Annotated in this window: 50 protein-coding genes and 2 tRNA genes (1 of these 52 cut by a window edge); 31 read left to right on the top strand and 21 right to left on the bottom strand. The window is 55.3% G+C overall.

Going from position 1 to position 42,354, the window contains the following annotated elements; genetic code table 11:
• On the bottom strand, nucleotides 1–299 hold the 5' end (the start) of the coding sequence (gene xseA / locus AD930_RS05485; protein WP_061505410.1) for an exodeoxyribonuclease VII large subunit. 1,162 nt of this gene lie to the left of the window's left edge; only the first 299 of its 1,461 coding nucleotides appear in the window; it begins with the start codon at nucleotides 297–299; its stop codon lies beyond the left edge, outside the window.
• A gap of 66 nt (nucleotides 300–365) precedes the next feature.
• Between xseA and purD the strand changes: the two genes are divergently transcribed.
• Nucleotides 366–1,634 carry a phosphoribosylamine--glycine ligase gene (gene purD / locus AD930_RS05490; RefSeq protein ID WP_061505411.1) on the top strand — a complete coding sequence of 423 codons (1,269 nt, stop codon included), beginning with the start codon at nucleotides 366–368 and terminating at the stop codon, nucleotides 1,632–1,634.
• A gap of 197 nt (nucleotides 1,635–1,831) precedes the next feature.
• Here the strand turns inward: purD and rimI are convergent, their stop codons facing one another.
• From rimI to AD930_RS05525, 7 genes are all read right to left on the bottom strand, one after another.
• The gene (gene rimI, locus AD930_RS05495) at nucleotides 1,832–2,305 is read right to left on the bottom strand and encodes a ribosomal protein S18-alanine N-acetyltransferase (RefSeq protein ID WP_244150503.1); all 474 of its coding nucleotides are present in this window, start codon (nucleotides 2,303–2,305) and stop codon (nucleotides 1,832–1,834) included.
• Nucleotides 2,302–2,997, bottom strand: coding sequence for a tRNA (adenosine(37)-N6)-threonylcarbamoyltransferase complex dimerization subunit type 1 TsaB (tsaB, locus tag AD930_RS05500; RefSeq protein WP_061501826.1), 696 nt, complete (start codon nucleotides 2,995–2,997; stop codon nucleotides 2,302–2,304). The genes rimI and tsaB overlap by 4 nt, the downstream gene beginning before the upstream one ends.
• Complete coding sequence (locus AD930_RS05505; protein WP_043550384.1) at nucleotides 2,997–3,578, bottom strand: malonic semialdehyde reductase; 582 nt, start codon at nucleotides 3,576–3,578, stop codon at nucleotides 2,997–2,999. The genes tsaB and AD930_RS05505 overlap by 1 nt, the downstream gene beginning before the upstream one ends.
• A 102-nt stretch (nucleotides 3,579–3,680) precedes the next feature.
• Nucleotides 3,681–4,244, bottom strand: a complete 564-nt coding sequence (locus AD930_RS05510) for a NifU family protein (protein ID WP_061505454.1) — start codon at nucleotides 4,242–4,244, stop codon at nucleotides 3,681–3,683.
• A 241-nt stretch (nucleotides 4,245–4,485) separates the two neighbouring features.
• Nucleotides 4,486–5,709, bottom strand: a complete 1,224-nt coding sequence (locus AD930_RS05515; protein ID WP_061505413.1) for a DUF2075 domain-containing protein — start codon at nucleotides 5,707–5,709, stop codon at nucleotides 4,486–4,488.
• Between the two features lie 82 nt (nucleotides 5,710–5,791).
• A complete protein-coding gene (locus tag AD930_RS05520; RefSeq protein ID WP_373320436.1) occupies nucleotides 5,792–7,810 on the bottom strand; it encodes a M61 family metallopeptidase in 2,019 nt (672 codons plus the stop codon).
• 245 nt (nucleotides 7,811–8,055) lie between these two features.
• Nucleotides 8,056–8,925, bottom strand: coding sequence for a LysR family transcriptional regulator (locus AD930_RS05525; RefSeq protein ID WP_061505415.1), 870 nt, complete (start codon nucleotides 8,923–8,925; stop codon nucleotides 8,056–8,058).
• Between the two features lie 171 nt (nucleotides 8,926–9,096).
• Here AD930_RS05525 and aldA point away from each other — a divergent pair, with 171 nt between their 5' ends.
• Nucleotides 9,097–10,557 carry an aldehyde dehydrogenase gene (aldA, locus tag AD930_RS05530; RefSeq protein ID WP_061505416.1) on the top strand — a complete coding sequence of 487 codons (1,461 nt, stop codon included), beginning with the start codon at nucleotides 9,097–9,099 and terminating at the stop codon, nucleotides 10,555–10,557.
• Nucleotides 10,558–10,638: 81 nt separating this feature from the next.
• On the opposite strand, the gene AD930_RS05535 is transcribed toward aldA, so the two are convergent.
• The 3 genes from AD930_RS05535 to uvrA all read right to left on the bottom strand — a co-directional run bounded on the left by AD930_RS05535 (nucleotide 10,639) and on the right by uvrA (nucleotide 15,817).
• Nucleotides 10,639–11,925, bottom strand: a complete 1,287-nt coding sequence (locus tag AD930_RS05535) for a YVTN family beta-propeller repeat protein (protein ID WP_061490519.1) — start codon at nucleotides 11,923–11,925, stop codon at nucleotides 10,639–10,641.
• A gap of 135 nt (nucleotides 11,926–12,060) precedes the next feature.
• Nucleotides 12,061–12,897: a creatininase family protein gene (locus AD930_RS05540; RefSeq protein WP_061505455.1), complete on the bottom strand. Its 837-nt coding sequence runs from the start codon at nucleotides 12,895–12,897 to the stop codon at nucleotides 12,061–12,063.
• Between the two features lie 28 nt (nucleotides 12,898–12,925).
• The gene (gene uvrA / locus AD930_RS05545) at nucleotides 12,926–15,817 is read right to left on the bottom strand and encodes an excinuclease ABC subunit UvrA (protein WP_061505417.1); all 2,892 of its coding nucleotides are present in this window, start codon (nucleotides 15,815–15,817) and stop codon (nucleotides 12,926–12,928) included.
• 225 nt (nucleotides 15,818–16,042) lie between these two features.
• Here uvrA and AD930_RS05550 point away from each other — a divergent pair, with 225 nt between their 5' ends.
• The 4 genes from AD930_RS05550 to AD930_RS05565 all read left to right on the top strand — a co-directional run bounded on the left by AD930_RS05550 (nucleotide 16,043) and on the right by AD930_RS05565 (nucleotide 18,386).
• Nucleotides 16,043–17,029 carry a tetratricopeptide repeat protein gene (locus AD930_RS05550; protein ID WP_061505418.1) on the top strand — a complete coding sequence of 329 codons (987 nt, stop codon included), beginning with the start codon at nucleotides 16,043–16,045 and terminating at the stop codon, nucleotides 17,027–17,029.
• Nucleotides 17,030–17,103: 74 nt separating this feature from the next.
• The gene (locus AD930_RS05555; RefSeq protein ID WP_156476874.1) at nucleotides 17,104–17,736 is read left to right on the top strand and encodes an LON peptidase substrate-binding domain-containing protein; all 633 of its coding nucleotides are present in this window, start codon (nucleotides 17,104–17,106) and stop codon (nucleotides 17,734–17,736) included.
• Between the two features lie 22 nt (nucleotides 17,737–17,758).
• The gene (locus AD930_RS05560; protein ID WP_043550377.1) at nucleotides 17,759–17,953 is read left to right on the top strand and encodes a Trm112 family protein; all 195 of its coding nucleotides are present in this window, start codon (nucleotides 17,759–17,761) and stop codon (nucleotides 17,951–17,953) included.
• 37 nt (nucleotides 17,954–17,990) lie between these two features.
• Complete coding sequence (locus AD930_RS05565; RefSeq protein WP_231866226.1) at nucleotides 17,991–18,386, top strand: hypothetical protein; 396 nt, start codon at nucleotides 17,991–17,993, stop codon at nucleotides 18,384–18,386.
• Between the two features lie 7 nt (nucleotides 18,387–18,393).
• Here AD930_RS05565 and AD930_RS05570 read toward each other — a convergent pair whose 3' ends face one another.
• From AD930_RS05570 to AD930_RS05585, 4 genes are all read right to left on the bottom strand, one after another.
• A complete protein-coding gene (locus tag AD930_RS05570; RefSeq protein WP_061505420.1) occupies nucleotides 18,394–19,824 on the bottom strand; it encodes an amidohydrolase family protein in 1,431 nt (476 codons plus the stop codon).
• Between the two features lie 27 nt (nucleotides 19,825–19,851).
• A complete protein-coding gene (locus tag AD930_RS05575) occupies nucleotides 19,852–21,093 on the bottom strand; it encodes a multidrug effflux MFS transporter (RefSeq protein WP_061505421.1) in 1,242 nt (413 codons plus the stop codon).
• Nucleotides 21,094–21,114: 21 nt separating this feature from the next.
• Nucleotides 21,115–21,318, bottom strand: coding sequence for a hypothetical protein (locus AD930_RS05580; protein WP_043550376.1), 204 nt, complete (start codon nucleotides 21,316–21,318; stop codon nucleotides 21,115–21,117).
• 111 nt (nucleotides 21,319–21,429) lie between these two features.
• Complete coding sequence (locus AD930_RS05585) at nucleotides 21,430–21,915, bottom strand: DUF6998 domain-containing protein (protein ID WP_061505422.1); 486 nt, start codon at nucleotides 21,913–21,915, stop codon at nucleotides 21,430–21,432.
• A 312-nt stretch (nucleotides 21,916–22,227) separates the two neighbouring features.
• Here AD930_RS05585 and AD930_RS05590 point away from each other — a divergent pair, with 312 nt between their 5' ends.
• Nucleotides 22,228–23,430 carry a tyrosine-type recombinase/integrase gene (locus tag AD930_RS05590; protein WP_061505423.1) on the top strand — a complete coding sequence of 401 codons (1,203 nt, stop codon included), beginning with the start codon at nucleotides 22,228–22,230 and terminating at the stop codon, nucleotides 23,428–23,430.
• A 17-nt stretch (nucleotides 23,431–23,447) separates the two neighbouring features.
• On the opposite strand, the gene AD930_RS17365 is transcribed toward AD930_RS05590, so the two are convergent.
• Nucleotides 23,448–23,858, bottom strand: coding sequence for a PIN-like domain-containing protein (locus AD930_RS17365; RefSeq protein WP_082781720.1), 411 nt, complete (start codon nucleotides 23,856–23,858; stop codon nucleotides 23,448–23,450).
• Nucleotides 23,855–24,547 (bottom strand): hypothetical protein, encoded by a 693-nt coding sequence (locus AD930_RS05595; protein ID WP_061505424.1) that lies wholly within the window; start codon nucleotides 24,545–24,547, stop codon nucleotides 23,855–23,857. Before AD930_RS05595 ends, AD930_RS17365 begins: the two co-directional genes overlap by 4 nt.
• A 412-nt stretch (nucleotides 24,548–24,959) precedes the next feature.
• Between AD930_RS05595 and AD930_RS05600 the strand changes: the two genes are divergently transcribed.
• Nucleotides 24,960–25,385 (top strand): RusA family crossover junction endodeoxyribonuclease, encoded by a 426-nt coding sequence (locus AD930_RS05600; protein WP_061505425.1) that lies wholly within the window; start codon nucleotides 24,960–24,962, stop codon nucleotides 25,383–25,385.
• The gene (locus AD930_RS17710; protein ID WP_156476869.1) at nucleotides 25,382–25,570 is read left to right on the top strand and encodes a hypothetical protein; all 189 of its coding nucleotides are present in this window, start codon (nucleotides 25,382–25,384) and stop codon (nucleotides 25,568–25,570) included. The genes AD930_RS05600 and AD930_RS17710 overlap by 4 nt, the downstream gene beginning before the upstream one ends.
• A gap of 276 nt (nucleotides 25,571–25,846) precedes the next feature.
• On the opposite strand, the gene AD930_RS05605 is transcribed toward AD930_RS17710, so the two are convergent.
• Nucleotides 25,847–26,092, bottom strand: a complete 246-nt coding sequence (locus tag AD930_RS05605) for a helix-turn-helix domain-containing protein (protein WP_061505426.1) — start codon at nucleotides 26,090–26,092, stop codon at nucleotides 25,847–25,849.
• A 304-nt stretch (nucleotides 26,093–26,396) separates the two neighbouring features.
• On the opposite strand from AD930_RS05605, the gene AD930_RS05610 reads away from it, so the two are divergent.
• The 16 genes from AD930_RS05610 (at nucleotide 26,397) to AD930_RS05680 (ending at nucleotide 35,856) form a co-directional block, all read left to right on the top strand.
• The gene (locus AD930_RS05610) at nucleotides 26,397–26,636 is read left to right on the top strand and encodes a hypothetical protein (RefSeq protein ID WP_061505427.1); all 240 of its coding nucleotides are present in this window, start codon (nucleotides 26,397–26,399) and stop codon (nucleotides 26,634–26,636) included.
• Nucleotides 26,633–26,821 (top strand): hypothetical protein, encoded by a 189-nt coding sequence (locus tag AD930_RS05615; protein ID WP_061505428.1) that lies wholly within the window; start codon nucleotides 26,633–26,635, stop codon nucleotides 26,819–26,821. Before AD930_RS05610 ends, AD930_RS05615 begins: the two co-directional genes overlap by 4 nt.
• Nucleotides 26,818–27,084 (top strand): hypothetical protein, encoded by a 267-nt coding sequence (locus AD930_RS05620; protein ID WP_061505429.1) that lies wholly within the window; start codon nucleotides 26,818–26,820, stop codon nucleotides 27,082–27,084. The genes AD930_RS05615 and AD930_RS05620 overlap by 4 nt, the downstream gene beginning before the upstream one ends.
• Nucleotides 27,081–27,344, top strand: coding sequence for a hypothetical protein (locus tag AD930_RS05625; RefSeq protein ID WP_061505430.1), 264 nt, complete (start codon nucleotides 27,081–27,083; stop codon nucleotides 27,342–27,344). Before AD930_RS05620 ends, AD930_RS05625 begins: the two co-directional genes overlap by 4 nt.
• Nucleotides 27,337–27,594: a hypothetical protein gene (locus AD930_RS05630; protein WP_061505431.1), complete on the top strand. Its 258-nt coding sequence runs from the start codon at nucleotides 27,337–27,339 to the stop codon at nucleotides 27,592–27,594. The genes AD930_RS05625 and AD930_RS05630 overlap by 8 nt, the downstream gene beginning before the upstream one ends.
• A gap of 72 nt (nucleotides 27,595–27,666) precedes the next feature.
• Nucleotides 27,667–27,945: a hypothetical protein gene (locus AD930_RS05635; protein WP_061505432.1), complete on the top strand. Its 279-nt coding sequence runs from the start codon at nucleotides 27,667–27,669 to the stop codon at nucleotides 27,943–27,945.
• A gap of 91 nt (nucleotides 27,946–28,036) precedes the next feature.
• Nucleotides 28,037–28,183, top strand: a complete 147-nt coding sequence (locus tag AD930_RS18060) for a hypothetical protein (protein ID WP_167375143.1) — start codon at nucleotides 28,037–28,039, stop codon at nucleotides 28,181–28,183.
• Nucleotides 28,184–28,301: 118 nt separating this feature from the next.
• Nucleotides 28,302–29,171 carry a hypothetical protein gene (locus AD930_RS05645; protein ID WP_061505434.1) on the top strand — a complete coding sequence of 290 codons (870 nt, stop codon included), beginning with the start codon at nucleotides 28,302–28,304 and terminating at the stop codon, nucleotides 29,169–29,171.
• Nucleotides 29,168–29,980 (top strand): bifunctional DNA primase/polymerase, encoded by an 813-nt coding sequence (locus AD930_RS05650; RefSeq protein ID WP_061505435.1) that lies wholly within the window; start codon nucleotides 29,168–29,170, stop codon nucleotides 29,978–29,980. Before AD930_RS05645 ends, AD930_RS05650 begins: the two co-directional genes overlap by 4 nt.
• A complete protein-coding gene (locus tag AD930_RS05655) occupies nucleotides 29,977–31,368 on the top strand; it encodes a phage/plasmid primase, P4 family (protein ID WP_061505436.1) in 1,392 nt (463 codons plus the stop codon). The genes AD930_RS05650 and AD930_RS05655 overlap by 4 nt, the downstream gene beginning before the upstream one ends.
• 133 nt (nucleotides 31,369–31,501) lie before the next feature.
• The gene (locus AD930_RS17715) at nucleotides 31,502–31,720 is read left to right on the top strand and encodes a hypothetical protein (protein ID WP_156476871.1); all 219 of its coding nucleotides are present in this window, start codon (nucleotides 31,502–31,504) and stop codon (nucleotides 31,718–31,720) included.
• Nucleotides 31,721–31,932: 212 nt separating this feature from the next.
• Nucleotides 31,933–32,499: a recombinase family protein gene (locus AD930_RS05660; protein ID WP_061505437.1), complete on the top strand. Its 567-nt coding sequence runs from the start codon at nucleotides 31,933–31,935 to the stop codon at nucleotides 32,497–32,499.
• Between the two features lie 162 nt (nucleotides 32,500–32,661).
• Nucleotides 32,662–33,015 carry a hypothetical protein gene (locus tag AD930_RS05665; protein WP_061505438.1) on the top strand — a complete coding sequence of 118 codons (354 nt, stop codon included), beginning with the start codon at nucleotides 32,662–32,664 and terminating at the stop codon, nucleotides 33,013–33,015.
• A complete protein-coding gene (locus tag AD930_RS05670) occupies nucleotides 33,012–34,424 on the top strand; it encodes a terminase large subunit domain-containing protein (RefSeq protein ID WP_061505439.1) in 1,413 nt (470 codons plus the stop codon). Before AD930_RS05665 ends, AD930_RS05670 begins: the two co-directional genes overlap by 4 nt.
• On the top strand, nucleotides 34,424–35,176 hold the full coding sequence (locus AD930_RS05675; RefSeq protein ID WP_061505440.1) for a DUF2213 domain-containing protein: 753 nt from the start codon (nucleotides 34,424–34,426) through the stop codon (nucleotides 35,174–35,176). Before AD930_RS05670 ends, AD930_RS05675 begins: the two co-directional genes overlap by 1 nt.
• Nucleotides 35,177–35,181: 5 nt before the next feature.
• Nucleotides 35,182–35,856, top strand: coding sequence for a hypothetical protein (locus AD930_RS05680; protein WP_061505456.1), 675 nt, complete (start codon nucleotides 35,182–35,184; stop codon nucleotides 35,854–35,856).
• A gap of 196 nt (nucleotides 35,857–36,052) precedes the next feature.
• On the opposite strand, the gene AD930_RS05685 is transcribed toward AD930_RS05680, so the two are convergent.
• Both AD930_RS05685 and AD930_RS05690 read right to left on the bottom strand, forming a co-directional pair.
• Nucleotides 36,053–36,128 (bottom strand) — tRNA-Ala (locus AD930_RS05685).
• 84 nt (nucleotides 36,129–36,212) lie between these two features.
• A complete protein-coding gene (locus AD930_RS05690) occupies nucleotides 36,213–36,845 on the bottom strand; it encodes a Maf family protein (RefSeq protein WP_061505441.1) in 633 nt (210 codons plus the stop codon).
• Between the two features lie 368 nt (nucleotides 36,846–37,213).
• Here AD930_RS05690 and hemE point away from each other — a divergent pair, with 368 nt between their 5' ends.
• From hemE to hemJ, 3 genes are read left to right on the top strand one after another with little or no spacing between them, the layout of a single operon-like run.
• The gene (gene hemE, locus AD930_RS05695; protein WP_061505442.1) at nucleotides 37,214–38,296 is read left to right on the top strand and encodes a uroporphyrinogen decarboxylase; all 1,083 of its coding nucleotides are present in this window, start codon (nucleotides 37,214–37,216) and stop codon (nucleotides 38,294–38,296) included.
• Nucleotides 38,293–38,985 (top strand): HAD family hydrolase, encoded by a 693-nt coding sequence (locus AD930_RS05700; RefSeq protein WP_061505443.1) that lies wholly within the window; start codon nucleotides 38,293–38,295, stop codon nucleotides 38,983–38,985. Before hemE ends, AD930_RS05700 begins: the two co-directional genes overlap by 4 nt.
• Before the next feature lie 5 nt (nucleotides 38,986–38,990).
• Complete coding sequence (hemJ, locus tag AD930_RS05705; RefSeq protein WP_061505444.1) at nucleotides 38,991–39,443, top strand: protoporphyrinogen oxidase HemJ; 453 nt, start codon at nucleotides 38,991–38,993, stop codon at nucleotides 39,441–39,443.
• Between the two features lie 240 nt (nucleotides 39,444–39,683).
• Here hemJ and AD930_RS05710 read toward each other — a convergent pair whose 3' ends face one another.
• Complete coding sequence (locus tag AD930_RS05710; RefSeq protein ID WP_061505445.1) at nucleotides 39,684–40,259, bottom strand: NUDIX domain-containing protein; 576 nt, start codon at nucleotides 40,257–40,259, stop codon at nucleotides 39,684–39,686.
• Between the two features lie 70 nt (nucleotides 40,260–40,329).
• Between AD930_RS05710 and AD930_RS05715 the strand changes: the two genes are divergently transcribed.
• The 3 genes from AD930_RS05715 (at nucleotide 40,330) to AD930_RS05725 (ending at nucleotide 42,354) form a co-directional block, all read left to right on the top strand.
• Nucleotides 40,330–41,535, top strand: coding sequence for an MFS transporter (locus AD930_RS05715; protein ID WP_061505446.1), 1,206 nt, complete (start codon nucleotides 40,330–40,332; stop codon nucleotides 41,533–41,535).
• A gap of 88 nt (nucleotides 41,536–41,623) precedes the next feature.
• On the top strand, nucleotides 41,624–42,208 hold the full coding sequence (locus AD930_RS05720) for an LOG family protein (protein WP_061501797.1): 585 nt from the start codon (nucleotides 41,624–41,626) through the stop codon (nucleotides 42,206–42,208).
• Nucleotides 42,209–42,295: 87 nt separating this feature from the next.
• Nucleotides 42,296–42,354, top strand: a tRNA-Pro gene (locus AD930_RS05725).

Consider the following 42,354-nt stretch of genomic DNA (forward strand, 5'->3'; position numbering starts at 1 on the left):
CGTTCGCCGTAAGCGGAGATCTTGCCGGTTGCGATAATTTCCAGCCCGTTTTCCGGCACCAGCCCAAGGCGGGAGACTGAGCCGCGCCACACGACGCCGGAAATCTTGCCGCGTTCATCTTTGAGCGAAAAATAGAGGTGGCCTGAGGGGTAGCGCTTGAACTCGGTAATCTCACCACGCACCCGCACACGGCCAAACGTGCCCTCAAGCGTGCGCCTGATAGCCCCGGAAATTTCGGAGACACTATATTCCGGCACATTCCCACCGGGAGGTGCCCCTGCTGCAAGCCCTTCGATCATTTGCCCAACCTATGCTACAGACGCTCGCCCTGAAAGAGCAGAGCTGACAGAGTGAGAGAGAAAAATATGCGGGTACTTCTGGTTGGATCCGGCGGCCGTGAACATGCACTGGCCGCAACACTTGCACGTTCCCCCAAACTGACGGCTTTGTTCATTGCCCCCGGCAACCCCGGCACGGCAGAGCTGGGCACCAATGTTGCCATTGGCGCAAGCGATGTGCCCGCGCTAATTACCTTCGCCAAAGAACAGCAGGTTGACCTGATTGTTCCCGGCCCGGAAGCCCCGCTGGTGGCTGGTCTGGCCGATGCCTGCGCCGCTGCCGGTCTGGCCTGTGCCGGCCCCACGCAGGCCGCCGCCCGTCTGGAAGGCAGCAAGAGCTTCAGCAAGGAAGTCTGCTACGCCGCAGGCGTGCCGACCGCGCGGGGTGAACGCTTTACCAGTGCAGAAGACGCTATCACCTACATTGCAGAACGTGGCGCACCGATTGTGGTGAAAGCTGACGGTCTGGCAGCGGGCAAAGGCGTAGTGGTCGCTCAAACAGTCGCCGAAGCGCAGGATGCGGTGCGTGAGATGATGACGCAGGGCAGCATGGGCGATGCTGGCCGCAGCGTGGTGATTGAAGATTGCCTTGTGGGTGAGGAAGTTTCTCTCTTCGCCTTCTGCTCGGGTGAGACCGCCATGCTCATTGGCGCCGCACAGGACCACAAACGCATTGGCGATAACGACACCGGCCCCAACACAGGCGGCATGGGCGCTGTCTCCCCTCCGCGCGGGTTTGACCGCGCGGCGCAGGAAGACGCACTGGATCTGCTTGTCCGCCCCATGCTGAAAGAAATGGTCCGCCGGGGCACCCCCTTCCGGGGCGTGATTTTTGCCGGCCTGATGCTGACAGAAACCGGCCCGCAGCTGATTGAATACAATGTCCGTTTTGGGGACCCGGAAGCACAGGCCCTGCTGCTCCGCCTGACCTCCGACCTGCTGCCTGCACTCGCTGCCCTTGCGGAAGACAGGCTGGACACAACCCCTGTCACGTTCTCGGATCAGGCTGCCATCAGCGTTGTTATGGCCGCGCGGGGCTATCCTGCAAAACCTGAAACGGGAGCAGTTATTTCCGGCATTGCCGATGCCGAAGCGCTAGAAGGTGTGCGCGTCTTTCAGGCTGGCACCAAAGAAAATGCTTTAAGAGAACTGGTTGTGGCAGGCGGCCGCGTTCTGTCCGTCTGCGCGCTTGGAGACACCGTACAGGAAGCACGGGACCGTGCCTACGCCGGTGTAAAAGCCATCTCCTGGGATGGTGCTGCCTGGCGCACGGATATCGGCGCGCGTGCCCTTTAAGGCACTTTGTTCCCAAAAGCTTTGAATGCACCGTCATCAGTCTTTGTCATCTGGATTGATGACGGATTTTCAGAACAGTTTTTATGGCAATATGTGATGCGGGTCTCTTAGTCCGCATCACACGCTTTTTCTAAAACCCGTAAGCTGCGGGATCTGATCTATTCCACGCGAGAGAAGAGACCAGACGAGCCCACGATTTACACGCCCCAACTATGCATCAGCACCAGAGCATCCGAGCCATCAGGGTAATAAGCCCGCCGCTTTCCAGCCTGCACAAACCCTGCACCAGCATAAAGCGCTTGTGCCGCTGCATTGTGGACGGAGACCTCAAGGAACATATGGTCTGCGCCCCGGTCCTGCGCTTCCATCACACCCCACGCCAGAAGCTGTCTGGCAATACCTTGCTGGCGGAAGGCTCTGCCGACGCAGAGTGTCAGAACCTCAGCTTCATCCGCCACACACCGGATCATCAAGAACCCTGCAGGCTGGTCACCCAGCATGGCAAGCGCTGTCACGACGCCGGGCATGGGCAAAAGCTGTTTTAAAGCGGCTTCATCCCACAGATCGTCTACGGAAAAGCTTTGAGCATGGAGGGCCGCCAGCACTGCGCCATGCGCCTGACTGGCCTCAATAATGTCCACGGCCACGAGCTGAGAAAGTGTCTGGCTCAAACCGGTGCAGACCGTAAACCAGCAGCCGGAAGCTTGGCTTCTGGCGGATCAACATACAAAGGCAGAGCATCACGCGGCCGGAGCTGACCTTTGAGGCGCGCAACAGCAGCTTCCGCAATCTGGCTGGCTGTGGGTTGTGCTAGGTCAGAGAAGACTGGCTCTGCCACCGAGAGTGACGCCGCGGCATCTCCCGCCACCAGCCAGCGACCGGGGAGAGGAGACCAGCTTGCGAGAGCCACAGCCTGCACCCCAGCGGCCCGTTCCACAAAGACGCGCCCACGCCGCGCTGCCGTGACAAGCAGCCACCCGTCCAGATCTCCATAGCGGGCACACTCAGCATCAAGCTGCGGGCGCAGGGCTTCACCCCGTGTCACCCCGACCAGCGGGCAACCAGCCCCAAGCGCATACCCTGCCGCCATGGCGCAGGAGGCCCGCAGGCCGGTAAAGGAACCGGGGCCTGTGACCACAGCCACCAGATCAGGCTGCACAAGCTGGCCAGCCCCCCATCCCGCCTGCTGCAAAGCCTCAGCCGCCAGAAGGCCAATACCTTCCGCAGCCTGTTTTCCTGCAGCAGAGACGAGAGACAGAACCGTATAGCCGCCCTCGGGAAAAGGCGTGACACAAGCTACGGTGCCAGAGGCGTCCTCTCCGGCCGGGCTGCCATCCAGCACTAAAAGACGTTCAGGTTTCATCACAGGAAGCGGCACGCTTCATCAAAGCCCAGACGCGGTGCACGGGGCGGCAGCTGCTCAATATCCCCATACCCGAGACAGAGCAGGAAGTTCGCCCGCCAGCCATCTTCGGCCAGAAAGGTATCTTCCACCATGTTCTGATCAAACCCGGAGATGGGCAACGCATCCAACCCAAGCGCCCGGGCCGCCATAATCATATAGGCGCCTTCCAGCGTGCCATTGCGGAAAGCGGTTTCTTCCGCCAGCCCCACATCCGCGGCAAACCACGAGCGCAGTTCCTCATTGGGGGCCAGACGCGGCAGTTCATCAAAAAACAGGGGATCATACGCCACAATGGCGATGACGGGCGCACCCATCACGCGGTTCACATTGCCTGCGGAAAGGGCGGGGCGCAGACGCTCCCGGCCTTCAGATGCGGTAATGAACACAAACCGGGCCGGGCTACAGTTGCCGGAGGTCGGCCCGAGGCTCACCAGACTATACAGGCGGCGCAACAGGGCAGGCTCCACCGGGCGGGCCATCCAGCGCCGCGGCGTGCGCGCCTTTTGGAAAAGAAGATCCAGCCCGCTATCATCCAGCATTTCTGTCCTGCCTCCGCTGCCCCGCTTTTGCGGGGGCTTACCTAGTGTCTGCTCCCCCTTTTAGGTCACAGACCCGGAGACGGGAAGATGCTGAAAGCGGCCTTAGTCTTCAACCTGCTCCACGGACACAACTTCCGGCACATAATGCCGCAGCATGTTTTCCACACCGTGCTTCAGCGTAGCGCGGGAAGAGGGGCAGCCAGAGCATGCCCCCTGCATGGTCAGGCGGACAATGCCGTCCTTGTAGCCACGGAACACAATGTCCCCGCCATCACCCGCCACAGCCGGGCGCACACGCGTGTCCAGCAGTTCCTTGATCTGGGTGACGATCTCTTGATCTTCCGGCGCGATGGGCTCTTCCGTAATCCCAACGCCTTCAGCCACCACCGGCGCACCAGCCACGAAGTGGTCCATCAGGGCTGTCAGCACCAGCGGGCGCAGTTCTGCCCAGTCTTCCTGATCGGACTTGGTGACGGACACAAAGTCATTCCCCAGAAACACGCGGGACACACCGGGCAGCCCAAACAGCGCTTCCGCCAGTGGGGAGCGGCCGGAGACGGTATCGGCATCAATAAAATCAATCGTCCCCGCATCGCCCATCACGGCGCGGCCCGGGAGGAATTTCAGCGTGGCGGGGTTAGGGGTGTCTTCAGTTTCAATAAACATGGCAACCTGATCCTGATCGTCTGCTACGTGTCTTTCTGTGTCATCAGGTGGCATCACAATGCGGACAGGACAAGTCCTGTATTGTAAGAAACGCCCGGTTTGCAGAGAATTCACTCAGGTTTTTCTACCCCACAAGGCGAAACTGGCTGGCGTTACACTGAGAAAAACGTTTGGCGAGCAACTCCACGCCGGATGAGCCGATCTGCCATGCAGGAGGCGTGCATCCGCCTTGCGGGCTTTTTTACGCGGCATCCCGGCTGGCCTGCATCTGCACGAGCCGCTTTCTCAGGGCAGGATCGCTCGCATAAATAAACAGCCCATGCACGGCACGCGTCATCAGCACATTGATGGCATTCAGCATAATGCGCTCTTTTGTGCCTTCCGGGTCCTGAAGCCCATCACGCCCGGTAAAGGCCGCGCCATCTTCATACCGGCTGGTATCAATGCGGATGCCGTCTGTTACCGGGTCATACAGCACGGAGGGGCCTAAAATCAGCCCGACATAATTCAGGTCGAACCCCTGCACAGTGTAGACAGACCCGACTTCATCAATCGTATCGGGCCGTTCTGCCCAAGGCAGCTTTTCATCCGGTTTGGAGCGGTCCCAGCGGAGGGTAAAGCGGCCCTCGCGGATGAAGTGGTCCTCCCCATCCAGCCGATAGGGATAGTCATACGTCGCAATCATGCGGGAAAGCCTGTAGCGGGCATTTTCCTTTTTAATGGCGTCATAGAGATCCTGCGCATCCGCAAAAAACCGTAAATCAAACGTCTGTTTTTGCGGCATCGGGAGGATTTTTTTCTGACAAAACCCCTCAATCCAGTCGAGCACATCCTGATGGGCATGAACACGAAACTGCGTCTTGAGGTGGTATGTCTGGCAGGGAAGTCCCCGCACCAGAGATTTCAGAAGCCCCTGACTCCAGCAGCTCTTGAATTTCAGAACTTGTTTTTCATCAAACACCAGAACCGTAATTCGGGCGAGTTTAATCAGTTCCTCCAGATGATTGCCCTGCTTAAAGTGATTGTATTTGTCGCTTTTTGTCAGAAGAAGGTGGGCTTCATCCACAAAGATGATATCGGCCTTTTTTCCTGACTTATGCATTCTATTGATAAATGTTGTCGGACGCTCAAAATCTTTCTTTTTCAGAGCCGGATAAGATTCTGAAATATTTTTATAAAGCTTCATCATTTCCGGATGATTGACAACAAGGTAGTTGTCCGTCTTCCAGAATGGACTGCTTTTATCAGATGAGCGTGAAAGAGACTGTATTTCGTTAAAAATTGAATTGATAACGATGCTTTTTCCGGTCCCTGCGTCCCCTTCAATCAGAAACACAGCATGCTCATCATGCTGATGCGCGATACAGAACGCCTTGATGGCGTTTTTCAGATCCTGCTGTTCTGGAGAAAGCTGTTTTTCAGGAGATAATTTCTCCGCTGCATCGTTTTCATAACGATCAGGCAAACCAGACTCTTTCACACGTCCCCCTTGCAGCGGGCCGGAAGAGGCTTTTTCTAAAACCTCTTCCGGTCCTTAATGCATCAGATTATTTTCCCGCGGCAGACCCAGCGGCATCCTTCTGCGCACCCAGCGGTGCAAGCATCGTATCCAGAAGCTGCGTATTGCCGTCCAGATGCGGGTAACGCAGACCACCATGATAGGTGACAGATACCGTATGATAGCGCTCACCATCCCGCAGCAGCAACTCTATCGGGGCTGCATCCTTGTTTTTTGCAGTGGTGATTTCATCCTGCAGTGCGTCAGGATCATACGATACACCATTCACAGCCACCAGGTCCTGATCCCGCGTGACCCCGGCCTGCCAGGCAGGGCTGCCCCACAGCACGTCACTCACGCTGCCTTTCTTGTTCACAGTCAGACCGAGAGAGAACATAAAGTCTGAAACATGCCGCAGATCAGAATAGGATTTTACATACTCTGAGGGCTTTTCAGTATAGACAACATTTGCACCGCCACGCGTAAACCCATCCAGCGGGGCATGGGTGCTGGTGTTGTACAGCCGCTCATGCAGGAACTTCGCCCAGTCATAAGGCTGGACAGCATTCAGCGTTTTTACAATCTCATCAAAATTATAGGTGCTGGTAACAACGCTGCCGTTGTTGGTCCCAAAAAACGCCTTGGCAAAATCGTTCAGGCTTTTTGTATTTCCTGAGAGTTTGCGGATAAGCGTATCTGCATCCAGCCAGACCAGCTGACCTTCGGAATAGTAATCCTCGCTCCGCTGCCAGCTTCTCCAGGACTCAGGGGAACGCTGGGCGATAATCGGGTCATTGGTCGTATCAATCAGCGGACGCCACTGGCGACCCTGCCGGTTATCATACACAGCAGCGACTTCAGCCAGTGCTTCCTTCACCTGCGGCACCGTCATCAGCCCTGCGCGGGCAGCCAGAATATAGCCCCAGTATTGTGTCTGCCCTTCATACACCCACAGGCCCGTGCCACGCTGAGGCGTATTGAAATCGGGTGCCCACAACCCATCCGGGCGGCGATATTTCCCATTCCATGAATGGGTAAATTCATGTGCCAGCAGATCACGCATCCCGAAGGTCTTGTCCCAATGCGTAAAATAGCCTCTGGGACCACTATTTTCACTGGACTGATGATGTTCCAGCCCGATGCCACCCAGCTTGTTTGTCAAAGCCAGAAGGAAGTCATAATGCGCGTAATGGTGTGATCCAAACAGGATGTTTGCCTGTTTGACAAGATTTTTATGGGCCTGAATCTGCGCATCCGTCGCAGCCAGATCCTGCGGCTGATCCGCCATGACATTCAGCGTGACAGAAACCTTGTCATCCTGTGTCAGATCAAATTTTTTGAAATACTTCCCTGAAAAAATGGGCGAATCCACCAGCGTGTTGAATGAAACCGTCTGGAAGGAAACCTTGCTGCCAGCGCCTGTACCATCAGACCGCAGAGCCGTGCCGTAAGACCAGCCTGCCGGGAAAGTCACGCTCGGATGCACCATAATCTGCCGGGTGAAATATCCCGCCGGATAGAGAGAAACAGCAGACCACTGCACGTTCTCCATCGTATCCGTCATGACCACACGCCCCACTTTGGGGGAAACCGGCGTGAGCAGCTGGTAAGAGACTTCAAGCTGCTTTGTGCCCTGTGGCACATCAATATGGAACGCGCTGACCGTTACCGTATCCCGCAGCCAGGGGATGATTTTGCCATCCGCCTTTACGGTCAGCCCACCAAGCTGATCAATCGTGCCGCTGGGGGAGTGGTTACCCGGCAGCCACATAGGGTAGAGCAGAACAAAATCGCCACCCTTTTGCGCAATACGGGTCGGAAGGGGGATTGTCTCCTTCATGCTCAGGATATGCCGGGCTAGGTCCGTGCCATCCACAGACAGAGCAATCGTGCTGCCAAAGGGCACATCCTGCGGTGCGGGCACGGCGGGCGGAAGCGGGAGCGGCATGGGCTGCGGCTGAGCAGACGCCTCAGCCGCCACCCCCTGTGAAGCACACGCCAGCGCCATTAGAGTAAGGCAGGGGGCAGTCAGCCCAACGCTGGATAAAAAGCGGTTCCGTAACGACATAAGCCAGTTCTCCAAACGGATGCATCACACTCTGACGGCCTTTTGACGTCAGACCATGCGCATATTTCATTACGCTTATGAAGCACTCTGGCCGAACTCTGTCGAGGCCTGAAAAACCTCTCCACTCATGTCGTTCCGCCCCCGTCTCACACCCTGCGGAGGCAACAGGCCTCACCACGGTAGACAGACCGCACACGCATGAGCACAAAAGGTACCCCGCAGTGCAGATTTTCTCCTGATAGAAATTATTTTTTAAGTTTCTGCGCCATTTCAATAAACGTCTCTATAATCTGACTTTTTGCGTGTTTTCTCCAGACAAAATACACATCTGTCGGGCCCATCCCATCCAGTCTGAACGTCTTGAGGGATTGTCCTCTTTCACGGAACTGCCGAATGACACTTTCCGGCATGCAGGACAGGCCGGCTCCCGTGCTGAGGCATTCAAGGATCAGATCATAGGATTCCAGGGTCAGAATTGAGTGGGGATGGTAGCCTTTCTCGTCCAGCCATTGTTCAGCACGACGCCTGTAAAAGCAGTCTTTATTGAACAGATAAATATCTGATTGCTCGATCAGCTCTGGCGTAATTTTTTTGACATGCTCAGGCACCACAAGATGCAGCGTTTCAGAAAAGGCAAATGTGCCTTCCAGCAGCGTATTTTCAACCGGGCCATCCGTCAGCGCCAGATCGATCTCGTCGCTCCCCAACATTCTTTCCAGACTAAAACTTGGTTTTTTCAAGATATTGAGCTGAATCCCCGGATGTTCGCGCATAAAATCGGGCACGCATCGGGGCAACAGGCTAAGAAACGCTACATCCAGCGCGCCCACATTCAGAATGCCGCGAGGCTGCCCCTGAGACCATAATTCCGGCAGGCGCTCCGCCCGGCTGACAATATCTTTTGCTTCCTTATAAAAAAGGCGTCCTGCTGGTGTGATCAGTAGTTTTTTACGGTCACGGATAAAAAGATCCTGACCCAGATCAGCTTCCAGTTCCTTCAACCGCATGGTGAGATTGGACGCCACACAATGCATACGGCGTGCAGCCCCCGCAATGGAACCTGCTTCGACAATGGCACAGAAAAACCGGAGATGAGAGAGCTTTGGCGCATACATGATATCATCACTTTATGTGAGCATTTCACTCTTTCATAATCACTTTTCATTGCATGACGACCTGTGGAAGGATGGAACCATCAACAGCACAGACGTTTTCATCAGTAACTTCTGGAAACAGGATCAACTGAGCGTCTGATGTTTCCAACTGCTTCAAAAAGGTGATTTTTAATGCCAACTTCACAAAACACGCCACATTATAATCTGTTTATCAATGGAGCCTGGACCAAAGCCAGCGGCGGTGAGACGCTCGACATTCGCAACCCGGCAACCGGAGAGCTTGTTGCTGTGGTCGCTAACGGCGCGGAACAGGATGTAAAAACAGCCGTCGCAGCAGCTTCCAAAGCCTTTCCGGCATGGAGCCGCAAAACGGCTGAAGAACGGGCCGATGCGCTTTATGCCTTCAAGGCACTGATTGAAAAAAATGCTGATCGTCTCGCGCATCTTATTACCAGTGAAATGGGTAAGCCGCTGAAGGAAGCAAAAACGGAAGTCGGCTTTGCTGCCGGGCTGTTGCGCTTTGCTGCTGAAAACACCCGCAGGCTGGAAGGCGACATTATTCCGGGCAGCCGCCCGGGTGAGAAAATCCTGATTGAGAAAATCCCGCACGGTGTGATCGGCGGTATTTCTGCATGGAACTTCCCGCTGGCTCTGTTCGCCCGCAAAGTTGGTCCGGCTCTGGCTGCAGGCAACACTATCGTCATCAAACCGCATGAACTGGCGCCGCTTGCCGCACTGGAAGCAACGCGTCTGGCAGAAGAGGCGGGGGTTTTCCCGGCAGGCGTTCTCAACGTTGTTCCCGGTGACGGCAAAGGCGTTGGCACCCCGCTGGTAGAACACCCGGATGTGCGGCTGATCACCATGACCGGTAGCACAGCGACCGGGAAGAAAATCATGGCGGCCGCCGCCGATACGTTGAAAGAAGTCCGGCTGGAACTGGGTGGCAAGGCACCGTTTATTGTCATGGATGATGCTGATCTGGACAAAGCTGCTACAGCTGCCGTGCTGGCACGCTTTACCAATGGCGGGCAGGTCTGCACCAGTAACGAGCGCACTTATGTGCATGCCGCCGTGTATGATAAATTTGCTGATCTGGTCAGCAAAAAGATTGCTGCTCTGAAAGTCGGGAATCCGCTGGACGCAGCAACTGATATGGGTCCCAAAGTCAGTGAGCAGGAACTGGAAAAAGTTCATGCCATGGTTGAAAAAGCTGTCTCTCAAGGTGCCAAACTGGAAACCGGTGGTCAGCGCCTGAAGGGTGGCGTGTATGACAAAGGCTTCTTCTACGCCCCAACTCTGCTGACCAACGTCAAGGAAGGCATGGATATTGTGCAGAATGAGGTCTTCGGCCCGGTCATGCTGCTGACAAAAGTGACGGACTTTGAGGACGCACTGCGTCAGGCCAATGACTGTCGCTATGGCCTGTCCGCCTATGTCTTCACGCAGGATCTGAAAAAGATCATGCGCATCAGCACTGATCTGAATTTTGGTGAGGTCTATGTGAACCGTGAAGGTGGCGAAGCACCGCAGGGCTTCCATCACGGCTACAAAGATAGCGGCCTTGGCGGGGAAGATGGCAAATACGGTCTTGAAGCCTATGTGCAGACCAAGACAATTTACCTGAACGCCTGATGCCTGAACACTCTTAACAAAAAAGCCCTTCCTCATACCGAGGAAGGGCTTTTTTCATGCTGTCAGACGCATTGATCAGGCTTAGCGGAGAATCCCGGTATGCCCGATGGAATAGCGGCCCGGCTGCGGCCAGACGGTCAGACCGTGCGGTTCTGCGCCCACCGGAATTTTCTTCATGGAGCCGTCTTCCGTGTTGATCTGATAGGCAACATCGTCAAAACGACCTGAAAGCCACAGGGTTTTACCGTCTGCGCTCACATTGCCCATATCCGGGCTGCCACCTTCAGGAATGGGCCAGTTGGCTACAATCTTGTTGGTTGCAAAATCAATGACTGTCACGCCCCCCGCCTTGCTGTGCGGTTTACCATGGATTTTGTGAGACCCGCGGTTTGCGACATACATCTTCGTGCCGTCACGGCTGGGATACAGACCATGTGTGCCCACACCCGTCGGGATAAACCCGATTTCCTTAAAGCTGTCGCCATCCACCATGAAGACACCATCGGCCATCATGTCGGCCACATAGAATGTCTTACCGTTGGGGGAGATCAGAATATCCTGCGGCATGCCACCGCTGGAAAGCTTCAAGTAACCCAGCACCGTTTTGTTGACGGTATCGACCTTCACCAGATGGCCACCAAATTCACAGGTGAAAATGGCGTAGCGTCCATCAATGGAAAAATCTGCGTGGTTCACGCCTTTACAGTCTGGCGTTTCCACTGACTGCTGGAGCGCCATGGTATGCGGGTCACGGAAGTCCAGCCGTTTACGGGCTTCGGCCACCACAATGGCGGATTTGCCATCGGGCGTGAAATACATGTTGTAGGGGTCATCCACGGCAACAGCCGGCCCGGGCTTGCCTGTGCGGGCATCAATGGGGGTCAGGCTGCCATTTGTGGTGCCTTCCGCATTGTTCGTCACCCACAGAGTGCGCAGATCCCAGGAGGGCACAACATGCTGCGGACTTTTACCAACCGGGAAGCGATCCACCACTTTGGATGTCGCCGGGTCAATCACAGACACATCGTTAGAGCGCAGGTTGGGCACGTAAACACGGGCCGGGTCCTGTGCCACTTCCGGATTGATATGATCCGGCGCGGTCTCGCTATACAAATTGGCCGGGTTGATAACCGGCGGCATGCCTGGAATGGTCTGCACAGCAGCCGGTGCTGCGGGAGCAGATACTACCGGCTGAGTGGAAGAACCCTGCGACGCAGGCACCTGCGCCGGGGCAGGCTGCGGGGCAGCAGACGGCGCTGTTGTCTGCACAGGGGACTGACTGGCTTCCTGCGCAACGGCCAGACTGGTCCCTGCGCCTAAAGCGACAAACACAGCCGTAGCGGCTGCCAGATGTCTTTTTACTACCATAATATTACAGCCCATCCCTTTCTTGTGCTGTCATCATCATGGGATGAGGCTTTAGCACATGGGTGATTAGGCGTCTATTTTTGGCTTTCTGGCAACTCGGCTTTTTTTATTGAGACTTATTCTTAGAGATTGTGTTCAGAACCCTCGGGCAGACTGAATAGCCTGCACCGCGGCATTAATCTGCATCGCAAGACCTGCCTGCCCAAGCGAGGCAGACGCCTTGCGCGGATCACCCCCGTAAATACCCTCCTGCGCAGATGGCGCACCGGAATGGCGCAGCGCATCCTGCCGCACCATGGAAGGATCAACCGCCAGCATCAGCGAGGTATCGCTTATGTCGGCATGCTGCCCCACGTCCTTCCCGTAGCCCTGCTGCTTCAGCCAGTCCGCATACTGGTGTGCAATAACGGTATAAAACCCGCTGACATAAAGCGCCTTCGCACCCGTGCCATGCCATTTCTGGTTAAGCACCGCAGCGGCTTTTTCCATATATTTCTGGTAGCCTCCATGGTCCCCCACAAAGGCAATCAGTTTGAATCCCTGCACCTGAAAACTCTCCCCGGCAGAGACAAGGAGTTTTTCAAAAACATCCGGCGGCACGGTAATGGTGCCGGGAAAGCGCATATGGGAAGAGCGGGGAGACGTGCCCCCCTCAGGCACATAGGCCACAACGGGAGCTACCAGTGTTTTTCCGGTCTTCTCGGCAATCTGTTCAGCCAGATACGTGGCGCGCTCATTATGCTTGCCAACAGCAATATACGGGCCACTCTGTTCCGTACCGCCCACAGGGATGATGATGGTCGTCACCCCTGCGGCAACACCGGACTGAATTTCTGTCCAGGTGTGTTTTTCAAACAGCACCGCATTGCCCTCGCTGTCAGGCTGCACGCTTCCCGCACTCTGCGCAAAGGCCGGTGCGGAAAGCAAGCCTCCTCCCAGAACAAGAGCAGATAAAACTGACCGAGAAATCATGATTTTTTTCTTTTTTACGGACACAGTTTTACTTCTTCTTTTTTCTGGTTTTTGCCGGAGCAGGTTTGAGCAGGGGAGCCAGAAACTGGCCTGTATAGCTTTCCTTACAGGCCGCAATATCTTCAGGCGTCCCTTCCGCAACAATACGGCCACCGCCATCGCCACCTTCCGGCCCAACATCCACAATCCAGTCCGCGGTTTTGATCACTTCCAGATTATGTTCAATGACGATCACGGTATTACCCTGATCAACCAGTGCATGCAGAACTTCGAGAAGTTTTCTGACATCTTCCGTATGCAGACCGGTTGTGGGCTCATCCAGAATATACACCGTGCGTCCGGTTGCCCGCCGCGCCAGCTCCTTGGAGAGCTTCACGCGCTGCGCTTCACCGCCCGACAGGGTAGTCGCCTGCTGGCCGAGGGCGACGTAACCCAGACCAACCTTTTGCAGAATGGCCAGCCTGTCCCTGATACGCGTCTGCGCTGAGAAATAGGGCAGGGCTTCATCCACGCTCATGGCCAGCACATCGGCAATGGATTTGCCACGGAACTTGATGTCCAGCGTCTCGCGGTTATAGCGCGTGCCCTTACAGGTATCGCAGGTGACAAACACATCCGGCAGGAAGTGCATCTCGATCTTGAGAACACCATCCCCCTGACACGCCTCACACCGTCCGCCCTTCACGTTAAAGGAGAACCGCCCCGGCTTGTAGCCGCGCGCCTTGCTCTCCGGCAGTTCCGCAAACCAGTCCCGGATCGGGGTGAACAGATCTGTATAGGTGGCCGGGTTGGAGCGTGGTGTACGCCCGATGGGGGACTGGTCGATATCAATAATCTTATCGAGCAGTTCTATCCCTTTGATCGCTTTATAAGCTTCGGGAGACTGAGAAGACCCCATCAACTGGCGGGACAACGCTTTATAAAGCGTATCAATCACCAGTGTAGATTTCCCACTGCCGGAAACCCCTGTCACGCACGTAAAGGTCCCTAAGGGGAAATGTGCTGTGACATTCTTCAGGTTATGCCCGGTTGCGCCTTCCACCGTCAGAACTTTTTTCTTGTCATACGGGCGTCTGTGTTCCGGCACGGGAATGCTCTTACGGCCTGACAGATACGCGCCTGTCAGGCTTTCCGGCACTTTGGCAACTTCTTCCGGCGTGCCCGCAGCAATCACCCTGCCGCCATTCACACCGGCGCCCGGCCCCATATCCACCAGCCAGTCTGCGCTCCTGATAGCGTCCTCATCATGTTCAACAACAATCAGAGTATTCCCGAGTTTTTTCAAACGCTCCAGCGTGCCAAGCAGACGTTCATTATCGCGCTGATGCAGGCCAATAGAGGGTTCATCCAGCACATACAGAACGCCGGTCAGGCCGGACCCAATCTGGCTGGCCAACCGGATACGCTGGCTTTCGCCGCCAGACAGCGTGGCGGAACTGCGGGAAAGGGTCAGGTAATCCAGCCCGACATCATCCAGAAAGGTCAGGCGTTCCTGAATTTCACGCAAAATACGCCGGGCAATCTCGGCTTTTTGCGGGGTCAGGGTTGGCATGACAGTCTCAAACCAGTCCAGCGCCTTGCCAATGGGCAGATCACAGGCCTGCGCAATGGTTTTATCTGCTACACGGACAGACAGCGCTTCTGGCCGCAAACGCGCACCATGGCAGACATGGCACGGCTTTTCGGACTGATAGCGGGAGAGTTCTTCCCGCACCCACATGCTGTCCGTGTTGGCCAGACGCCGGGCCAGACTGGCCAGAACGCCTTCAAACGGTTTGCTGACCGTGTAGCTTTTTCGGCCATCCTGATACGTAAACTCAATGTTGTCATCAACGCCGTTCAGAATTCCATCCTGAGCAGTTTCCGGCAGGTCTTTCCAGGGTGTGTCCATGCTGACGCCAAAATGCGCAGCCAGACTGGTCAACGTCTGTTCCAACAGGGGAGATTTTGCATCTTTCCAGGGTGCAATGGCCCCTTTGCGCAGGGATTTAGACTCATCCGGCACGACAAGCGCAGGGTTGAAAAACGTTTCAGACCCCAGACCATCACAGGACGGACAGGCCCCCTGCGGCGCGTTGAAGGAAAACAGGCGCGGTTCAATTTCTTCCAGCGTAAACCCGCTCACCGGGCAGGAAAAGCGCGAGGAAAACACTAGCCGTTCCGGCTCGGCGTCTTTGTCCTTCAGCACTTCTTCCGTGTAGGCAATCCCGTCAGACAGGCCCAGAGCGGTCTCAAAACTGTCCGCCAGACGGCTTTCAATGCCCTCTTTAACCACCACACGGTCCACCACAACTTCCACCGTATGGCGCAACTTGCGGTTCAGAGCCGGGACGTCGGCAATTTCATATAGCTCGTCATCCACCTTCACACGGGTGAAGCCCTTGCGCTGAAGTTCCCCAAGTTCCTTGCGGTATTCGCCCTTACGGTCACGGATCACGGGGGAGAGCAGCAGCAGACGCGTGCCCTCCGGCAGCGCCATCACACGGTCCACCATCTGGCTGACGGTCTGGGCTTCAATCGGCAGGCCAGTCGCGGGAGAATAGGGCACACCCGCCCGCGCCCAGAGCAGACGCATATAGTCATAGATTTCCGTCACGGTGCCCACGGTGGAACGCGGATTTTTGGACGTCGTCTTCTGCTCAATGGAAATGGCCGGAGAAAGCCCTTCTATGGAATCCACATCCGGCTTGCCCATCAGTTCCAGAAACTGACGGGCATAGGCAGACAGGCTTTCCACATACCGGCGCTGGCCTTCGGCGTAGATGGTATCAAACGCCAGTGACGATTTGCCGGAGCCGGAAAGGCCCGTCACCACCGTCAGACAGTCACGCGGGATATCGATATCAACATTTTTGAGGTTGTGCGCCCGTGCCCCGCGCACACTGAGTTTCTGAGCACTGGGAAAAGATGGATTGTCCATAAAATACCGCTGCCGTTCCTGTTTTGTCCTGTATGCCGCCTTTGGCGCCCTCCATGCAATCAGGGAATGGCCGCCCGACACCTCTTCTGTGTTGATATGGGATGTCTCGCGCCAATTCCCATTGCACCGGGGCACATGATTGACCATTTAGGAAGATAATGCGGTGTGTGCCGCCGGGTGGACCCCACGCCATCCACCATCGTTTTGAGCTAAGGATGACACCAGATGGACCATATTATTGGCCAGCAAGCCCCTCAGGCTTCCGGCAGCCTGATGCAGGACCCGCTGGCACAGGGGCAGGCCGCCCCTCAGGCATCAGCGCCCCTGATTATGGACGGCTCAGAAGCCACCTTCATGCAGGATGTGATTGAAGCCAGCCGTTCCATTCCCGTTCTGGTTGATTTCTGGGCAGACTGGTGTGGCCCGTGCAAGCAGCTGGCTCCGGTGCTGGAAAAGGTTGTCACGGCTGCTCGCGGCAAGGTCCGGCTTGTTAAAATTGATATTGAAGCCAACCGCGCTCTCGCTGCCCAGCTGACGCAGATTGGCCTGCCCCTGCAGTCCATCCCGATGGTGGCTGTGTTCTGGAAAGGCCAGATTCTGGATCTGTTCCAAGGGGCTTTGCCGGAAAGCGAGATCAAGAAATTTGTTGAAGGCGTGCTAAAAGCCGCTGGGGGTGGCTCGCTCCCCGCAACGGAACTGTTGCAGGAAGCCGCTGTGGCTATGGAAACCAACCAGCCCGCACACGCTGCGGAACTGTTTTCTGGTGTTCTGGGCGAAGAGCCTGAAAACCCGAAGGCATGGGGTGGGCTGATCCGCGCCATGCTGGCTCTGGATGATGAAGAGGCCGCAGACGCAGCCCTTGCCGACGTGCCTGAAAAAATTAAGGACGCACCGGAAGTTGCCGGGGCACGCGCAGCCCTTGAACTCAAAAAGGAAGGCCGCAAAGCCGCGCAGGAAATGGAAGAAGTCCACGCCCGCCTTGCCGCCAACCCGGATGACTACGCTGCCCGGTGTGAACTGGCGACCGGCCTGAATGTGGCTGGCAAGCGGGAAGAAGCCGCGGACGAACTGCTCCGTGTAATCAAAGCCGATCCGAACTGGAACGAGGGTGCCGCAAAACAGCAGCTTTTCCGCTTTTTTGAAGCCTGGGGCCATGATGACCCGGCCACACTGGCGGCCCGTCGTCGCCTCTCATCTCTTCTGTTTTCCTGATAAGGTCGATCTTGGCTTCCTACCTGCCTGACGACGAGATTCTGCGGCACGTCCCCAGAGTTTCAGACCTCACCATGGCCGATATCCCTGCGGAAATCGGCCTGTTTCCCTTGAGCGGCGTTTTGCTGCTGCCCCGGGGCAAACTGCCGCTAAACGTGTTTGAACCGCGTTACGTAGCGCTGGTGGAAGATGCCTTGGCATCCCAGAGGCTGATCGGCATGATCCAGCCTCTGTGGGGGGAAGAAGATGAAGAGGGCAAGATACCGCCGCTTTACACCATCGGGTGTCTGGGCCGCATTACCTCCTTTACGGAACGGGCTGATGGCACGTTTGCCGTCACCCTGAGTGGGGTGGCTCGGTTCCGGGTGCTGCGGGAGACAGGTCTGCACAGAGGGTATCGGCAGGCGCGGATTGATGTCTCATCCTTTGTGAGCGATCTGAGCGAAATCCCTTCAGAACCGTTCAACCGCGAAAAACTGCTGGACTCACTGCGCCGTTATTTCCGGCAGAAGGGGTTATCGGCCCGCTGGTCCATCATTGAACAGATGGAAGATGACACCCTGCTGGTCACACTTCCCATGATCTGTCCTTTTCCTCCGGCAGAAAAACAGGCATTGCTTGACGCAGGCAGCCTGACAGACCGTGTGCGCGTGCTGCAGATGCTGCTAGACCTGTCTGGTCCTGAAGAGGAAGGCCCGCCTTCCTGAACATTTTTTATGGGTGACGCTCATGTCTGGTGCTGACATTTCTCCTCCGCTCGACCCGCGGCTTCTTTCCGTTCTGGTTTGCCCGGTGACCAAAGGCCCGCTGACCTATGATGCCACCACCAATGAGCTGATCAGCGCGCAGGCCAAACTGGCCTTTCCCATTCGTGATGGCATTCCCATCATGCTGCCGGAAGAAGCCCGCCATCTCGAAGGCTGAGTTTTTCAGCATAGCAAGGCCTGGATAACGCTCTGCCGTGAAACGCTGCGCCCCTCAGCTCAAAACCAGACAGCGCCCCCGCATCATGCTGGGAGCGCTGGTTCTGGCTGCCCCTCTGCTGGCCGGGTGCCATGTGGATATTGAGGGCGAGAATATCGATATCCCGCCAGAAAGACCGGGCCGCTTCCTGCCCGAAGCCGCCCCGGCGGAAGCCCGCGCGGCACAGGAGCAGGAACGGCGTGAGGATATGGCCCGCAATAATGGCCAGAACCCTGACAAGAACCAGCTTAAAGACCGTTATGAACCGCTGGCTCCGTCCGATGCTGCAACCGGCCCGCTGGAAGCAGGCGACGGTCACAGCGTTATTCCGGAAACACAGGCTATTTACGGCAAGCGGGAACAACCCCAGCAGTCAGCCCCGCAACAGCATTAAGCAGATATTAGCGTGGCACCAGCGGCCCGGCAGCCCGCACACCGCCACGCCAGACAGCGGCAATCTGATCCACCGCAGCAATATTTTCAGCCGGATCAGCTTCCAGAATCACAAAATCCGCCCGCTTTCCGGGTGCAATCACCCCGCGATCTGACAAATTCAGCAGCGCCGCCGCCTGACTGGTGGCCAGTGTCAGCGCCTGCAAAGGCGTCAGTCCGGCTTCCACCAGAAGGCGCAATTCTCTGTGTTCCGCAAAGCCGGGAATACGCACCGGAGCAGCACCTGAATCTGTGCCAAAACCAATTTTCACACCGGCCTGATAGAGCGTGAGCAGATTTTTCTGGTTCATGGCTACAGCTGCATGAGAGGCTTTAGCCAGAGGAGAGGCCGCGACTTTCTGCCGCCAGGCGGGGTCTGAAAACTGTTTCTGGAGGTCCGCATTCAGTCCAGCTTTCAGAACCGGGTCGTTCAGAATCTCAGGCTGTTCGGCAAACAGATAGGTCGCCTCATCCAGACTGATGGTGGGAATATACCAGACACCCCGATCTTTCAGGGCGGTCACGAACGGACCATCCACCGGCTCATCCCGCACACCATGGGCGATAATGTCAGCTCCGGCAGCTACCAATCGTTTGCCGTAATCCAGATCATGAATATGCACAGCTACACGCAGCTTCTGGTTATGCGCTTCGGTTATTGCCGCCTGCCAGATTTCCGGCTTCATCACGGGCAGGGGCTTTTGGCTGGCCACACCGTTACGGAAATCATCCACCCAGAGCTTCACAAGATCCGTATGCTCACTGGCCATGGTGCGCACGGCCTGCTGTGCTTCCGCAACGGTTGCCGGACGGAAGATCTGATCTTTCCCGACCTTAACCATCCCCTCCGGCGGCATCCCGCCCGGCACGCCAATCCCCTGATCGACCCCGAACAGATCAGCACCTGTCGCCCCATCCGCATGCTGGGCACGGCGGAGGTCATCGAATAGCGGAGATTTGGTCAGACCCAGTGCAGTGACGGTCGTCACGCCGTAGCGTTCATACTGGTCCAGTGCTGCTTTGATGACAGGAGCCGTAAAATTTTCAGCCCCTACGGAGGTGCCGGAGACCACACCCACATGGCTGTGGTCGGTAATCAGACCGGGGATCAGCGTTTTACCGGACAGATCAATCCGCTGCGCGCCTTTAGGGGCCTTAACGTGCCCACTGTGGCCAACCGAGATAATCCGGGGGCCTTGCACCAGAACAGCCATATCATCCTGTTCTGCCGTCCCCGTGCCGTCAAACAGACGCACATGCTCCAGCAAAACGGCTGAGGGGGCCTGCGCATAAGCCTGTGTCCCAAAGCCCCCCAGACTGAGAACACCCCCAGCAACACTTGCCAGCAGCAGGCGGGAAAGCCCCCGCACAGCCTGTTTCTTCTCTAAACGCCACGCCATGACCCGTCCTTTTCTATCAGACGGTGCTTAGTCCTCGTCGGCGCCGATCTCCGGAGCATGCCGCCGCATGAGGTCCGCACCCGCCATTCCCAGAATGCCCACCATCATGCCAATGGCAGTTGGTATTGCGCTGCCACCGGGCAGCAAACCCACCAGAACACTACTCAAAGAACCGATGCCAAACTGCATGGTTCCCAGCAGAGCCGAGGCGCTGCCAGCGTGCTGGCCGTGATGGTAGAAGGACATCACCGTAGCATTCGGCCCGATAAAGCCCAATGCTCCGGTAATGCTGGCAATCAACGCACAGGTCAGAATCGCGTGATGTTCGCCGGCAATGCCGGTCAGAGCCAGCACCGTGAACAGCGCCCCGGCGCCCAGCGCCCAAAACAGACCTGTTTCCAGCAGCACTGGCATGGCAACCCGATGCACCAGGCGGCCATTGATCTGCGTGCCCAGAATAAAGGCCGCGGCATTCACACCGAAAAATGCACCGAACTGACCGGGCGTGAAATGCAGCACCTGCTCAAACAGCACCGGCGCGCTGCCAAGATAGGCAAACATCACAAAGGTCGAGAACGTGGCGATCAGAGCATTGGAGAGAAAAAGCGGCTCCTGACTGATCGTGATGTAACGGGTCAGAATTTTGACAGGTGAAAGAGCAACCCGCCGTTCAGGCCGCAAGGTATCAGGCAGGCAGCAGAATAACCCGACAATGGCGGCGAGCGCATACAGCGTGCCAATCCAGAAGATCCACCGCCAGTTGCCAAACTGTAAAACCAGACTGCCAAAGCTGGGAGCCAGAACCGGCATGACGCCAAACACCAGTGTGAGCTGAGACATCAGCTTCGCACCTTTTTTGCCCGTCGCCACATCGCGCACAATTGCACGCGGAATCACGGCACTGGCAGAGCCGCCGACGGCTGCCACAAACCGGCACACACAAAACAGGTGGTAATCCTGCACAATCGCACAGCCTGCCGAGGCGATGGCAAAAATCAGCAGCCCAAGCATCAGCGGCACACGGCGGCCAAACCGGTCAGACAGAGGCCCCTGAGAAAACTGCCCCAGCGCCAGCCCTAAAAACCAGGCGGCCAGCGTGAACTGGGCTGAGCCTTTGCCGCCCCCCAGATCATGCTCCACCTCCGGAAAGGCCGGAAGATACATATCCGTGGCCACGGGCCCAATGGCTGTCACCAGACCAAGCAGGACGATCAGCCAGGGCGTAAAGCCGCTTCCCGGCACAAAAGGGGCAGGCGAAAAACGCGGCATGTTTAGTAAAGTCCCAGCCTGTTAAATTCCCAGCCAGCCAGAAAACATCCAGAGGCCGGCAATCAGTAGCGCCCCTGCTATCAGAACCGGGAGGAGGATCGTTAGCAGAAAACTGCCTTTTGGCTCGGCGGGTTCAGCAATGCCGGCCTGTTGAAAAAGCTGGTCTGCCCGGGCATCCGCTTCAGCGTCCTCGGGGCTTTGTTCCGTCCAGTTATCCTCGGCCATGCTTCACTCCTGCTGACACACTGACTGATGCGCCTGTCTCAAGAGCACTGGCACATAATGCAAGAACACTTTGCTTACAGCACAAACACAAGAATGCTCAGACAATTTGGTTCAGATAATTTTGTGGTCGTTGTCCATCAAAGCCGGAAAGGGCCGGATCTGCGCTATGGGGGCGGAGGGACTGAGAAGAGCGATTTTCTGTAACTGAACAAGACTAATCGGCCTTTGACGCCCATGGTCCGCTTTGTGACTAATGTGCTCCCACACCGGAGCGCCAGAACCATTATAAACTTCCGAGAAGCCTTTATGTCGATCAAGATGCAGCACAAGCAGATGATCGCACGTGTAGCTGAGGGCAACCGAAGTCCCCTGCGTCAGCTTGATTTGAACGCAAATCTTCTCTGGGCTGATCGCGTCGTGCTGTTTAAACGACGCCGCTAGCAACGTCAGACCGTAACTGTATTCTGCAACAGCTTCTCCAAGGCTCCCCACTAAATGCCCGTCAGGTGTGAATTTTCGACCTGGAACAATCTGCTCCAGCCGATCCACGATCTGATAAAGCTGAGCAATGAGGGCAGGGATCTCGGTAATTGCCATCTTAGAATTTCTTTGTGGAGTGCTGGCCCGGGAAAGTGACAAGTGCATGCAAAACAGCTCAGACGCACTTAAGGGCAGTTTTAAGAGGGGTAAATAAACCCGATACTCTTAAATAGCTCACTATTTCAATGATTTAGGAGAAGAGAACTGGTGGAGCCAATCTCCACCAAATTCCTGTTCCTGTGCGTTTCCCTCTGTCTCTAATATGTTGTATAATATCAACATATTAGACGTCGATGTGTCTCCCACTGTGTCTGTGCGACTCTGTGCAGCGCTGTTTTTAAGAGGGGTCCGAAGAGGGGTTTTCCGGTTATGAGTCGGGTTTCACCATATCAGCTCACAGCAAGGCAGGTCAGCGCCTTGAAGGACGGTTCGCTCTGCGATGGTGGCGGCCTATGGCTCGTCGCGCAAGGCTCTGCAAAATCATGGTTTTTCCGTTTCACTAGCCCCATTTCCGGCTCCCGGAGAGAGATGGGCCTCGGCTCTGTCCATGACCTGAGTTTGGTGGAGGTACGCCGCAGAGCGGCTACGGCACGGCATCAACTCACAGATGGACTGGACCCCATTGATGAGCGCCTCAAGGTGAAAGCCCAGCGTAAGCAAGAATCCGGCCTGACCTTCTCCGAGATCGCCATGCGCTACGTGCGAGAGATGGCTCCGGGCTGGCGTAGCGCCCGCTCTTCGACCGTCTGGACCAGCTCTCTGGAGCGTCTGGTGTTCCCAACCATAGGTAAGAAGCGGGTCGCTGAGATTGAAACGGATGACGTGCTGGCAGTCCTGCGCCCTATCTGGGAAACGACAACAGAGACTGCCGACAGGATGCGCAGCCGCATTGAGCGGATTCTGGACTATGCCAGCACCCATGGCTGGCGAGACGGAGAGAACCCGGCCCGCTGGCGTGGACACCTAGCCAATATCCTTCCTAAGCCATCGGCTGTTATGAAAGTGCGACATTACCCAGCCGTGGACCGGAAGGACATCGGCAAAGTCATGGCCAAGCTGGCAGGGGCTGAAGGCATTTCGCCCAAAGCAGTCAGGTTCGCCTGCCTCACCGCAGCCCGATCTGGCGAAGTCCGGAATGCCGTCTGGTCTGAAATTGATATGAGAGCCCAGATCTGGACCATCCCGGCGCACAAAATGAAGGCCGGGAAGGAGCATCGCGTGCCGTTATCGGCAGGAGCAATGGGCGTGCTGCAGGAAGTCCTGCCGTGCCGTGACCGATTGGCAGGAGACTTGATCTTCCCCGGCGGGAAGCGTGGCAGGCCGCTGTCAGACGTAGCCCTGTCCAAAGCCCTTCACAATGCGGCCGGCACAAAGGACGTGACCGTCCATGGCCTGCGTTCCACCTTCCGGGACTGGGCTGCGGAAGAGACTGATTATCCGCGGGAAGTAGCGGAGATGGCGTTAGCGCACACCATCAGTGATAAGGTGGAAGCCGCTTACCGAAGAGGCGATCTGTTCGATAAGCGGCGGGAGATGATGCAAAAATGGAACATGAAAACAAATTATTTGTAATGGAAAAATACAAATAACTATAGAGGCATAGGTTTAAATTTACCTGATTTTGATATAGGTAATTCAAACAAAGACCCGCCGCCTAATTGAGTTACAAACACCTCTATTTCTGGCCAGCGCCAAATCAATATTGATGCTTGCTGATTAATAGGCGTTTTTTGATATGCAGGAGCCAAAACGAATCCTATCAATTTTGCCTGACGGAAAGCTAATCGTTCTGCTTTATTTTTTTGAATCCGGCCATCACCTGTAATAACAAGCCATACTTCACGACTGTTACCTAGCATATCCATCCACACGACATCTTTCGCATGCCTGCCACAAGGCAATGTGGAGATATGATGAGCAGAATGACCACTGTTCTGCACAAACCCGTTAAGCGTGGATGCAAGCACAGGAGACGTACAGTTATCGAAAAAAATTTTCACGCGGCAAGAACTGCACTAGCAATCTGTTCTTGAAAAGCAACCGCTTTCCTGACGGCTTTGACGGAGACGCTCCACGCTTTTGCGGCCTTTTCGATTGAACCTTCAGCTTTGACCGCGTTCGCTAGCTGCTCTGCCGGGACTGAGGTTTCCTGCTCAATTGGCTTTCCGAACGACCGTTCTGGATCAATCAATATCCCGGCTTTCTGACCCCGCGGCCACCATTTGGCGGGATAATTGCCATCAAACTCAATGTCCCTAAGGCTGTCTTTTACAACCCTAGGAAACGCATATTGCTTCTTGAAGAGGTCTAGGCATTCTGGCTCTTCATCTAGATTGTCTTTAGCAATCTGAAGGAAGACTGATTTCCCGTCGGTTTTGAGCCACTGTGTTGCCAGCGGTCTCTCCCCCATCACTTCAGTCGCAAGATCAATAGCACGCCTTAATTTCTGTGGTGATATGCCCGCCTTAATGAGCTCAGCAGCAACCCGCGCCTCCAGCATATCACGGAAGCTTATGTAGGTATGACCATCTTCCAAGTCGATTTGGGGTTTCCACAGAGGATCATAATGCTTCCCCCCTACAGCATGCCCACGTAACCAGCGAATGATTTTCTGAGGCTGAACGCCTATCAGACGTCCGGCCTCAGATGGAGTGTAAAGCCCCACCCCTACCAAAGTCTGTGCGTCCATAGCGACACCCACTCCTTAAAGACCTACTTGCATTATTTATGCGCCCAAGAAATTTTTGTCACCTCATCTCTTTTCCTTCTGATAATCATCTAAAAAATAGGCGTTTCCAAATTCCGGAAATCGTTTCTTTTTTTTGACGTGTGCGTTCCCAAAATTCAGACCATCCGTTTCTTTTTGTCGGAAGTTATGGGGGGACAGGTCTAACGGGCTAGGAAACAGAAAATATTTGATGCCAATAGTTAACGATTATGCGTCTTATTTCGGCTCCAAATTTCGCAATGAAAACTGAGTTCTTCACTGAAGCCGCTTAATACCGTGCTATGTGGTACCGTGTGTTTTTATGTGTTGGCTTATTATTTTTTGTGTTTGTTATTTTGTGTACTTGTTTCCGAATTAGTACTACGTTTCCGGCATGGAACTTGCCTCCCCAACACCGCCAATTTACCGCATCACCATCCCCGGCCTGCTGAGGGCCAAAGGCCGCCCGCGCTTCGGCAATGGCCGGACTTTCACGGATGCAAAAACGGTGCAGGCCGAGAAGCATATCCAGCACCACGCCATGGAGCAGATCGGCAAGCCGTGCCTGACCGGGCCGCTGCACGCTTCCCTGACGATCAACATTGCCCCTCCGCCCTCATGGAGCCGGAAGAAGACTGCTGATGCACTGGCAGGCCGCATCCTGCCGACCAGCAGGCCAGACATAGACAATCAGATGAAGACTGCCGCTGATGCTCTGAACGGTATCGCCTGGAAGGATGATGCCCAGATCGTGGATGCCACCCTGTCACGCCGTTACGGGCCGGAGAGCGTGACGGTTATTGAGGTGCGGTCGCTATGACTGGCAAGCGAGGCCCGGACGTGACCGAGCGCCTGAACCTACCGAATAACAGAGGCATGAAAGAGGTGAGCAGGAATCCCCGGTCACCTCGCAAGAGACGCATTCCCCGCAAGCCAGCCCCCGCTCAGATCGAACGGTTTGAAGCCCTCCGGGCGCGGGTGATGGGGATACCGGAAAGCCGGTAAGGGCTTCGGGGAATATCCCGATGCCGGGCGCGTTTCTGAGAACGAGACCCCCTCAAAGGTTGAATTGACCTTACAAAATAAGCAATCTCGCCAATGACGATTTTGCTCACCAGATTTGGGGAGCGTTTCTCACATCTGAGCAATGGAACAAAAGCGGCGATTAAAAGCAGATTCCGAGAGTGCAGGCACCAGAAGGTTCCGGAGCTAATACTATGGTAGCCGCCACAATAAGGAAGACTGCGGCAAACAAAACGCAGGCACCTAATGCTAAGATTTTCATTCTGAACCTTCCTTCCTCAACCTAACCCCAGCCCCACCACCATTCTCTTCAATGAACTCGACGCCGGCGGTTTCCAGGGCGGAGCGGATGGCGGAGAGGGTGCGGGGGTGAGGTGACCGCTTTCCAGACTCAAAGTCGGCCAACGTAGCGACAGCAACTTGTGATGCTTCTGCCAATTCATTGCGCGTCATACGGAGCATGGCCCGAGCTCCGAGGCATTGTTCAGATGTTATATCTGACATCAGTTCTCACACTTGACTTTATCCAATATCAGTCTTTATAACTGACTTCGGTTGAAAAGCCAAACGGCCCGCTTTGGAAGGTGAGATTTCCGAAGCAGGCCTGACCACAGACTTGAGGACACAAGCCGATGGCTAAGCACGCCCATAACGTACGGGCTCGCGCCTGTACATTCATTTGTTCCCCTATGTGGGGGAATTTACTCGCTCTCTTTGTTCCAGTCCTTGCCGCGCTTGCCATTATCTGGCTTGGCACGCCTGACCCGGTTGCATCCGGTCACGCAGCCTTGGCGCTGGAGGCTGTGCGATGAGCGCCCCCACACTTCTTGAGGCCACCGTCTCTCTTGAATGGCAGGCCAAATACATCCGCCGCGCAACCGCCGTAGCCGAAGCACTCGCTCACTTTGCAGCTGGGGAAGGCAGTAATGACCGAGAAGGCGATGCGGACATCGCGGCCGGAGGAGCACTCTTCCTGTCGTCATACCTCGGAAGGATTGCAGAGGAAGCCGAGAGCAACGCTGCTACTTTCAAGGAAGCGCAGTCATGAGCAATGTGAAAGAAACAGCCCGCTCTGTCATGAACGAGCTTTCCGGCTTGGCCGTTGTCCTGGACGGCCTTCAGGTTTGTCAGGAAGTGCCCCCGATGGACTGGCTGCAATCATGGGTCAACCGACTGCACAATGAACTGGACGCGGCGCTCATCGCAGATTTCCAGAAAGGGGAGCAGTCATGAAAGACCTCTCTGCTGCGTCAGACTTTGAAGAGGGCACTCTCGCCAACCTCAGAAACCCGAAGCTTGTGCTGAATGACGCTCAGCAAATGGCTGCACTCCTCTGCGACATGACCAACAGCCGTGGTGAGCCGCTTTACGAAACGAAGGCTCTCCATTGGTTCACCCATCGTCTCTTAGACCGGCTGGACCTGCTGAACGCCCTGATTGGCGGCTGCCGTCCTGATCCTAAGTTCTTGCAGCGCGAAGGAGAGCCGGAAGCATGACTACTCCCATTCAGGCTGCGACCATCGCGGCCCTCAGCTCCGACCGCTGCTGCTGGAAGGAACCGACCTTCGACTCCGGGCTACCACACAGCCGGAGATATATGCGGGCATGGCGCAAGGTCATCAGAACCAAGGCCCGTGGCATTCAGGATCTGCGCTGCAAGGCCCGGCTGGTCCTGCTGAACGCTGAAGATCCGAACAGCATGGAAGCCAGCCTGGCGCGCGACGTCCTAGCCATGAGCGGAGGGTCTCATGGTTAAGCAGACTTCCGCACCACGGCGGGGCAGTCGGGGAATTTCCCGACTGGCGACACCTGACCGGCTGGACACGGTTCAAATCGCGAGTTGGGAACTGAGCGCCATTGGTGAGTGCCTGGCCGCAATAGGGCTGAACATGGAGCTTGCACCCAGCGATCAGAAGCCACCTGCGGGAGGTACAGGCAACGCTCTGAACTGGCTGGCTGCTGAGATCAACCGACGCTGCGTGCTGATTGATGAGGCTTTGGCATAACTCGTTAGTATTAAAATTTATCCACAATGCGCCATCTTTAGCTTTATTACCTCAAGAAAATCGTGAAATATCATGAAAAAACAAGAAGTTATTAAAATACTTGCGCCCGGTACCGCCTTAAGGTATGAATTTATCACCATCGCAAAAGTGCGTCTGAATGCTTCTTACTGCTTTCAGATTGACACCCTCGCGGGGGTTTGGTACCAACTTAGTCACAGTCGATTTTCTGTATTCAGCGCACTCCGCACCATGCGGGCTGCGCTTTTTTTTGTTCTCACTCAAATCGTAATCAACATGCAGGCAACGGATGGTCGCAAGATCAGCCGCGCTTCCGTACGTCTGCATGCGTAGGAGCAAACAAATGACTTTTCAGCCTGAAAACACTGGATCCAGCGCGCTCCCTCTCATGGTGTCCGTTTCCGACGCACCAAAAGTATTCGGGATGTCTCGCTCACATGCTTATCGCTTGGAGAAGCAGGGGTTGATCGAAATGGTGAAGATGGGCCGAGCCCGCATGATCATTACGGAAAGCATGCAGGCTTACATCAGCAACCTGCGGGCCAATGAAGCCGGTTCACTCCTGAAATAAAAAACGCCGACCTACGTTTCCGTAAGCCGACGCCGTTTTCAACCATCGATCCTGATAATACGGGAAGATTGAGACTGCGTCCAGAAGAAGCGTAGGCAAGTAATGGAAAAAATCCTTTATGAGCACGCAAAAACGTGAACGCCCCCGGCTTACCTTGTTGCCAAAGCCAATCGTGACATCAGGGAAGTGCACATCCGTCGATATTTTATCGGACGGCATTATTGACTGGGACTATGTCAATCACCTGTGGGTGTTTCCCATGCTCCATAATAACAACGGTCGGATCTACGCGCCGTGCGTTGTTTTTGTGAATGGGTCATGGGCCATGATCGGTCCAATCGGAACGCTGGATGAAGCCCGTCAATTGTGTTTTCGGTGGTCTGCGCTGCATGACAAGGGTGTAAAAGATAAATCAGATCCGCCCGCACCGTTCGGCGTCTCGCCTGAGGGTTCAATTGTCGATGTCAGGCTATTTGAACTGGGTGATTCTCTCCCCGGGGATCCATGGCACTATGATGAGAAGACAGGCGAGTTTCGTCTTAACCTCATCGTTCTCGGGGTAGAACTGGCAAACAGCGCCCTATGCGCAGATATCACCCTTGAAGAGCGCATTGCTGACATGGATGCAAAGCTGAAGAAGGTGGAAGGCACTTTGCGGTCTTGCGATACCGTTCAGCCCCACCTTGCAAAAGCTTACGTTGCCAAAGCCAGAGAAGCCGCCGTGTTTTGGCTGACAGAATTGCAAGCTGAGGAAGATGCCGAGGTCGAAACCCCAGAGGAGGATGGCCGGTCTTTTGCTGACGCGGTGCGTAAAGAGGGTGTCACCTATGAGCAGGCAGTATTGAAGCTCGGAAAATACCTAGGTGATATCTATTCCAATATCAGGAACGAGGACGGCACACCTCTCGCCGATACTGAGGAGCGCAAGCACAAGGCCTATAAAGCGGGCGTTGAGCGCCTCGCTTATTTTGCAGGGGTGTCAGCATGAGCGCGGCCTTCGATTTGCCCCAGAGCGCGATGCTTGCCAGCCCGGTGTCACTCTATGCGCGGAGGTTGGCACGGCACGGTTTGAAGGTTTTCCCCTGTCAGGAGGACAAAAAACCTGCCTGCAAATGGGGTGAACTGGCCACGACCCGTCCTGAAGGCATTCCCATGTTGTGGCGCACTTATCCGGGCGTGTTGATCGGCGTGGCAACAGGGGCAGATTCTGGCTTCGATGTTTTAGATATCGACCTGTATAAGCCTGAGGCCGACGACTGGTATCAGGAGCACTGCGCCCGGATGCCACGAACACGCATGCACCGCACCCGGTCGGGAGGCCTGCATCTCCTGTTCAGGCACCGGGAAAACATGCGGAACAGCGCCGGGAAAATTGCTACCGGTGTCGATGTGCGCGGTGACGGCGGATATATCATCTGGTGGCCTGCTGCCGGGTGTGAAATCGTTGATAAGAGCCCAGCCCAGCAATGGCCGGCGTGGCTGGTCGAGATGGCACAGCCGCCATTGCTTCCTAAAGCAAACATCATGAATAAGCCGCTAGATCTGCGGAATATCGAAAAGAAAGTTCAGAACGCTGTGCGATGCGCGGTTCATGCCGTTGCCTCTGCTCCAGAAGGTGGCCGTAATGACCGGCTGAATGCTGAGACGTTCTCGCTGGCTCGCTTTATTCCTGAAGGGCATCTGACCGCCACGGATATCGCCTACGCTATGTCTGCTGCCGGCCTACAGGCTGGACTTTCAGAGCCAGAAATCCAAAAAACGATTGCGTCTGCCCTGCGGGCGAGGGCGGGTGTATGACGGAAGCTGCCAATACAGATAAAGCTGTTCAGGATGGCCTAAGGAAAGCACTGACCACGCCAGGGAGCAACGGTTACTCCCTACTCACGGAACACGGGATGGCCGCCGCTTTTACAGAGCGTTACAAGGACATGCTCCGTTACGACCATAAGGCCGGGCGCTGGTTCTTGTGGATGGACACACATTGGAAGGAAGACACCACACACCGGGCGTTCAGCTATGCTCGGATGCTAGTAGCGGAAGCTAACAAGAATAGTGAGTTCAAAGAACAGGCCCTGACTGGAAAAGCATCTTTCTGTGGTGGCGTAGAACGGTTTGCCCGTACTGACCCGGCACATGCAGTAGTGCCAGAAGACTGGGATAAAGACCCCTATCTATTAGCCACCCCCGGCGGCACCGTTGACCTACACACAGGGAAACTGCGCCCTGCCAGCCCAAACGATATGATCACCCGAGTTGCCGCCGTTGCACCGTCAGTGGGGCCTTGTCCGTTATGGTTGCGCTTTCTCAACGAAGCCACCAACGGCGATGCAGAGCTTATCGCGTTCCTGAAGCGGTGGTGCGGCTACTGTCTGACAGGTGACACACGAGAGCACGCCCTGTTATTTGGCTATGGTCCAGGCGGGAACGGGAAAAGTGTATTCCTCAACACGCTATCCCGTATCATGGGTGATTATGCGACCGTAGCAGCCATGGACACGTTTGTGGCCTCACACGGTGATCGGCATTCGACGGATCTGGCCATGCTGCGTGGTGCCAGGCTTGTCACCGCCTCGGAAACGGAGGAAGGCCGGACATGGGCTGAAGCACGCATCAAGCAGATGACCGGTGGAGACCCGATCACGGCGCGTTTTATGCGGCAGGATAATTTCACTTTCCAGCCCCAGTTCAAGCTGACCATCGTTGGCAATCACAAGCCGGTGCTCAAGAACGTGGATGAGGCAGCACGCCGCCGGTTCAATATCGTGCCGTTCATTCACAAGCCCAAAAGCCCGGATAAGGATCTGGAGAGCAAGCTACAGGATGAATGGCCAGGCATTATGCAATGGATGATCGAGGGCTGTCTTGAGTGGCAGCGTGAAGGAATACCGCGTCCTACTGTCGTGCTGGAAGCCACAGCGGAATATTTCGAGGCGCAGGATACGTTCGGGCAGTGGTTGTCTGAACGGTGCATTCGTGACCCCGGCCTTGAAACGAAACCGAACATGTTGCTCAAGGATTTTCAGGAATGGTGCCGGAACAACGGGGAGCCTGAGAGCGACAATAAGCGCATGCGGGGGATGTTGGAGAAGACAAACGGTATTCGCTACGTCAAAACACGCGGCACAAGAGCCGTGAGAGGTATTGGTCTCAAACTTAACGAAAGCCCCCACCAATGGCGAGACTGACAAAAAGGGGGCAGGGTGGGGCAGGGTTATTTGATTTGGCGCCATACGCGCGCGTACATGAGGAATAACGGATTTACCTATCCCCACCCTGCCCCCCTGATGTGTATGATCCTTGAAAAGGAGTAAAACCATCATGACTGACGAATTTCTAATAAACGGAATACCCAAAGATAGCGCGAAAAACACATGGTATTGGTTCAAGCATGTAAGCCAACTGGATGATCCAGCAGCACCACCTGTTCCCTATCATTGGTATGACGGTGAATGGTCCAATGGGCTTGTTGGTGATGACATTAAGAAGGGTAATTACAAGTGTTATGGACCTTGTGAATATCCGGCGCCATGGGGGTGATAAGACGCTCCGAAGAAATCCCACCTGATGGCCAGCCTTGTTCCGCGACGCTGGCACTGAGTTTCCCGCATGAGAGTCCTAAAAAGCAAGCCTTTCGGGACACAGAAAACGTGGGACAAAATAACGGAAAGTCCTTGTCCTAAAAATTACCATTTGACTTTTGAGACGGAGACGGCGTAACTTCTAAGAGGTTTTAGGACATGAGGAACGCCATGAAGATCGGATACGCCCGCGTCTCGACAGTAGATCAGGACGCCGGACTGGAAGCCCAGATACGCGACCTGAAAGATGCTGGCTGCGAGAAGATTTTTGCAGAGAAGATCAGTGGCACGGATAGCAAGAGACCTGAGCTTCTGGAAGCCTTGGGATATGGCCGCCCTGGTGATGTGCTGGTTGTGACAAAGCCCGACCGTCTGGCCCGCTCTACTGCTGATCTTTTAAGCTATGTTAAGACACTTCGAGAAAAAGACTGCGGCCTCATTGTCCTTTCAATGAATGGCACCACACTGGACACCACCAGCCCTACGTCAAAGCTTATGCTGACCATGCTTGCCGCTGTGGCTGAGTTTGAACGTGACCTGATGCTGGAACGCCAGCGGGAGGGCATTGCCAAAGCCAAGGCCGAAGGCCGCCCCATGGGCCGTCCTCGTACCGTCCTTTCAAAGACCGAGACCATCCGCCAATTGAGACAAAAAGGCCTCTCTGCAGCCGATATTGCACGCAAGTTGGGCATCGCCAGATCTGGTGTCTATCGTGCCCTAGAAACAGAAAAAGTATAAAGCCAATCCGTAACAATTCGTGATGTGGTCATTGTGTAGTGTCTCTATGTGTTTCCCACTGTGTCTGATTGTTTCTGTATCTATGGAATAACCCTTTCATATCAAGGGTGTTTCCTATTTTAATATTTGTAGTGCAAAAAATACCCCTGATATAAAGGAGGTATGAAAAAGATAGGCCCCTATTCAAGACCAGATACCCTCAAGAAACTCGACGGTAGGAGCAAAGAAGCACGACTGCTCAAAGACGTGCGCTCAGCACTGATCGACCATGTAGGCGGCGCACCCTCTGTCACCCAGCTCGCTCTGATTGATCGGGCCTCTTGGCTCACCCTCCACATGACCATGATGGACAGCCACATGCTGGCTGGTGGCGCTCCTGCCGAGCGGGATGCACGCCAGTATCTGGCATGGGCCAATACGCTCACTCGCACCATGCGCTCTCTCGGCTTGGATAAGGCTCCCGCTGTAGCCCGCGGGCTCGATGCTCTGTTGGCAGAACGGAGAACCCGAGCATGAGCATGACCGTTTTGCAGGCCATGCACGATCCGGATCTCTTCGGAGCTGAGTTCGATGCGCCGACCTGGACTGCATGGGAAGCCTTCCTTGCCGCCTTACTGGGTGAGGAAATGACAGATGAGCAAAAGACCATCTGCCATCTGCACACAGGCCGCACAGACCTTCCTCTGGAGGCATTCAGGCGTGCAGCTCTTATCTGTGGCCGCCGTGCGGGCAAAAGCCGGGTGCTGGCTCTTCTGGGCACTTGTCTGGCTACCCTCAAAGATTATCGCCCGTACCTATCCGCCGGTGAGGTAGCGACGGTGGGTATCATCGCAGCAGACCGCAAGCAGGCCCGTACCATCTTCCGCTACGTGCGCGGCCTGATTGCCCTCGTGCCAGAAATGGAAGCTGAGGTGACACGGGAAACAGATGAAATCATAGAGATGGCAGGCCGCCGTGTTGTGATTGAAATAGGCACCGCCAGCTTCCGTGCAACCCGTGGCTACACCTATGCCGCTGTGCTCTGCGACGAGATTGCCTTCTGGCGCGATGACAGCAGCGCCAACCCGGATGAAGAGATCCTGCGTGCCCTCCGTCCAGGTCTGGCGACTATTCCCGGATCCATGCTGCTGCTGGCATCCAGTCCCTATGCCCGGCGCGGCGTGCTCTGGAAAACCTTCAAACGCTATTACGGGCAGGAGGGAGCCTCCACGCTGGTTTGGAAAGCTGCCACCCGTGAGATGAATCCTGAATTTGATGAGCAGGAGGAGCGGGAAGCGTATGAAGAAGATCCGGCAGCCGCTGCTGCAGAATATGGGGCAGAGTTCCGGAGTGACATCGCCTCCTTCGTGGCACCGGAGGTGATTGAAGGCTGCACGGCAGCAGGCCGCTATGAACTCCCGCGCGATAGTCGGCACCGCTACGTTGCCTTTGTGGACCCTTCAGGAGGGTCATCTGACAGCATGACGCTGGCCATCGCTCATCAGGAAAGCGAATGCGCGGTGCTGGACCTTGTGCGGGAAAAGAAAGCCCCCTTCAGCCCGGAAAGCACCGTTGTGGAATTCTGCGAAACACTGAAAGCCTATGGCGTCACCTCCGTCACTGGCGACCGTTACGCAGGGGAATGGCCGCGTGAGCAGTTCCGTAAGAATGGCGTGGAATACAATCTTTCCGAGAAGGTGAGGTCTGATCTTTATCGTGACCTTCTGCCTGTTCTCAATTCTGGAAAAGTTGAGTTGTTGGACATTCCCGTGCTGTCACGCCAGCTCTCAGGCCTGGAACGTAGGACTGCGCGCGGCGGGAAAGACAGCATCGACCATGCGCCAGGAGGACACGACGACGTCGCAAACGCAGTGGCAGGTGTCGTCGCCCTGACATCTAACAAGCAACTCCCGCGGTTCTCCCGTGAATTTTTGGAAAAAATCTGATGCCACATTTCCTCTCTATGGCTTTTGACCGGTCTGTAAGGGAGACGTCACCAGAAGGTCACCTGCGCATCAATCGCTGCATTCTGAGTGCTGCAACTGTATCACCTTATTTGGGCAAAGAGATTGTTGATGGCGCGCGGCTGGGGTTTCGTCCTGACGTTATCTATCAGCTCTACCGTGACCCGCAGGCCCTCGCAAAAGCGGCTGATACAATGAATGGCAAGCCCATTCTGATGCAGCACCGCGCCGTTTCTTCAACTGATCATCCGGCAGATATCACGGTGGGTGCGGTTTCAGATGTCAGGTTTGAAAACCCGAACCTGATTGGTGCTCTGACCATCTGGGACCGTTCTGCCATCTCAGCCATTGAAAATGGCTCACAGCGCGGCGTTTCTGCTGGGTATCGGTACCGCGTCCAACCTGGCGCCGGCTTTATCAATGGCCAGAGATATGACGGCCGTATGGTTGATATCTCCTTCAATCACCTCGCCCTTGTTGCAGAGCCTCGCGTAACAACGGCGATCATTGGCGACTCTCTCCCGAAAGGAATGAAAGTGACAAACGGATACCCCCTGCAGAACAGGAGCGTTTCACAAATTCTGGAAGAACTGACCGCTGCCCCGCAGGAGATTACCTCTTCAACCGCGATGGACAGCCTTGTGAGCCAGCGGTTTGCCGAGCGGCAAGAGCGAGAACGCAAAGCCTTTTCTGAACAGTTCCCCGAAGTTTCACGTATTCAGGTGAAAGGATGATGAAAATGAAAACATCACCAGTTCGCAAAAATCTTGCAGAGACCATTGCGAAAATTAAAGAGACAGAAGTCAGCCTTACTAAAGTTGACACTGCTTACTGGAATGCGACCTCAACACGGGGCAGGCAAGAAAAGGCCCTCGAAGAGGCAAAAGAGAAAGTCCAGGAGGCCCATACTCGAAAAGCATCTTTGATGGCAGACCGGCTGTTGGGACAGAAAGTGACAGATGCCGATCCCGTCGATGCTGCAGAAGAAATGGAACGAGAAGCCCAGCTTTCTCTGCGCGAAACCGAGGCTGTCATTAATGAACTCAAACGCCGGAAGGGGCAGTTGGAAGAAGAAAGAGAGCGGCTTTCATTCAAAAGAAGCAATCTCATCAAAGAGGTGGTTTCCGAAAGCGCTGTTGCCATCCATCTGCACCGACAGGTTACAGACGCGGCAAAAACTCTCCTTGATGCAACCAAGAGCCTGAGGCTCCTACGCGACCGTGGATGCCGGGTCCCTTACCCCGAAGAGCACAAACCCGCAGGCGATACGTTGGAGCGAATGGATACCTTCCCCTCTTCATGGGTAGAAAACCGAATCCCCGGCGCGCTTCAGCTTGCGGCTCAGTGGGGGAATGCTCTGTCTGCTCTTGAAGAGGACGCTCTTTATCCCCTGCCTGGGGAGGGAAAAGCCTGATGGGTGTCAAAATTACTGGCACCGATTCGAGGCTAAAAACAGATGCTTTCGCACCATGACACGTGCCTTAATGGCAGGCTTAGCCCTACGCCAGAAGCATAGCAGGTATCGAAATCTTTATGAGGGGTTTTAAGAGGGGTACGGAAACCCGACACTCTTAAAAATCTAATCATTTCAAAGGATTAGGAAGGGGAACTGGTGGAGCCAATCGGGATCGAACCGACGACCTCCTGAATGCCATTCAGGCGCTCTCCCAACTGAGCTATGGCCCCACACTGTTCCAGTCAGGCCACGGTGACGTGGCTTGCTTGTGCACGCCTGATACAAGACGATTCCAAGGCTGACAAGTCCCTATTTTACGAAAACAGCACCCCCATCTCCCGCAACCCTTCCAGCAGCGGCAAAAGAGGGAGGCCCAGAATGGCTGTCTGATCCCCCTCCATCCTAGCAAACAGATGCAGGCCGGGTCCTTCAATCCGGTAGGCGCCAACGGAATAGAGACACTCTTCCCCTTCCTCCGCCAGATAGGCCTCCAGAAACGCATCAGAAAAGGTTCGCATGGTCAGGTTGGGCTCAGAGACATGCTGCCACAGCACCTGGCCGTTTCGGCACACCACCACCGCCGTATGCAGCGTATGCGTTTGCCCTCTTAAAGAGAGAAGCTGCTTCCGGGCCGCGTTCAGGTCCGCAGGTTTGTCATACCAGTCCCCTTTGCAGGAGAGCATCTGGTCCGCACCAATCACAAATGCATCGGCACAGGAGACGGAAAGCGCTTTGGCTTCCGCCAGACGGAGGGCAACGGTTTGGGGTGCAGCGCCTTCCGCACGGCCTGCTCTTTTAAGAGGCTCTTCATCCACGGAGGATGAGAGGACGGAAAACGTCAGTCCGGCATTTTCCAGAAGCGTGCGACGAATGGCTGAACCACTCGCCAGAACCAGTTTATGGCGCGAGTCCTGTATTGGAGGCGGTTTGAGTACTAAATCTGACACGAAAGCGAGTCTCTTTCAGGTACTAAGCAATAAGGGGGCTGTGAGTACTCTCCTGAGTACCGGGGTACATGTGGATTGTACGGCGATCATGACAAGCACGTACCGAGTACCGTGCACAACTCGCAAGAGTCATGAACCGGTGAGTTGTACACAGCCTCATTTGGGTACAATCTGGATAACTCTAAAAACCTTAGCATTTCCAACGGTCTGTAATCTGTACACAGTGTGGGAAAGATGGGGTACATTTTTGGAATGGTGGGTACCCCGTCATCCACAGTACCCTTTAACCTCTAAATCCATTTCTATTCTTTTATTTTATATTTTAGGACCGTGGACAGGTTGGACAAAGACGTGCAGGACTTCAGGCCATGATCAGCAAGACAGAAATCCCCCCCTCCAAACGCCTGCTCAGAACATTGAACGGTGAGGCTGTCTGGCCACCGCCAATGTGGCTGATGCGACAGGCAGGACGTTTCCTTCCCGAATTCCGGGCCATGCGTGCCAGAGCAGATTTCCTGACACGCTGCATGACACCGGATATTGCGACAGAGCTGACCTTGCAGCCTATCCGTCGCTTTGGGATGGATGGCGCCATTCTGTTCTCCGATATTCTCATTCTGCCCTGGGCTATGGGGCAGTCGCTTGAGTTTGTTGAAGGCACAGGCCCGGTTCTGGGTGCGATCCGCAGTGAAGCCGATCTCGCAAAACTTGACCCGGCGCGCATTGCAGAGGTGACAGCCCCTGTTCTGGAAACATTGTCCCGCCTGAATGGTATCCTGAACGGACCTGACGATATTGGCGTTGCAAAAGGTGGTGCGACAACACTGCTCGGCTTCACCGGCTCTCCCTTCACCGTCGCTTGCTACATGGTGGAAGGTGGCGGTTCGCGTGAATTCGCTATTACACGCACCATGGCATTTTCCGAACCCGCTCTGTTTGACCGGCTTATGGCGCTGTTAACGGAACAGACCGCAACCTATCTGTGTGCGCAGATTGAAGCGGGCGCTGAAGCGGTCATGCTGTTTGATTCCTGGGCGGGCCTTCTCTCACCAGCAGAATTCCGCAAACATGTCATCGCCCCAACGCGGCAGATCGTGCAGACCATTAAAGCCCGTTACCCCTCCGTGCGTGTGATCGGTTTCCCGCGTCTTGGTGGCGTAATGGTTGCGGAATATGCGCGTGAAACTGGCGTAGATGTTCTGGCACTCGATACCGGAGCAGATTTTGCAACGGTGCGCAGCATGGTGCCGGAGCATGTTGCTCTGCAGGGTAATCTGGACCCTGTTGCTGTTTTGGCGGGTGGTGAAGCCATGCGGCGTGAAGCTCTGGCTGTGCGGAATGCTGGCCGTGGCCGGGCTCACGTTTTCAATCTCGGTCATGGCGTTCTGCCGCAGACGCCCGTTGAGCATGTGGCAGATCTGGTCAAAACAGTGCGGGAGACAGAATTATGACACAGGCTTTAGCGCTTTCTCCTGAAGGACAGCTGAAACTTGTCATTTTCGATTGTGATGGTGTGCTGGTTGATAGTGAGCAGACCTGTTGCCGGATCAGCGCGGAAGAAGCCCGCGCTGCTGGCCTGAATATTCCGGCAGAAAAAGCGGTTGATGAATTTTCCGGCATGGCGCTGCCGGAAATTCAAAAAGATATTGAAAAGAAAACCGGAAAATCTCTTGGTTCTGACTGGGCTAATCGTGTTCAGAAACGCTTTGTCGAGGCCATGAAGAAGGGGGTGGAGCCGATTGATGGTGTCCACGCTATGCTTGATGGCGTGAAAAAACTCGGTCTGCCGGTGCGTGTTGGTTCGAATTCCTCTGTTGAGGAAATGGATGCAAAATTCATAGCTACCGATATGACACACTATTTTACAAACCGGGTTCATTCTGCACGCGATATGGGCGTGCCAAAACCACGCCCGGATGTGTATCTGCACGCCGCTGAGCAGGAAGGTGTTTCTCCTGCAAACTGCGTTGTGCTGGAAGATAGCAATACCGGCGCACGGGCTGCAGTCGATGCCGGGATGATGTGTGTTCTGCTCCGTCCTGGTTCTGAACCCGTGCCGGAGTGGCCAAACCTTGTCCGCATCCGTCATCTTTCAGAGTTCGTGCCGCTTTTACAAAAAGCCTTGCAGAGTCAGGGATAAAAATCATGACCTTTGACGCTCTTCTGCCTTGGGTGCGCTGGATTCTGGCGTTTCACGTCATGTCTGTCATGGCGTGGATGGCCGGATTGTTCTATCTGCCACGTTTGTTTGTCTATCACTGTCAGGTGCAGGTCGGGTCAGAAGAGAGTGAGCGGTTCAAGATCATGGAGCGCAGATTGCTGCGGGCCATTATGAACCCTGCCATGTTTGCCAGTCTGCTGTTTGGCGTAATTCTCGTCTTAACGCCCGGAAGCGTGGACTGGCACGCAGGCTGGTGGCATTCAAAACTTGCAGCCGTTATCGGCATGTTTGCGTTTCATGGATTTTGTTCCCGCTGGCGGCGAGAATTTGCGGAAGACCGGAACCAGCATGCTGAACGGTTTTACCGTATGGCGAATGAAGTGCCGACAGTCCTGATGATGATCATTGTGATCATGGTGATTGTTCGCCCATTCTGAATAATCAAAAAAAAGGCCCCTGATCCTGCTTTGCAAAGAGCCGATAATTGCGGCTTCAACAAACAGGTTCAGGAGCCAGATACGATAAAATTCTGATAAAAATAATCGTTATAAACCAGAATTTTTCATGACATTAGAACGAACATACTCATAAAAACCCTTTAGAATTGAATAGATTTTTCTATATATAATTTTTGTGAATAAATTAAGAAAACTACCATCAGTCGGGTTATTCTCTTTTTAAATCAATGCCTGAGCACGCAGCAGGCCGAAGGCTGAAAGCGTGACCATGCAGGTGATCTCGTTCTTACGGATCATCTCCTCCACTTCTTCCAGTAAAAGCGTGTGGCAGGTCATATCCTGTTCCGTCTCTTCCCGCGCGCTGGGGCCTTGCGTCAGGCCGGTCGCCAGATAGACGTGCCCTTTTTGCGTGGTGAACCCGGCTCCCTGATACATGACGCCGGCATGATGCAGGGTTTTAGCAATCAGCCCTGTCTCTTCCTGTAATTCGCCCGCAGCCAAAGCCTCTGGTGCGGCATCGGGTTGCTCTTCCCACATGCCCATGGGCAATTCCCACAGGCGTTTGCCAATCGGATATCGATACTGGTTGACCAGTGTAACGGTGCGGCGCCCGTCTTCGGTCTCTCCCAGCGGCAGGATAACAACAAATTGACCGCGCTCGACCACCCCATAGAGCCCATCTTTGCCATTAGGCCGCCGAATGATGTCTTCCCTTACGCGGGTCCATGGGTTTTCATAGGCAATACGGGAAGAAAGCGTGACATATCCGCCAGCGTCAGGAAGAGGCTTCGTCATCAAACGGGTCTTTCATCTGGAAATAGGGTCTTAAGCGCGATTTATAGCATCATTTTTTGAGGAATGTTTCATGTCGGAAGGGGCTGTCCGCACGTCCTCGGTTACGTTTGTCATTCTGGCCGTCGTGGTTTTTACGTTGTTTTGTTACACGGATATCGGCCTGCAAATGGCGGTGGTGCCCCTGTTTGTGCGGGAAAAACTCGGCTTCAGTTCCGCCATGGCCGGGTTTGCCGTCTCTGTTCAGTATCTGGCGACCTTTGCCTCGCGTATTGGGGCAGGCAAACGGATTGATACAGGTGGCCCTAAGCGTGTGGTGCTGATGGGCCTGAGCACTGGTGTCCTCTCCGGCCTGCTGCTGGTAGCGGCTGCTCTGCTGGTGTCCTGGCCGCTTCTTTCCCTGCTGTTTGTGCTCGCTGGCCGGATTGCCCTGGGGGTTGCGGAAAGCTGGGTGGCAACGGCGGTCATTGTCTGGAACATCCGCAGGGCAGGGGTCAGCAGAACAGCTCAGGTCATTTCCTGGAATGGTGTGTGTTCCTATGGTGGCATAGCTTTGGGCGCTCCCATTGCCACGATGATCTACCATGGCATTTCCCTCCCCGTGCTGGGCGGTTTTGCGGGGGTTGGGCTGCTCTCTGCTGTGCTAATGGGGGTGGGTATCCCATTAGCTCTGCGTCAGCCTTCTGTGCCCCCTCTGGCGGCGGGAAAGCAGCCATCGTTTTTCACGGTGTTAGGGCTTGTGCTGCCTTATGGGCTGGCGCTTGCGGCGGGGTCAGTCGGCTTTGGGGCTATTTCTGCTTTGCTGGCCCTGTATTTTTCTGATCAGAACTGGAGCGGGGCTGCGTTCGCGCTGGCTCTGTTCGGGCTTACTTTTGTGCTGACGCGTTTTGTTTTCACGCGGCAGATTGCCAAACATGGCGGAAACAGTGTGGCGATTGTCTCCCTGTTTGTGGAGGCTCTGGGTCTGTTTGTGCTGGCCTTTGGTCATAGCGCCGCGTGGGCGGATGCCGGAGCGGCTTTGACCGGGGCCGGGTTTTCTCTGGTGTTTCCTGCGCTGGGTGTGGGCGCTGTGGCGCAGACCGGGCCGGAGAGCAAAGGGGCGGCCATCGGTGCCTTTTCGGTCTGTCTGGACATCGCGATTGGCGTTTCAGGACCCCTGCTGGGGCTGATGATCCCGCTTTGGGGCTACGGAGCCGTCTTTCAGGCCGCCGCTCTCATCAGCCTTATCGGCGTTGTGCTGTGTGTTCTGCTCAAAAAACAGACCCGGCTTGCTCGCTGAAGCAGTCTCGTAAAGATTTTCCGTCCTGTATCCACCGTGAAAACACGGTATGGTTTTTTGCTTACTGAGAAAGAAGGAGAAGGACCGCATGCCCTCTACCCTGAACGCCGTTGCCGTTTTCTGTGGCTCTCGCTTTGGGAAAAGCCCGCTCTACAAACAGGCCGCGCAAAATGTGGGCCAGACATTGGCACAGGCTGGCATCCGTCTGGTGTATGGCGGTGGGGCACATGGGCTGATGGGCGTTGTGGCAGATGCCACTTTGTCCGCAGGTGGCGCGGTAACCGGCGTGATTCCCGATTTTCTGGAAAGCCGGGAGAAAATGCACGAGGGCGTGGCGGAACTGATTGTTACGGACTCGATGCACACCCGGAAGCAGATCATGTTCTCACGGGCAGACGCGTTCTGGATTCTGCCGGGCGGCTTTGGCACGTTTGATGAGATGATGGAAATTCTGACCTGGAAGCAACTGGGCCGACACAGCAAACCGATTATTCTGATTAACGTGGAAAACTGGGCGGATACGCTCCTTGCCGCACTCAATGCTGCCGTGGAGCAGGGCTTTGCCGCCCCCACCGCCCGGGCCATGATTGAGTGTGTACCGGATGTTGAAACCGCTCTGGCGCACTCTCAGAGCGCTGAAAAAACAGATCGGGTGGCTGTTGAACAGCTTTGATCCTGCAGAGAATTACACTTCTCTGCGTTTCAGCTCTTGCTAAGATGGCCTGAGAGCGGTATAGCCCGCTCACGGTCATCGGAGTGTAGCTCAGCCTGGTAGAGCACTGTGTTCGGGACGCAGGGGCCGGAGGTTCGAATCCTCTC

The sequence above is a fragment of the Acetobacter malorum genome, from assembly GCF_001580615.1.
Classification (GTDB): domain Bacteria; phylum Pseudomonadota; class Alphaproteobacteria; order Acetobacterales; family Acetobacteraceae; genus Acetobacter; species Acetobacter malorum.

What these genes read in the sequence shown, in the direction of transcription:
- purD (WP_061505411.1), top strand. Translation starts at nt 366, where the DNA reads ATGCGGGTACTTCTGGTTGGATCCGGCGGCCGTGAACATGCACTGGCC.
- tsaB (WP_061501826.1), bottom strand. Translation starts at nt 2,997, where the DNA reads ATGAAACCTGAACGTCTTTTAGTGCTGGATGGCAGCCCGGCCGGAGAG.
- AD930_RS05505 (WP_043550384.1), bottom strand. Translation starts at nt 3,578, where the DNA reads ATGCTGGATGATAGCGGGCTGGATCTTCTTTTCCAAAAGGCGCGCACG.
- AD930_RS05510 (WP_061505454.1), bottom strand. Translation starts at nt 4,244, where the DNA reads ATGTTTATTGAAACTGAAGACACCCCTAACCCCGCCACGCTGAAATTC.
- AD930_RS05520 (WP_373320436.1), bottom strand. Translation starts at nt 7,810, where the DNA reads ATGTCGTTACGGAACCGCTTTTTATCCAGCGTTGGGCTGACTGCCCCC.
- AD930_RS05525 (WP_061505415.1), bottom strand. Translation starts at nt 8,925, where the DNA reads ATGTATGCGCCAAAGCTCTCTCATCTCCGGTTTTTCTGTGCCATTGTC.
- aldA (WP_061505416.1), top strand. Translation starts at nt 9,097, where the DNA reads ATGCCAACTTCACAAAACACGCCACATTATAATCTGTTTATCAATGGA.
- AD930_RS05535 (WP_061490519.1), bottom strand. Translation starts at nt 11,925, where the DNA reads ATGGTAGTAAAAAGACATCTGGCAGCCGCTACGGCTGTGTTTGTCGCT.
- AD930_RS05540 (WP_061505455.1), bottom strand. Translation starts at nt 12,897, where the DNA reads ATGATTTCTCGGTCAGTTTTATCTGCTCTTGTTCTGGGAGGAGGCTTG.
- uvrA (WP_061505417.1), bottom strand. Translation starts at nt 15,817, where the DNA reads ATGGACAATCCATCTTTTCCCAGTGCTCAGAAACTCAGTGTGCGCGGG.
- AD930_RS05550 (WP_061505418.1), top strand. Translation starts at nt 16,043, where the DNA reads ATGGACCATATTATTGGCCAGCAAGCCCCTCAGGCTTCCGGCAGCCTG.
- AD930_RS05555 (WP_156476874.1), top strand. Translation starts at nt 17,104, where the DNA reads ATGGCCGATATCCCTGCGGAAATCGGCCTGTTTCCCTTGAGCGGCGTT.
- AD930_RS05560 (WP_043550377.1), top strand. Translation starts at nt 17,759, where the DNA reads ATGTCTGGTGCTGACATTTCTCCTCCGCTCGACCCGCGGCTTCTTTCC.
- AD930_RS05570 (WP_061505420.1), bottom strand. Translation starts at nt 19,824, where the DNA reads ATGGCGTGGCGTTTAGAGAAGAAACAGGCTGTGCGGGGGCTTTCCCGC.
- AD930_RS05575 (WP_061505421.1), bottom strand. Translation starts at nt 21,093, where the DNA reads ATGCCGCGTTTTTCGCCTGCCCCTTTTGTGCCGGGAAGCGGCTTTACG.
- AD930_RS05580 (WP_043550376.1), bottom strand. Translation starts at nt 21,318, where the DNA reads ATGGCCGAGGATAACTGGACGGAACAAAGCCCCGAGGACGCTGAAGCG.
- AD930_RS05585 (WP_061505422.1), bottom strand. Translation starts at nt 21,915, where the DNA reads ATGGCAATTACCGAGATCCCTGCCCTCATTGCTCAGCTTTATCAGATC.
- AD930_RS05590 (WP_061505423.1), top strand. Translation starts at nt 22,228, where the DNA reads ATGAGTCGGGTTTCACCATATCAGCTCACAGCAAGGCAGGTCAGCGCC.
- AD930_RS05595 (WP_061505424.1), bottom strand. Translation starts at nt 24,547, where the DNA reads ATGGACGCACAGACTTTGGTAGGGGTGGGGCTTTACACTCCATCTGAG.
- AD930_RS05600 (WP_061505425.1), top strand. Translation starts at nt 24,960, where the DNA reads ATGGAACTTGCCTCCCCAACACCGCCAATTTACCGCATCACCATCCCC.
- AD930_RS17710 (WP_156476869.1), top strand. Translation starts at nt 25,382, where the DNA reads ATGACTGGCAAGCGAGGCCCGGACGTGACCGAGCGCCTGAACCTACCG.
- AD930_RS05605 (WP_061505426.1), bottom strand. Translation starts at nt 26,092, where the DNA reads ATGTCAGATATAACATCTGAACAATGCCTCGGAGCTCGGGCCATGCTC.
- AD930_RS05610 (WP_061505427.1), top strand. Translation starts at nt 26,397, where the DNA reads ATGAGCGCCCCCACACTTCTTGAGGCCACCGTCTCTCTTGAATGGCAG.
- AD930_RS05615 (WP_061505428.1), top strand. Translation starts at nt 26,633, where the DNA reads ATGAGCAATGTGAAAGAAACAGCCCGCTCTGTCATGAACGAGCTTTCC.
- AD930_RS05620 (WP_061505429.1), top strand. Translation starts at nt 26,818, where the DNA reads ATGAAAGACCTCTCTGCTGCGTCAGACTTTGAAGAGGGCACTCTCGCC.
- AD930_RS05625 (WP_061505430.1), top strand. Translation starts at nt 27,081, where the DNA reads ATGACTACTCCCATTCAGGCTGCGACCATCGCGGCCCTCAGCTCCGAC.
- AD930_RS05630 (WP_061505431.1), top strand. Translation starts at nt 27,337, where the DNA reads ATGGTTAAGCAGACTTCCGCACCACGGCGGGGCAGTCGGGGAATTTCC.
- AD930_RS05635 (WP_061505432.1), top strand. Translation starts at nt 27,667, where the DNA reads ATGAAAAAACAAGAAGTTATTAAAATACTTGCGCCCGGTACCGCCTTA.
- AD930_RS18060 (WP_167375143.1), top strand. Translation starts at nt 28,037, where the DNA reads ATGTCTCGCTCACATGCTTATCGCTTGGAGAAGCAGGGGTTGATCGAA.
- AD930_RS05645 (WP_061505434.1), top strand. Translation starts at nt 28,302, where the DNA reads ATGAGCACGCAAAAACGTGAACGCCCCCGGCTTACCTTGTTGCCAAAG.
- AD930_RS05650 (WP_061505435.1), top strand. Translation starts at nt 29,168, where the DNA reads ATGAGCGCGGCCTTCGATTTGCCCCAGAGCGCGATGCTTGCCAGCCCG.
- AD930_RS05655 (WP_061505436.1), top strand. Translation starts at nt 29,977, where the DNA reads ATGACGGAAGCTGCCAATACAGATAAAGCTGTTCAGGATGGCCTAAGG.
- AD930_RS17715 (WP_156476871.1), top strand. Translation starts at nt 31,502, where the DNA reads ATGACTGACGAATTTCTAATAAACGGAATACCCAAAGATAGCGCGAAA.
- AD930_RS05660 (WP_061505437.1), top strand. Translation starts at nt 31,933, where the DNA reads ATGAAGATCGGATACGCCCGCGTCTCGACAGTAGATCAGGACGCCGGA.
- AD930_RS05665 (WP_061505438.1), top strand. Translation starts at nt 32,662, where the DNA reads ATGAAAAAGATAGGCCCCTATTCAAGACCAGATACCCTCAAGAAACTC.
- AD930_RS05670 (WP_061505439.1), top strand. Translation starts at nt 33,012, where the DNA reads ATGAGCATGACCGTTTTGCAGGCCATGCACGATCCGGATCTCTTCGGA.
- AD930_RS05675 (WP_061505440.1), top strand. Translation starts at nt 34,424, where the DNA reads ATGCCACATTTCCTCTCTATGGCTTTTGACCGGTCTGTAAGGGAGACG.
- AD930_RS05680 (WP_061505456.1), top strand. Translation starts at nt 35,182, where the DNA reads ATGAAAACATCACCAGTTCGCAAAAATCTTGCAGAGACCATTGCGAAA.
- hemE (WP_061505442.1), top strand. Translation starts at nt 37,214, where the DNA reads ATGATCAGCAAGACAGAAATCCCCCCCTCCAAACGCCTGCTCAGAACA.
- AD930_RS05700 (WP_061505443.1), top strand. Translation starts at nt 38,293, where the DNA reads ATGACACAGGCTTTAGCGCTTTCTCCTGAAGGACAGCTGAAACTTGTC.
- hemJ (WP_061505444.1), top strand. Translation starts at nt 38,991, where the DNA reads ATGACCTTTGACGCTCTTCTGCCTTGGGTGCGCTGGATTCTGGCGTTT.
- AD930_RS05710 (WP_061505445.1), bottom strand. Translation starts at nt 40,259, where the DNA reads ATGACGAAGCCTCTTCCTGACGCTGGCGGATATGTCACGCTTTCTTCC.
- AD930_RS05715 (WP_061505446.1), top strand. Translation starts at nt 40,330, where the DNA reads ATGTCGGAAGGGGCTGTCCGCACGTCCTCGGTTACGTTTGTCATTCTG.
- AD930_RS05720 (WP_061501797.1), top strand. Translation starts at nt 41,624, where the DNA reads ATGCCCTCTACCCTGAACGCCGTTGCCGTTTTCTGTGGCTCTCGCTTT.